We start from the raw sequence: 57671 nt of genomic DNA, 5'->3' as shown, positions 1-57671 counted from the left end.
CGCCGCCAGTTCGCGACAAATGTCACGGAAAGGTCACCCGACTTGCGTACGCTGCGGCCCGCTGCGAGGCGGCGTCAGGAGCCCACCGGGAGGGGGACCGGCGCGCCCGCCCCGCATCGCACCCCCTCCTTCCCTGCTGCGCCGGCCCACCAGGCTGGCCTGGCCCCGTTTTTGCTGCCATTGCCCTCATGAACCCACGCCATCCCTCCAAGCCCGCGGCCGCGGGCCCCCGAACGGCCATTGCGGCCGCGCTGTCGCTGTTGATGATGGGCGCTGCCGCCCCGGTCGGTGCCGCCGTCGTGATCAGCCAGGTCTACGGCGCCGGGGGCAACACCGGCGCGCTGTTGAACGCCGACTTCGTCGAACTGCGCAACACCGGCAATGCCGCCGTCAGCCTCAACGGCCTGTCGCTGCAGTACGCCTCGTCCACGGGCACGACCTGGAACAGCCGCGTCAACCTCAACGGCACGATCCCGGCAGGGGGCTTCTTCCTGGTGCAACTGGCCGGCGGCGCCAACGGCGCGGCGCTGCCCACGGCCGACCAGGTGTCGACCTCGATCAACATGAGCGCCTCGTCCGGCAAGTTGGCCCTCGTGGCCGGCACCACGGCCTTGAGCGGCAGCTGCCCCCTGCCCTCGGCCGAGGTGCTCGACTTCGTCGGCTTCGGCAGCGCCAACTGCAGCGAAGGCAGCCCCACGCCGGCCCTGTCCACCGTGCTGGCCGCCTTCCGGGCCAACGCCGGCTGCACCGACACCCAGGCCAACGCGACCGACTTCAGCACCGGCACGCCCGCGCCTCGCAACAGCAGCACCGTGGTGCCCAGCTGCGACGGCAACGCGCCGCCCCCGCCGCCCCCTCCCCCGCCCCCGCCGCCGCCCGAGGTGCCGACCCTCACGACCATCCCGGCCGTGCAGGGCGATGGCGCCAAGAGCCTGCGCGTGGGTGAGTTGGTCAGCGTCGCTGGCGTGGTGACCCGGGTCAACAACAACGGCTTCTTCTTCCAAGACGCCGTCGGCGACGGCAACCCCGCCACCTCGGACGCCCTGTTCGTCTTCACCGGCACGACGGCCTACCCGGCCGTGGCCGTGGGCAACGTGGTCCGCGTGGTCGGCCGCGTGGCCGAATTCAACGTCGGCAGCGCCGCCAATGCCGAAACCCTGGCACGCACCGTCACCCAGCTCAGCGCCTTGACGAGCGTGACCCAAGAAGGCGTGGGCAGCATCGTGCCCACGCCCGTCACCTTGCCCCTGGCCAGCGGCGACTTGGAGCGCTTTGAGGGCATGCTGGTCAGCATCCCCGGGCCCTTCACCATCAGCCAAAACGCCTTCCAGTCGCGCTTCGGCCAGCTGACCTTGTCGGTGGGCGGTCGCCTGGAGACGCCCACCAACCGCTACCGCCCCAACAGCGCCCAGGCCCTGGCCCTGGCGGCCGACAACGCCCGCCGACGCTTGATCCTGGACGACGGCAGCAGCGCCTCCAACCCCAGCGTCACGCCCTACCTCAACGCCGACGCCTTGCCCCGCACGGGCGACGTCGTCATGGGCAGCCTGACCGGGGTCATCGACTACGGCCTGGCCACCGACAGCAGCGCTGGCGCGGGCGGCTACAAGCTGCATCCGACCCTGCCGCCGCAGTTCGGCGTCAGCAACCCGCGCACCGCCACCCCCAGCGACGTGGGCGGCAACGTGAAGGTGGCCAGCTTCAACGTGCTGAACTACTTCACCGACTTCACCAACGGACAGGACGCCAACGGCGCCGCCTCGCCCGGTTGCCGTGAAGGCAGCAGCGTGCGGCCGGCGAACTGCCGCGGCGCCGACAACCTGGCCGAGTTCCAACGCCAGCGCGCCAAGATCGTCGAAGCGCTGGCCGCCATCAACGCCGATGCCGTCGGTCTGATGGAGATCCAGAACAACGGCAACGGGGCCGCCGACAACCTCGTGGCCGCGCTCAACGCCCGCGTGGGGGCTGGCACCTACGCCGTGGCGCCCCTTCCGGCGCAGGGCACGGGCAGCGACGCGATCCGCACCGCCGTCATCTACAAGCCATCGCGCATGGTGGCCGACGCGTCGATCAGCGACCCCAACGCCATCAACGACCGCCCCACCCTGGCGCAGCCCTTCACCCTGCCCAACGGCGAGCGCTTCGTGCTGGTGGTCAACCACCTCAAGAGCAAAGGCGGCTGCCCGGGGGCGGCCAGCGTGGGCAACACCGACAGCGGCGACGGCCAGGGCTGCTGGAATGCCAAGCGCGTGCAGCAGGCGGAGCGCCTGCGTGCCTTCTTGGCCGAAGTGCAGACCGCCACCGGCGTGGCCGACGCGCTGCTGGTGGGCGACTTCAACGCCTACGCCAAAGAAGACCCGATCGACCTGCTCACCCGCAATGGCTTGGTGGATGAGGTCGAGCGCGTGCACCCCGGCGGCTACTCCTACGTGTTCGACGGCGCCTCGGGCCGTTTGGACCACCTGCTCAGCACCGCGAGCCTGTCGCCCAAAGTGGCGGGGAGCACGCACTGGCACATCAATGCCGACGAGATCCCCACCGCCGACTACAACCTGGAAAGCAAGGCGCCCCTGCTGTGCAGCGGCAACCCCTGCCCGGCCGACCCCTACCGGATCTCGCCCTACCGCTCCTCGGACCACGACCCTGTCATCGCTGGCCTGAACGTCTACAAGACCTTGGTGGCCAGCAGCGCCAGCACCAGCTTGGTGGGCACGCCGGGCGACGACATCTTGATCAGCGGCGCAGGCCGCCGCACGCTCACGGGCGGTGCGGGCAAGGACCAGTTCGTGTTCACCGCCAGCTTCACCGGCGGCGCCACGATCGCCGACTTCCAGCCCGGCGCCGACCTGATCTCGCTGCGCGCCGTGCTGCAAGCCCTGGGCGTGACCAGCAGCAACCCCATCGGCCAGGGTTACCTGAGCTGCAAGGCCTCGGGCACCGACGCCCTCATCAGCGTCGACCCCGACGCGGCGGGCGCTGCCCTGCCACGCGCGCTGCTGCTCATCAAGAACCAGCCCTGCGCCGTGCTGCACCCCAGCAACTTCGTGCTGTGAACCGACTCCCTTTTGAAAGCAAGACCATGTCCCGGATCAAAACCCTCCTCGCCGCCCTGACCTTGGCCGGCGCCAGCCTGTCGGCCCACGCCGACGCCGTCTTCCGCTTCACCGGCAACGTCGACTCCGGCTCGCGGGCCGGCGAGGCCCTCGCGGGCGAGTTCGCCCTGGCCGACGTGGCCGCCGACTTCGACGGCGCGCGGGAACTGCTCAGCTTCCGCTTGGACGCCTTCGGCCAGACCTACACCTTGGCCGACGCCGACGCGCCCGCCCTGGCTTGGTTTGCGGCCGGCCAGTTGCTGGGCATCGACTTCCAGGACCTCGACGGCGCGGACGCCACCCTGCGGCCCTTCGTCGCGCTGATGGCGGGCTTCTTCGACGCCAGCGAGGCCCTGTTCGCCTACGACAGCACGGGCGGCGGCACCGAAGGCTTCGCCGGCTTGGCCTTCGAGCCGGTGCAAGCCGTGCCGGAACCCGGCAGCGCCGCCCTGCTGCTGGCCGGCCTGCTGGCCACCGGCGCCCTGCGCCGCCGTCGCTGAAGCGGCCCCGGGGCAGGATGCATAATCCGCCCCCGCTGCGGGTGTAGTTCAATGGTAGAACGGCAGCTTCCCAAGCTTCATACGAGGGTTCGATTCCCTTCACCCGCTCCACATCTCCGTAAGTGCGCTAGCCGTAACGGCTTTTTCTGCACTTAGACCCTCTGCTACAGCGCCCTCATACAAAGGGTTAGCAGATGGATGGACTTCAGCGTCGCCCCAGTGGTATCTACGTCGCCAGGTTGGCGGTGCCGGAACATTTGCGAAAGCAAGTAGGGCAGCGTGAGCTGATCCGAAGCACCGGCACGAAGGAACTAGCGCTCGCCAAAATTGTCGCCGGCCAGTTGCTCTCCAGCTGGCGGCAGCAGCTTTTTGATCTGGAGCGAATGGCTTCCTCCCCTGAGTTTGATATCGACCGAGCCCTAGTAGGCTCGCCCCTGCTTAGCGCTAAGGGCCACCTCGATCTTGAGACCGCGGCCAGAGTGTCTGGGCTTGGGGTTCAAGCGCTGCTACTTGCCGCAGCCGAGGGTCGGCTACAGCTGTTCGTCAGGGCCGTCGGGCTTTCGGGGTACGTGCTCAAAAGGTCGAATCTCGACCGAGACGTGATTGACGACCGAGGTGCCTACAGCCTGATTGTTCCCCCACCACACAAGATGCCGAGCGAAGCAGCGTTCGTTCGCATGAGCGCAGTTTTGTCTGTGCCGGATGGCGCAGAGCTAGCCTCAGCATTGCTGGCAGGGCGACCAGCTTGCATCGTTCTGCTCGACGACGCAGACGACCCGTCGAACGTGTTTGCACCAGACCAGCCCATTGATGTCGGCCCGCGAGATCTTTGGGCGGCGGCAACTGACGTCGATCATGAGCGAGGTCGCATCGCAACGCGGATCACGCCGGCGCAGCGTGAGCACACCCGAAGGGTTTCAGAGTCGGCTCAGACTCCTGAGTTGTTCAAGCGCCCTCTGAAGACGAGCATCCCTCTCTTCCTGTCTGACCACGCCCGGCCCAGAGCCGATGACCAAAGTCGGCGTGTTGAAGCCGCCTGCATCCTCTTTCTCGAACTAGTTGGATCAGATCTGTGCGGTCGCGACCTAACTCGCGACATGGTCAGGCGATATCGCGACGAATTGCTGCCCCAGGTGCCAGCAAATGAGAACAAGATCCGCTTGCGCATGGGAACCCACTCGGTCACTGAATCGATCGCTGCCGTGCAGGGCACGAACTGGCCCAGGCTCTCAGCTGCTGAGCAAGCAAAGCGTATGAAATGGCTTGGTGGCTGGCTGAGCTGGTTAGCACGCGAGGATTGGACGTCGTCCGATCACGCTCATGGCCTCGTCGGCGGTGGCGCGGCTGGACGAGCCGCAACCGCAAGCAGAAAGGCTGCGAAGAACGAGGACAAGCGCAGCCCCTTTGATGATGAAGACCTCACCAAGATCTTCTCGGCGGATTGGTTCCTTGCCGGCAAGGGGCAACTGACGGCCAAAGGCACTTACAGAGAGTGGATGCCTTACTACACATGGCTTCCACTTCTCGGGCTGTTCACCGGCGCTCGAATCAATGAGCTTGCACAGCTGAGCCTCAAGGACATCAAGCAGATGCCTGGGGGCACTTGGGTCATCGACATTACGGAAGCTGATGACCCTGAAGATGGCGTCGCTGACCAAAAGGAGCCAAGTGGTGATGGCGAGCTTACGGGCCCTGGCATCAGCGCTCGGGAAGATGCAGCGCTGAAGCGCATCAAGAACTCCCAGTCACGGCGCAAGATCCCAGTCCACAGCCAGTTGGTCCGGCTCGGCCTCCTTGAGTGGCGAGCATCCCTGCTGCAAGCTGGCCACGACCGCTTGTTTCCAGAGCTGCGCTGGGACCCAGTGAAGGGCTACGGCAAGGACGCTACGAAGTGGTTCACGCGGTTCTTGAAGTCAAAAGGCCTTGCCCGAAACGGCAGGAAGGTCTTCCACAGCTTTAGGCACACAGTGAGCAACCGTTTGGTTTGGAGCTTGGGGGAGACTCGCGCCGTGAACCAAATCATGGGGCACTCTCGCGGCAAGACGATGTCCTCGAAGCAATACACCGCTGACGAAGCTCGATTTGAACCCGGAAGCCCAATCGTTGAAGCCATTGAGACCTTGCAGTTCAGTCCAATCTCGCGAGTCGCAGTGTTCGATTGCGATGCCGGTCTGAATGCCGTCAAGGACGCATTGCGGCGTAAACATCGACGCGACTGAGTGGGTCAACCCGGGGCAGGTTGCGCCGGGTTAAGCCGGGTTATGCCGGAGCAGGCTATGCCGTGCTATGCCGTGCTATGCCGTGCTATGCCGTGCTATGCCGTGCTATGCCGTGCTATGCCGTGCTATGCCGTGCTACGGCGTGCTACGACGGGCTACGACGGGCGCCCTGATTTCGATGTTTGTGTGATTTGGGCATCACACCCTTGATGCCTACTCCGCTACGTGCCAAAGTTCAGTGGCGCTCAGCTGGGAAGCTGAGACCGCCGTCGGTTTCGCCGCGGCACAGTCGATGAGCTTCGCTCCGACGCCCGATGTCTAGCGTTAAGCAGCGCGGGGATCTCCGTCAAAGGATTTCCTCATGCCAAATCGCACTCAAAAGCATCGTCAAGCCGCCTTTCACCGTCAGCACTACCGCTGCTGCTATTGCCTACTCCCCATGTGGGAAAAGTCGCCTCTAGAACTTGGCAGTCTTGAACTGCCTCAGGCCGTTGTCAGGCAACTGCAATGCACAGCGGAGCACCTCGTAGCTCGGAAGGATGGGGGCAAGGACATCCGAGCCAACATCGCCGCGGCATGCCTTCGATGCAACTCAGGCCGTCACAAGCGAACACGTCAGCTAAGCCCGGAGCAGTTCAAAAAACACGTGCAGCGCCGCATCAACCAAGGCAGGTGGCACAACTTTGACGCGACCAAGCTCGCTGGCATAACCAGTGAAGCCCACTAAGTGGAGTCAGCTGCGAAAGCCCGCTTCCGTGCGCTCAAGTAGACCTTTGAGGCAACGAACGGCGGCGTCTACTCCCTCCACCATCTCATCCATGAGTACGAGGACTCGGCCTCGCCCCTCGGAATTAGCGGCCGCTGGGAAAGCTTTGGCAACAAGTGCGCAGATCTCAGCTTTTCTGATGTCGGGAACCCGGCTTGGATGCCACTCGTATCGAACACGGAACTTGGCGCCAACTGTTGCGTCAACATTGAGGTGTCGTACCCGCACGAAGAGAGGCCAGAAGTCGTCGGCCAGCGGAATGTCGAACTCAAGCGGCAAGCAATAGGCCGACTTGACACGGCCCAGCTCGTACTCACCTTTCCTCTCAAGGGCGGGAAACTGCTCGGCCAGCTTGGCATGCAGCAAGTGCAAGGGCGGCAGCTCGATGAGTCGGTTCAAAGCCTCCTCATGCTGCAGATAGAGGCGAAGCAGCTGTCCATCTGTGTTCTCTGGCGAGAGCAAGCCGGGCGTCCAGACCTCAGGCCGATTCAACTCACGAGCGACGCGCTTAATCTCGTTCACGACCCCTGGGTAGCGAACCGCCAGGTCTTGTGCCTTGCGCGAAATCTGACTCTCTTCTTCCGACTCAAATCCCGTTTGAGCCCGGCAATACGAGAGCAGCAAAGCTGCAGCCTGGTTCCCCCTCCTGACAGCGACCTCAGCACGCTGAGCGCCAGCCCTCAGCCAGCTGTAATCCAGCTTCGCCCAGCGACCGTCTAGGTCGTCGCCATTGCTATCGCCTTCATCCTCCTCAGATGTGTCCCAGTTGCGATCCATGGCCACGAATGCAACGTGGAAGTCTTTAAATGCAGCTCGGCTTAAAAGACTCTTCTGCACAGCCTCCAAATAGCCCTCTAGCTGCCCGGGCCGAAACCTCGCACCGGCCTTGTTCTCGATAACAACGAGTATGCGGTTGTCGGGGTCGACGACCAAAAGATCCAGGCGACCGCCAACGCCATCGCCTGACTTAGGCAGGCTGTATTCGCGAAGACAAATGGCTCCAGCAAAGCTGCTGGTGACGATCCGCGCCGGCTTCCATGCACGCACAAAGTCACGGGTCAGACCTCGACCGTAGAGCTTGTCACCAGGCTCAACTTGAGTTGACTGCTTGAAGACCGCGAGCAAGAAGTCCTTCAGTAGTCCGTCTCCTTGACCGTGTCCTTCTCGGGCGTTCAGGCACCACGCCAACAGGTCCGAATGCTGGTTCTCGCGCGGCGTCAGGAGGGTGAGGATGTCATTGCTGCTCTTTACTTGCTCCAGCAGGTCCACCAGGGTCGGGTCTGAGAAGAAGTCGAGAAGCTGTTTGTCCATAGGTGGCCTCATGCGAAACGGCGCAACTTATGCCGCATGGATAGATCCTGGAATGTTCAAAATTGGCAAGCCCAGCACGACGAAGTACTCAAGGCGCCAGGCGCGGGGGGGAGCCTGGGACTCGAACCGCCACTCAACCAAGCACTCCTGCTTCCAGCCAACTGTGGCGGCAAAGATGGCGGAGATAGGAGCATCGGCTTAGCCGCTCATCGGAAGACCAGCATGCATAGATGCAGGAATCCAAATCTGTTTAAGAGGCATGCAAAACAGTGCTTCTGAGTACGGGCCCTGAAGGCAGTCGCTCTGGAGCAGCCAAAGGAGGGATGGCTGTCATGAGCCGTACTGCTGAAGCGAATCACATGAGTTCGGCGAAGTCACCAACCCTCAAGTCGCTGCAGCCGTTGAGCATGTCCGCCGCAAGGGCGCGCTTTCGGCCAAGCAGTTCATCAAGTGTTTGATCAAAGCTCTTGATGCCATCGGCGACGACTCCTGGGTAGTAAACCGACACCGTTCTAGTCTGTCCAATTCGGTACGCCCGAGCGGTCGCTTGATCCTCTTTCGCCGGGTTCCACGTTCGAGTGAAGTGAACGACATGGTTTGCGGCTTGGATATTGACGCCGAATCCAACAGCAAGAGGGGACAGGATGATGACGTTGAAGCCCTGCTTCCGCTGAAACTGATCTATCAGCTGCTGACGCCCTTCGGACGCCCTGGGATCAGCAGTCGTGTCACCGTTAACGATGCTCGGTGCGAATCCAAAGAACGCCGCGATGACCCTCTGAAGCACGAGTTGCAACTCGCGGAATTCGCAAAAGACTATGACCTTGTGGTCATCAGCTGGCCGGGCAGCCAGCCCCTTCAGCAGGTCGACCAACCAGCCCAACTTGGGTGACTCATTCACCAGGCGTTGTACGGAAATCGCTCGAACGTCGCTCTCGGCATGTCCGTGCGGGTCAGAGCAGATCTTGCGGATTGCCATAAGTGCCTGAAGCTGCGCCGTGGGATTGGTGGCTCGTTGCTCTTGAAGCACGCGCATGGCCCCGTCATACAAACGCCGCTGGTAGACCGACATTGGCAAAGCTTTGCAGGCAGCCTCCTCAACGGGAGTTGGTAGGTCCTTCGCAACGTCAATCTTTTTTCGATGCTTGATCTGCGGCTCTATCAAGGCGCGCAGCTCTGCCACCTTCGCCCGCTGTTCAGGCGTCTTCGCTTCGATTGGTTGGCGGTAAGTGCGCGAAAAGTGATTCAGCGCTCCCAGCATCCCGGCCTGGATGAAGTCGAACAAGCACCAGAGATCCGCCAGGGTGTTCTCGACCGGTGTGCCTGTACAAGCAATGCGGAATCGGACCTGCTGCTTCTTGGCCGAACGCGTAACCATCGCGCCTGGTGTCTTGATCTTCTGGGCCTCGTCGCAAACCATCACTGACCAAGGCTGAGCTGCCAATGCGAACTCCAGGTCGCGCATCGTTTCGTAGGTGGTCAGAACCAGCTTTGCATCACCCACCCAGTTCTTTTTCAACAAGCGGGTCACGCCTTGGTGTCGTAGCTCCGCATCCACATCATGCTTGCCAGCTCTAAGTGCTTTGAGCGAGTCGCCGTACAGCATCAGCAGGGGCAAGGTGCCGGGCAAAAAGAATCGCTCAAGCTCCTGCCTCCAGTTCTCTAGCAGAGCTACCGGCGCCACTACAAGGGCAGGCGCAAGCGTCGGATTCTTCTCAAAGCACGCAGCTATGAAAGTCAAGAGCTGCAAGGTCTTGCCCAAGCCCATGTCGTCGGCCAACAGCGCTCCACGGCAACGGTCTGGCGATGCCTCCCACAAGTGCTGCAGCCACGCCACGCCCTCCAGTTGGTGCGGTTTGAGCTGGATCTCCGGTCGAAGGGTGCTTGGCAACCACGGCTCTTGCTCGGACAGACAACGCAAAGAGTCGGCGCGTTCCTCGTTGTAATCAACTTCGTCGAGGTTGCGCTTGACCACCAGTCGCTTCTTCGGACGACTGACACCTCCCGCCTCGGTCGGCTCGAACTCTTGCTTTCGAACTTCAATGACCGCCTTCGCCAAGGCGGCTACAGCACGCTTTGCGTCCTGTAAGGGCACGGGCCTTTGCAGCCCGGGTAGGCGCACGGTGTCTTGGCCCTGACGTTCAGCCTGACCCACTGCCTCTTCCAGAGACGGAACCTCGTCAAAGCGATAGGGCACCAATGCAGGCTCGTCACCGCCCGCAGGCTTTAGCTTGAGTCCTACAGTGACGTTGCCCTCGAACCAGTTGTTTCCCGAGTCTGTTCGAGCAATGACCGGTGTGACGTAGGGCGTCTCTTCGCCAAATCCCTCGATGCGTTCGGCGTAGCGGGAGATGTCAAGCACCTCATCGGCCGTCCACAAAGTTGGCTGTAGCCACTCTCGCAGCCATGCGCTCATCAGACCCAAATGCTCGATGGACTCGCCCACTACCTCCAACTCATGTTGCTTCCAGCGGAAGCACTGCGCGCCATAGGTCAAGGCCTCGTCTAGCTTTGAGACAAAGGTATCGAGATGCCTCGGCTCTTCTAGCCACACGGGTTCAGACTGAACACCCAACGGTGCCAAGGTCTCGACGATCAAGGCCACTCGCACAACCTCACCCTGTGCGCCACGCTCAACGCGCGGCGTGAATCGGGTGAAGTGAATGCCGGCGTTTTCTAGCGCCTCCTCGAACTGCTCGGCATCGATCACACTCTTGGCCGCATCACCAAGCACCGCAAAGGGATTTCGAACGAATGCCTGTGCTCGGTGGCCCGCCACTCGCCGCCCCGGCATCGCCTTAACCTCAGCCAGGACCGACTTAACCTCTGGCGTGAGCACCACACGAACTAGCGACGCGCCATCAGGTACGTCGTAGCTGTCTTGAAGTGGCATGCGATCAAACACCGACAGCCATTCAGTAGGCGCATCCTCAAAACCCGGGGTGACCTCCACCAATTTGCCGTCAGCATCGCCGCGCCCATCTAAGCTCAGCTGCAACTTCTCGGGCGTCAGCACGACGGTGCGTTCGACATAGTCGGAGACAGGACAGCCCGTCGCCTTTGCCAATCGACGCAAGCGACCAAAGACCTGCTCCTTGAACGCCAAACTTCTCGCTGCGGGCGGGCAGGCGTGGAACGAAGCAATCTCGCTCAGCAATTCGTCAACTTCAGCGGGTACCAAGCTTCGCTCGTTGCCTACGGTCAGCACGCGACCGAGCAAGCGAGGCGCAGGTTGAAGAGGACGTCCTTGGTCGTCGACCCAGCTATCGAGTAGCACTGAGAAGTCCGAATCCATCAACGCGCCGCGGCTCAAAAGCCGTGGACGAGCTGTTGTCTGCGGCGGTATCGAAAGGGCCTCTTGATAACTGGCAAGTTCGGGGTGGGCCAACAGTTGGTACACGTCCCCCCAGCCAAGCAGAAAGTCTCCTTGGCGCCGAGTGCCAAACCCTTCGACGAAGACCTGTCCGAGCCGCGCGCCCAAATCGGCCGCGTGTTCGAACTGGAAAGGACTGCTCAGCCACGCAGCTGCGTCGCCGTTGGGGGCGGGATAAACGAGCCCCTCTTCCGTCACTACGGGTGACGCGCTGCGTGCATGCGTTGTGGCGGAACTGCCTCGACCAAAAAGTCTGTCAAACATGTTTAGTTCTTGTCCTTGAACCAGAATCCTTTGCCCTCGGCAAACACGAATCCATGTACCTCCAAGGCTCGAACAAATGTTCTGTGCAGGTCGCGGTTTGTGATGTACACCCAAAACGATCCACCGGAGCGATCGCGCTTGTCCTCGAACCTGATCCCTAGAGGCACACAGTAGGACTTGATCTGGAACACGATGTTTGGCGCCAAGGCGGAAGATCGGTTCATCCCAACAGGTGGCTGGGTCACTTGCGGCCTAACAACCATCGGTTCTCGAAGGCCACTCGTCGCGCGGTATGGCGCCACCTCCGGAGCGCGTGCCTTGTACAAGTCCCCTTTCGTCGGTGGGGTTCGCTGTAGCAGCCGAGCAAGATCGAAATCGAACTTCGATTCCCAACTTCCTTGGTGACTTAAACGGCTTGCGTTGATTTTTTGCTTTAGCGGGTTCCTGCCATTGAGCGTGAAGACTTCAGCCTCCAGATCGGTGTTGAAGTCACTGGCCGCAAATACGTAGCAAGCGTTTCCAGTTTGACCGAACTCGATCACTACCAAGGGACCAATGCGCATCACAAATGCGTTGTTGGTCCCATCGGGCTCGTCAAGAACCCTCCGCCGCCCCTCCATGCGCTCTCTCAATGCTTTGAACGGCGCGGTCGGATTGCGGCGTGCGTCTGCTCCGAGCACAAACCACATGTCTGTGATCTTCGGCTCCCACTTGAGCCAGTAGTTCAAGCGCCGAACATCGGCACCACCATCCTGAGCAAGTAGCTCAAAGAAGTCCTTGATCAATCTCCGCTTTAGCCATCCCTCCACCATCTGGCGGGCTGGCTCATTGCCAACGTGGGCGTCCCATGCAGCGCGAGCCAGCCAGGGGCTACCAACGCGCTGTACAGCGGTATCCCTGAGCTCAATGTGCTCGGGCCTATCGGCGCACCGCGAATAGCGCACCGTTGTCATGGCGGTCGCTTGGCGCGCAATGGTCTCAGGCATCCGCAGTTGCGTCCGTCCGTTTACCAAGCTCAATGCTCCGTCAAGACCGTCCCGGAACGCTCGGTCGCTGCTGTCGCATAGAAGCGCGATGTAGGCCAACAATGCTTCGTTCCAGACCCAAGAGCTGTCGGGGATGCCTAAACCTTCGCACACCGAACGCAGCGGCCCTTGATCACCCGCCATAAGTGAACGCGCATAGGGCTTGCACGGATCAGCGCCCAGCAGATTGCGGTTCTTGAATAGCAGTTCCAGCCAATTGGGCGGCTCCCCACGCGTGCGGCTAGCCTTTCGGATGTCTAGCAAGCGTTCGTCAAGAAAGCTCCCCAGCTTGGACCAATTGCTTGACGATTGAGGTACAGACGGAGCCAGCTTGTCAAAGCACAAGTAGGCATTCAAAAGACCCTGGTAGCAGCGCCGATACTGCTTAGCCTGGGACTGCCGAGCGTCTACCAGATTCAATACCCGCTGAAAGAGGGGCGGGCTGTCGATCAGCCTCCACCCTGCATCAGCAATTGGCACCGAAACCCCGTAGCAGACGTACTTCAACTCATTGAAATTGGCAACGGTCTGAGTCTGGGCAAAGCCCTTCAGTGCGCGCTGCAGCACGTCATAGTTTGGCCTAACGGTGTCCTCCGACCCAAAGGCCTTGCGTACCTCCTTCAAAGCCAAGCTCATTGCTTTGGGGTCGCCCCACACTGGCGCATGGAACACGCGTTGCGGTTCCATGGCGGCGGCCAATAGTCGGCTCAGCGACCCAATCGATTCTGGACCAGGCATGGCTCGTTGACGTCCAGGGCTCGGACCAAGGTGGCCTCGTCCACATTGACCGTTGGGTTGGCGGCCTCAAGCTCGCGTTCCTGGCGCGACTTGAACTCCAGTTTGAACTCAATACGACGGCTGCTGTCGTCAGCACGCAGCGAGTTAAACGAAGCGCCTCCAACGAAGAACTTGGTCGCGATCAACTTGCGATCCTCGAGCGACAGGGTCTCAGTCGGGTTAGGGGCAGCTCGCAACAACTCGCACAGCACACGACCGCTGCGCTCCAACGTCAGGTTCAGGTTGAACAGGTACGAGCCTGTTTGGCTGGCATAGCCTTCCACCACTGCACGCTTGAACCACCGTTTCCCGGCTTCGCTCTGGCGAAGCTTGTCCAGCAGCACGGGAGTGAACGCTCTCAGAACCTGCTGCTGAGGAACTGACAACACGTTTTGGCCTTCTCTCTCGAAGTTGCCCTTGGGGCCGAAGTCAATGGTGTTGCCGATCACCCTGATGCCTTCGAACTCCTTGGCGGTGACGACCTTCTCTATCTCGCCCATCAGGTCTTGAATGGCCTCGGTTCGCTCACGCTCTTCCCGTTCAGCGTCAGAGACCTTTTTCGTGACGGCCAGCAGGGCCACCGTCATCGCGACCAAGAACAGGACCATCAATGCCGACATCAAGTCGGAAAACGAGATCCAAAACGGCTTCTCCCCTTCCTCCCGCGCTCGCTTAGGTGGCCGGGCTTGCGAAGTGAACATCGCTCAGCACTCCCTTGGATCAACTGCCTTGGGGCAATGTGTCCAGCACGTCACCCAGGTCTTGAATGGCGCCTTTCAGCAGCCCAGTGGCCTGCGCAAGTTCTTGGTGGAAAGTCTTGTTGCCTTCGCGCAGCGTCGCTTCCATGTGCTTCGCGAACTCCCCATGCGCCTCGGCCAGCACACCAGAAACTGACTTCAAGTAGCTCTCAGATTCTTGAGTGCCGCGCTGCAGCTGATCAGCAGCTAGTCGCAACTGACTGACCAGCTGGCTCGTCATCGCGCCCTCGCGCTTGGCCGCCTCCACGGTTTCGCGCAGGTCGCGAACCATGGTGACCAATGCATCACGCACGGCGCGATGGTCGCCTAACGCCAGCTGCGTGGCCGACAGTGCCTGATTCAGGCTCGTCGTTGCGCTGTTCAAGCTGGACATCGAGTCCGCTACTTCAGCCGAAGCCGAGCGCATGTCGACCAGTCGAGCGCCCAATGTGTCGCTGGCCTGGAACAGCCGCTCTGCTCCCATGCCCATGCGCTCGATGTTGTCGTGCGTGCCGCGCTTGAGCGACTCAATCGCATTACGCATCGCCGCAGCCGCTGCTTCCGTCGCGGCGGCGAGTTGTGCAATGCTTTCGTCGGTGCTGCGCTTCATGGCATCTACCGAGTTCCGCATGGTCGCGGCGGCCGTTTCCGACGCCCCCATCATTCTGTCCATGGCCTTGGCTTGTCCGCTGAGCAGCTCACTCGCCTGCTGAGCCATTGCGGCCTGGCGCTGCTGCTGCGCATCTCCCTGGGCTTGGGCTTGCTCTTGCAGACCCTTGATTAGTGCAGCCGTGCTTTCGCTGAGCTCGCGCATCATGCCCATGGTTAGGTCGGCGGACTCGGCCTGGCTCTGCTGAGAACTAGCCTTAATTTGCTCAATGAAAGCACGCATCTGCTCGTTGGCTTCAGCCTGCCGCGCCTGCATCTGAAGTAGGCTTTCGTCCAGACGCTTGGCCATGCCTTCAACGGCGCCAGTGCCGGCCTGTTGAATTTGACCGGCCAGCGCTTCAAACCGCTGTGACGCCTGTGAAATGGTCGCTGCCGTCTGCACCAGCATCTCGTTCACGCCACGCATCTGTTGGCCAAACATGCTTTCCATTTGAGCGGTAAAGCCGGCAAGCACGTCGGTCAGTAGCTTGTTCACAGCTTCTTGCTGGTTGCCACTAACGCCCTGCACAGCTTCTGAGATGCGCGCGAGTGGCTCCTTTAGTCCCTCACTCAGGCTTGCCGTGATCGACGTGCCCAGCTGATTGCTGGTCGTGTTCATCGTGGCAATCTGTTGCTGGGTCAGCTCGGTCAGCACCTGCTTCAGATCGGTGACCAGCGACTCCTTCATCTGCAGGGCCTGCGTTGCCGAGGTCTCGCTGGCCTCCACCAAGCGCTGCAGGTACTCCTCGCCGGCCCCCGCGTCGAACAGGCTGTCGATCACGCCGCACAGCCGTTCTACTTGGGTGTAGCGGCCGTTGATCATGGCCTTCTCTATCATGGTGATCACCATGGCCAAGGCAATCGCTGAACCAGAAACTAAGAATGCACTGCCAACGCTGGTCAGCAGGTCTTGCAGGCTCTTGCGAACTACGGTCGCATCGTCGGAAACCTGGAAGCCGATCAAGCCCAAGATCAGTCCGCCGAAGGTGCCAATGATGCCGACACCGGTCAGGATGCCGGGCAGGTGCTTGTAGAACTCCGTGCGCAGCGGCGAGTCCACCAGGGCCTGCTCGGTGAAGAAGCTGCTGGCCATGGCCGTTTGCCTCCAGCGCGCGACCTCTAGCATGCCCAATGCATTGGCCGTTTTCTGCGGGTGCAGTGTGTCGCGGAACTCGCTCCAGCAATGGCGCAGCTCTTCACTAACCATTACCTCTCGCTCGACCTGGTCCAGGTCCAGTACGGGGCCGGATTTCTTGAGCGTTTCCAGTCTGGTAATCGCCAGCGCCAACTCGCGGCGCGCTCGCCAAGCAGGCAACAAGAACTGCCACAAGAAGAACACCGCTGCCAGAGTCAGCATCCCTCCCACACCCCAATGCACGACAGTGCTCAGGACTTCCTTGTTTTCAAGCATGGTTTCGGCGGTCTGTGGATAACGGAATGACTGTCCGGCTCATGCCGGCTCGGCTCATGGGCAACCGCGGCCCTATGTCGGCAAGGTCGACTTCTTGGCGGCAAGGTAGAGGAACAACCCGCTGGCCGGGTCGTCTTTGAGAACCTGGGACACCAGTTCGCCTAAGAGGGGCCCTTGGCCAGCACGCTGGCCGCAGACTTCAAATGAATGAAGTTGCCAATGGTCAAGGTCCCTCTCCTGTGTACGTTCTCGTCAAGTGGCTACGTTGGCCAGCGTGGAAATGTAAGGCAGCGTTTCAAGGAAGATCGGCGGTGTTTGAACCCATCATGGGCACCAGGCACAGACCGACCTTACGGGGCAAAAGAGCCGTGGGCTGTGACCACTCGACTTCCTTACTGGGCCTACGGAATTGCGGGCCAAGGAAGGCACAGAGCCCTAGGGGATCCAGCTTTGCAGATAAGGGGTGTAGGGTCTCGGCTTTCTTGCGGATCCGGTAGGGTTGTAGTCAAGATCGACCGGAAATCCGCCCGATTAAGTTTTGTGTTTTTCTTGACTACGGGCCCACTGAAAGCGGGCAGTTCAGCCTGTTTTGCTACTGACCATCGCGCCCGACGCATGCAGGGCAAGTTGCTCGCGAAAGGTTGGGGCACTCAGAAGGTCAGGGTCAGCGCCACCAGCGTGCGTGCGTACAAATTCAATGAGCGCTCGCTCTCGGGCTGACAGCAGGGCGTCAGCACCGACCACCACCTCAATCACCTGCCAAAGCGCGGGCGTGTACTCGTCGAGAGTGACCCGAAGCAACCACACCGGGTCGACCTCCAGGACTCGAGCCAACGCGGGCAGCCGGGTCAGAGGGAGCTTCATGCGTCCCCTCAAGATCATGGCCACCACGTTGGGCCTGGGCAACCCCAGTGCGCGGGCAATCTCCGCGTTGGTCAGCCCGGGCAGGTCGAGCATGCGGCGGCGCAAAAGTTCGTTTAGGCGGAGCTTGGGGCTGCTGGCAGTTTTGGTCATCGTGGTCCTCCTCGGTGTCGACGCGACACGGTTGATGAAGAACCAATTTAGGGAGCAGGTCAGTGCTGACGGGGTGGAACTTGGATGGCAGTTTTGAACGGGTGACAGCAGTTCAGCGAGAGGCGCCGTTCATCACTGCCAGCTCATTAGACTGATGCGGCTCATGAGCGGTCATCGGGATCTATGGAGCCCCAAGAGCCCGCAAAGGTTTACAGGCTAGTCCAGTGCGGGGCGTGAGATGACTTCCCAAGTCGAAAACCTTGTCGCGCCTTAGCTGCGCGTTACCGCAGCTTCCTAGTGCATGCCTCGCATGAACCTGCAAGAAGATGCCAATGTCACAGAGCAAAATGAATATGCTCCCCGGAACAACACAAGGTGAGCCGGCAGGAGTTCTCTGCGTCGCGCTCGCCAAAGGAGGAGAGCATGTCGCTTAGAAGAACCAAGGAACGGTTGGTCCGCTTGCTTGAGCAGCCCGACAACGGGGTCATCGCGCTGTCGGGCAAGTGGGGCACCGGCAAGACGCACCTCTGGAACGAGGTGAAGGATGCTTCGGGCGATGAGAAGGTCAAGAAGGCCCTTTACGTTTCGCTGTTCGGCCTCTCGAGTGTCGACCAAGTCAAACGCAAGCTGATTGAATCTGCCATTCCTGGTGTCGAATCGCATGGCGGCGTGTTCGATGGCATCAAGGGCCTTTTTAACGCTGGCGTGACTGCCGCCTCGCAGCACTACAAAGCGATGGCAGCCCTCAAAGACCTCAACGTGTTGTTGATGGCGCCGGTGGTGCTTCGGAACAAGCTGGTGGTCATTGACGACATCGAGCGCAAGCACGTGAAGCTTGGCATCGACGAGGTCCTGGGCTTCATCGACGACTATTCCAAGCAGTTCTGCGTGAGGTTTGTCTTGGTGCTGAATGACGACCAACTGTCTACTGACGGCGATCAGGCGAAGCTGTGGGCGACCTTCCGCGAAAAGGTCATTGACGAGGAAGTCAGGCTATCGACCTCCCCGGAGGAGGCGTTCTCGATCGCCATCAAGCTGACGCCGTCGAAGTATGAGCAGACGCTGGCGCGAGCGATTGCCGTCTGCGGACTAACCAACATCCGCATCGTGGGCAAGGTGTTGAAGACCGCTAACCAGATCTTGGCCGGCCGAGACTTGGACCAAGCGATCCAGGCGCGTGTATTGCCGGCGATCGTCCTGTTCTCCGCGATTCACTATCGCGGCATTTCAGACGGGCCCGACTTCCAATTCGCACTGAATGTGGGAAACCCAGACTGGATGCACTTCGGTCGGGACAAGAACTCAGAGCAGACCGAGCAGGAAAAGCGCGAGGATCGCTGGCGTCTGCTTATCCAAGAACTCGGTATCCATGGCTGCGATGAGTTCGAAAAGGTACTTGTCGAATTCTTGGAGTCTGGGCTGTTCGATGCAAACCGAATTCAGGCCATCATCGACAGATACGTCGCTGAGACTCTGGCTCTGCAAGTCAGGCAGGCGGCGCGCGACTTTTTGAACAGAGCCTTCTGGGACCATCGGGTAAGCGACGCCGAGCTGCTGGCTGAGGCCAGCCAGTTCCCTTCCAATGCCGACTTGCTAAGTCCCTACGTCGCGACCCAGCTTTTCGATACTCTTTCCGAGATCACCGATGGGCAAAATCTTGGCCAAGCAATCGTCGACGCGTGGATAGCGGCCTTTGAGGCCGGGGATCACCATGATTTCGATGACGACAACCCGTTCAATAGCCCGATCCATCCAGACATCAAGGTGGCGTTCGATGCCGCCAAGGCGCGCGTACAAGCTAGCGCGTCGGTGGTCGACGCCTGCATAAGCATCATCGATAACAGCGGGTGGGGTACTCTGCAAGAGATGGCAATGAGACGGGCTTCGGCTGAGGATTTCGATGCCGCTATACGGGGCATGGACATAGACACTCTGCGTCGATTCATGCGCAGGATGATCGAAATGCGCCTTCAGCGGGAGACTTTCGACGCCCACTTCGGCACGGCGACCCAGCACTTCATCGATGCCTGCCGAGCGATTGCGAACGACTCGAACTCACCTCGGCTCTCAGCGTTGGTTAAGAAGCTCTTCGCCAGGACCGCTTTGGCGGTTGAGCTCACCCAGCCACCAGAGGCGCAAGCTGATCCGTCGTGAGGGCCACCTAGCCAAAAACTCATCCCGGCGACTTGCCCTACTTGGCCCTGTCGAGCTTGTCCAGCTTGTGGCCCCCGACCAAGCCGACCACCTCAATGTCGGCCCTCTCCAGAACATGCACCTCGACCGTGTTGGACAACCTCTTCCCTAGAGGCAGTCCGACTCCGGCACGTCGGCTCAGGGGCGGGAGAGGCCCTTGGCGTGATCTGTAGCGACCGACCGCTGCCAGCCTAGAGCCGTGATTTCGAAAGTAGCGTCAGTGCATGCTCATCGAGCCTGGCAGGGGCCTCGGCATCAGCCGCCTGTCACCGCCCGCCGCTAGCCAAGCTTCGAAGGGGCACTCGGCCACCTCGAGCCCGGCAAGGCGGGGGGGCGTCAATCCTTGGAGGGCGCTGCTGATCCGACGCTCGCGGAGTACCTCCAAGGCCCAGGCGGGAGCGGGAACGACGGTGCGGTGATTGGTGTTCATAGCCAGCATCGGGTTGGTGTTCATGGCCTGCATCGTCACAATTTCGCCCGATACGCTCCATCCCCCTTTGGTGGGAACCCGTCGGGGGGACGGCGTCCGTTGGGGGGGCCCTTTCGGGGGGCTGGGTTCAGCGGTGGCTGCTGCACAAAGTGGAGCCCATGAACTCCACCAAATCCCTCCGCCCTCTCTCCAGCCTGCCTGTCCATGCTGGCTCGCAGCGAGTCCCGAGCATCGGTACGCAGGTGTGCCCACCACTCACCGGTCTCGAAGTGCGCGACAGCTCGTTCGGCGAGTGGTTGGCCGCCGGTGGCGAGCGACGCTCGCGTCCGAGATCTCAGACCACCGAGGCCGACCTCGCCAAACGCGGCCAGGGCGCAAGCCCCGAGTCGGCGCTGGACCGGCTGCAGCCTGCCCTGGTGCGACGCTGACGCTCAGGCGTCTGCGCCGGGTGGGAGGTATGACCACCAGTCGTGGTTGTGCGAGATCGGCTTGCCTAGCTTCAGGGCCTTCTCCATCTGCACGGTCACGGCTTCGAAGCTGACCATCGCAGGCTGAGGAACGTGATGTCCGAAGCGCGCCATGTAGGCCTCGCCCACCGCGACGTAGTGCGCGAAGGCCGCTTGCTCGTCAGGAGGGATGCCGCTGAACTCGGCACCGTCCTTCGGCGATGTGGCGTCAGGCATTGACGACCGCCCGAGCAACGAAAGTCCGGGGAACGGGTGCAAGCGCCATATCGAGAGTCGAGCGCCAGTAGCTGCGGGTCATTGGCGTGATGCCACAGCCCACCTCGTCTCGGCACATCTTCAGCAAGGCGGCCACCAGCACCTCGGCTTGCTCCTCACGGCCGATGCCCGTAAGGAACTTCAGGGTGCGCGTCAGGCGCATGCCGTTGTGGGTGTCTCGGCTGAACCAGCGCTTCTTGGCTGTTGGCCAACTCTCAAGGAGGACGTAACCCTCGTCGGTCAATTCGAAGCCCAGGAACTGCGTGAAGCGCAGCAATGCCCGGTCCACGTTGGCCTGAATCTCAGCGTCCCTTTGAACGACTTCGATCACGGCATCGCTCAACAAAGGCGCTCGTGGGTTCGCTCGGCTGGGAAGGGGGTTGGGGAACAGCCACTGCACAAAGTCGTGCTTGGCCTCCCACCAGTCGTCGTCTCTGCCGAGGACCTCGTTCAAGGTCCTGCCGGCCCCGTCGGGGCCTTCACCGCGCAAGAAGCTCAAGAGGGCTTGGCTCATGGATCGTCGTGAGTGGCGTTGGTGCCAGTCTGCGCTGCTTTGCGGGTCGAGAGATCCCAAGAATTCGGGATACAGCCAAAGTTCGCAGGGCATCGTGAGATTTCCAACAAAGGTGGGTCCAAAACTGGCGCCAGCCCCAAGCGATCCAAGGGCTTCCCTTGATCCGTCGACCCTTGGATGCTGGGCTGGCGAGGTCAGACTAGGACCCTGCTGGCTCACCAGATGAGCCATGCCCTTTTGATGGCTTGTTCCCTGCTGCATTTGGCAGCGGCACGGCGTGATCTGACAGTCCTCGGGCTCAAGCCCTGGCGATGGGCATTTCGTCCCACGATGTCGTGTACCGCTGGGTGCGCCGGTCTTGGCGCATCGTCCAGCTCTTGGCGACGGCCTCTGTGCCGGCACTGGCGACCGTCAGCGAGCCGCGCCCGTAGCGCTGGTTGACCCGGTCGATCGCGGACATCAGTCGGCTTCGGTCCCGCCCTTCGTCGTGGCTGGTGCCGTCGGGGCCTGAGCCCCCTACCAAGTCCAGCTCGCCTTGCGCCAGATCCTTCGGCTGCAGGTCGAGCAGCATGACGCCCGCCTTGGCGTACCGGTACCCGTCGCGGTAGATGGCCTCGAGCCCTCTGACCGCCGAAGACACGATGGCATGCGTGTCGCCTGTTGGGCGGCGCAAAGGGACGGTGACGCTCTGGCTGTACTGCCGGTCTTGCTTGCGGAACGGGCTGGTGCGGATGAACACCGAGACCGCCCCCGTGGCACTCCCCTGCCCTCGCAGCTTCTCAGCCGCGCGGCTGGCAAAGACCGTCACGGCCTCCACGAGCTCGTCGAGCTGCAGCACCGGCGTCCCAAAACTCCGCGAGCACATGATCTGCTGTTTGGCCGCGGGCTCGTCGTCGAAAGCGATGCACCGCGTGCCGCGCAGCTCCATGACCGTCCGCTCTAGGACCACGCTGAAGCGCTTGCGGATCGTGGCGAGATCGAGCTTGATCAGGTCGGCCACGGTCGCCACGCCAGCCGCATTGAGTTGGGCTGAGATGCGTGGGCCCACGCCCCAGACCTCGCCCACCTCGGTCGCCCGGAACAGCTGACCGAGGCGTGCCGTCCCCTGCTTGCCCTCAGCCCCCAGGTTGCACACCTGGGCCAGGTCGGCGGGGTACAGGCCTGGCTTGCGCTCCGCGGTCTTGCCAATGTGGTTCGCGAGCTTGGCCAGGGTCTTGGTGGGACCAAAACCGACGCAGGTCGGGATGCCGGTGGCGGCGAGCACCTCGGCGCGCAGGCGCTTACCCAGGGTCACGAGGTCGTCTCGGATGCCCTCGAAGTCCAGGAACGACTCGTCGATCGAGTAGATCTCCTGGACCGGCGCAAAGCGCCCCACCACTTGCATCATCCGGTCGCTCATGTCGCCGTAGAGCTCGAAGTTGGCGGACAAGGCGACAAGGTTGGCATCGGCCTCCAGGTGCTTGATTTGGAACCAGGGCGCGCCCATCTTGATGCCCAAGGCCTTGGCCTCGTTGCTGCGTGCGATCGCGCAGCCGTCGTTGTTGGACAGGACGATGACGGGCCTTCCGACGAGTGCCGGGCGAAACACGCGCTCGCACGACACGTAGAAGTTGTTGCCGTCGACCAGGGCGAACTGGGCGAGTGATGGGGACGACATGGGGACCGCGAAGGAGGTTTCGCTCAGACCCGCATCTGCTTGATGGCGCAGGTGACCACGCCCCACACCTCGACGGTCTGTCCCTCGCGAGGAACGATGTCGGGGAATGTGGGGTTCGCAGCCTGGAGCTTGAGGTTGCTGCCGCGCTTCCACAGGCGCTTGACGGTGAACTCGTTGTCAACGACCGCCACGACCACGTGGCCGTGGGCTGGCTTGATGGCCTTGTCGACCAAGACCACGTCGCCGTCATCGATGCCGGCTTCGCGCATCGACGGGCCGCGCACGCGCATCAGGTAGGTCGACAGCGGGTGCTTGATCAAGACCTCGTTGAGGTCCAGGCGCTTGACGGCATGATCCTCGGCCGGCGACGGAAAGCCAGCTTGCAGGGTGCAGCCCAGCACATGGACGAGCGCCGGAGACACAGCGAGCCGAATGGGCTCCCTGGCGTCCGCTGCGGCCTCGTCGGTACTGTGCATGCATACAGTGTATCGAGCTTGCCTTTGGCGAGCTTGTTGATCGGATATGGATGATGAAGAGAAGCAGGACTTTTTACGGCGCGGTGGCGTCGGTGGCGATGTCGCTGCTAGGAGCGCATAGCTCCAGCCATGCCTGGGGTGCGATCGGGCACGAGCTCATTGCCGAGGTAGCCGAGGAGCAACTGAGCCCCGCCACGAAGGCCAAGGTCGATGCGATCCTGGCAGCCGAACCAGGCGCCACGATGGTGACGATTGCAACTTGGGCCGACCGGGTTAGGAGTCCCTCGACCGCCGCCTGGCACTACGTGAACTTCACGCGCGAGGCGGGTTGCGACTACGACCGAAGCCGCGACTGCCCGGATGGGAAGTGCGTGGTCGAGGCGATCAAGCGGCAGGTGGAGGTGCTGCGGACCAGCACCGATCCCGAAGAGCGACTCAAGGCACTGAAGTGGGTGGTCCACCTGGTGGGTGACGTACATCAGCCGCTGCATGCAGCGTTTGGGGATGACAAGGGCGGGAACTTGTTTCAGATCCAGGCCTTTGGCAAAGGCGGGAACTTGCACTCGCTGTGGGATAGCGGTTTATTCCACAACTGGCCTGGCGGCTGGGGGGCGATTCGCGCCGAAGTTGGTCGAGCTGGCAAGTTGGTTGCTGAAGCCGCACCGGAGCGGTGGGCGGGAGAGTCCTGCAGGATCGTGAGCACAGTGGGGTTTTATCCCGATGGGCGCTTCATCGACGACAGCTACCTGAGTCGATGGCAGCCGGTGATCACTGAGCGACTGCGGCTCTCCGCGTCGAGGCTGGCGTCAACGTTGGAGGACGCGCTCAGGTGAGTTTTCTACTGTGTCGGCTCTGCAGCGAGTGCAGTCAGTCGCTTCGTCAAACACTTCGCCGGAAGGCTGCCGTTGGTCTCGAGGGAACGGCGCCTGCAACCTCCTCGACCGAACCGAGCAGCCCACCTGGCCGTCAGCTAGTAGAGACCCATTCAGAACTCGTGGAGCGGTGCCAATAGTGGCGGTCCCACCAAACCCACGTATGGGTGCCTCACCAGCCTAGAGTTCCGCCATGTCTTCCCATGCGATATCCCTCTACGCCGCGACGGTCGGTCTATCAAAGAGGCAAATCCAGCAAGCTGGCCAAAGGTACACCCCTGGGATCGAGCCTGGTGCGCCCAATCTCAGGATCGAGGCACTGTCAATCGCCCTCGATAACGTAGCTTGCGGGGCCGCGGCGCAGGCCCGATTCGACAGGGTCTTGGAGCACTTTTCCGAAGAGTGGAAGCGCGCAAAGAGTTCCAGTCTGCGAGCAGCTGATATCGATCCGCTGATGGCCGCCGCTACTGCGTTCGTCCCCGCAATGATGACCAGGATGCTCTTGCGGGACGCTACCGCGGGCGATGAATGGTCGGCGCATCTCTCCGGGATCAAGGCGCTGTTGCTAGAAGACAGCGCGTACTGGCGGACAGAGGAAGAGAAGCTGGGTGCTGATGATGGGAGCTACTCCTCATCGCGCATCGCCATCCGCAGTCACATTCAATCGATCAGCGCATGCTTGAGCGTGGTGCGCGATGAGATTGATTACGCCGCCAGTTCCTCTTTCAAGCTTCTCTTTGCGCCGAACCTTCTGATTGGTGGCGAATGGGGCACCGGCAAGACACACTTGCTGTGCGATGTTACGACCGAGCGTCTGGGCCGGTCGGCGCCTACGGTCTTGGTGCTCGCCAAGAACTTCCAGGGCGACGTGATGGCAGACATCGGAGACCAACTGGCAGCAGGAATCTCGATCGAAGATCAGTTCGCATGGCTGAACGAGGCGGGCGCCACTGCGGCAGAACGCGCGTTGGTTCTCGTTGACGGGGTTAACGAGGGACGCCGGCGCGAATGGCGCCAAGCAATTACCGCCCTGCTATCGCTGACGGACAAGAACCCAAACGTTGGGCTCGTGGTGTCATGTCGCACGCCGTTTGAGGCGATTGCGATCCACAAGACCGACCTGCCCAGGTTCCTTCGACTCCAGCATTACGGATTCGACGATCAGGAGTTCGACGCTCAGACGGCGTTTTTCCAGCACTACAGGCTCCCGCTTCCTGAGGTGCCCCTCCTCGACCGAGAATTTTCGCGCCCGCTCACGTTGAAGCTCATCTGTCAGTCCCTGCAGAAGCTGACAGATTCGAAGGTCTCGAAAGGATTTGCTGGCATCGCCTCAGGGCAACGGGGGATGACGTTTGTCCTCGAGTCCTTCGTCAATCGCATCGGTGCGACCGTTGAGATGGAGTTTGGTCTAAAGAGCAAGGGATGTTGGTTCTTGCTGAAGGGTGAAGACCACCTCGTCGATCAAAGAATCGCCGGCTTTGCACCATGCATGGCCACGAGTCTGCGTGGGTATGTACTTCCGACCGAGGCGGACAACATTGTGGCCGCTAGCTACCCAACAATGCCGCCTGCTAGGCGTCGGAAGCTTCTTGAGGCTCTGCGCACAAATGGCCTGATTGAGGAAGACGCCGTCTGGTACTCCACAAACTCCGGGGCGTACAAGTCTCGGATCGTCTATAGGCTCCCTTACCAACGGTTCAGCGACCACCTGATCGCGAGGCATCTGCTGAAGGCCTACCTCGACTCGACATCCGCCGACACGATCAAGAGGAGCTTTGCCGGCAACTCGCCGCTGGGGCGAGTGTTCCGCCTCTCTCGGACTCACCATCGCCAATACGAAGAGCCCGGGTGGGCGCAAGCCCTCATCACCGAGTTCGCGGAGCGGGCCGGGAACCTGCCTCCGAAGGAGCGGGAGTTGTTCTTCGCGTTACCCAATTCAGCGCAGGACTGGGAAGCTTACTTTGAACCATTCATTGAGGGGCTGTTCTGGCGCAATCCGAAGGCGTTCACCGCAGGCACGCTTGTCGTGCTGAACAAGTACCTGGGGTCTAACGGCGGAACTTGGGAGCGGGTCGTGGATGCATTGGCTGCAATATCGACGAAGCCCAGTCATCCTTTCCATGCCAGCCGCCTCTACAAGTACTTGGCTCAGTACTCGATGGCTGATAGAGATCTTCGGTGGTCCGAGTACCTCCGCAGGAAGTACACGTCGCCAACCATTCATCGGCTGCTTACCTGGGCTGAGAAGCTCGAAGTGGCGAGCATGAGCCGCGCGTCGGCGGTCGAGCTGGTTGCTCTCTTCTCTTTGGTCCTGACGACGGTCGTGCGCAGGGACCGCGACTTGGCCACCAAAGCGCTCGTGATGATCGGCGAGCGTTTCCCGGACGTACTGTTCGCGCATGTCCTGGTGACCTTGGACTTCAACGATCCGTACGTCCCCGAACGAATGCTGGCAGCGGCATATGGAGCTACCTTGTCGCTAGTTGACTCGGAGAGGGTGCCAGGGTTCAAGACTCACCTAGGCGCGCTAGCGTTAGAGCTATATCGTCGGATGTTCGCGCCCCGTGCCAATCGCGCGACGCACCACACGCTCATGCGTGACTACGCGCTGGGCATCATCGAGGTCGCTCAGCACACCGCCTGCGCAAAGCTTCCGAGGACTTCAGCACGCCATCTCAGCCGCCCCTTTGCGAGAACTCCATCGCCCTTTACGAGCACCGGCAAGCCGGACGCATTGGTGACAGAGGCGATCGGTCATGCCATTCAGATGGACTTTGGCAACTACACCATCGGCAGACTGATACCTGACCGAGCCAACTACAACCACGAGCACCCCGAGTACGTCAGCGTGCGCGCAAAGATCGAGCGACGCATGTTCGACCTTGGCTACCGAGCCGAGTTGTTCAAGCACGTCGAGCATGACCTCGGCAGGAACTCTTGGAACTCGCGTAATGAACACAAGGTAGACCGGTACGGGAAGAAGTACTCCTGGATCGCTTACTTCGAGATGTGGGGAGAGCGGGACGCCCAACGGAAGTTGCCCGACTGGCGGCAGGGTGAAAGGACACCAGATTGCGGCGTCGACCCGACGTTTCCCCGGCGACCGCCCGTCTGGAGTGCTCCCATCCCTGACCTCTTTGGTGAACCAACCACCTCGACCGAGGAGTGGGTGGCCGGTGGCTACACGCCAAATTGGAAAGGATTGCTTGTTGTTCCAGAGATCAATGGGATAACAGGAGACTGGGTGCTAGTCGAGGGCTACGTCAGGGGTGCCGACGAACTACAGGATCGGGAGCTTTTCGCATTCCTACGTGGCCTGTTCGTTAGCCGCAATGACGTTGATGCTCTGCGGGACAAGTTCCACACGACACACCACTCGGGCAGCGACCGGATCCCGGAGCCGGCATCAGAACACTACGTTTTCGGCGGTGAGCCCGGTCATCGCAGCAACTATGCACGCCACCTGCGCCTTCCAAGCGGCAGGTACAAGCGACAAACGCAGCGAGCGTTCGACGAGTATGTCGAAGACCCGGGGCCACCGAGGAGGCGTTCGCTCACCTTAAAGTTCGCATCGATGCTCATGAGGGAGGTGCCCCCTGAAAAGGACGTCCTGTACGAGCTTGAGACTCCAGTTCGACGGCTGGTGCCAGGCATACGAGTTGAACTGCCTTCCATCAGGTTTGCATGGGAGTCACACCACTCTCCGCACAACGCCTTCTCCGGCTTCAGCCTTCCTGCGCCAAGCCTCATTCAGCGCCTCGACCTTCGTTGCCGCGACCGAGAGATCGACTTCTTCGATGCCAACACAGAGCCTGCGACGCTCTACCGCGAGGCGGGCGACGGCTGGAAGGGCAACCGGTACGAATTGCTTTACGTTCGAGCTGACTTGCTACGGCGATACCTCTCCGAGACACGCCAGGTTCTCGTTTGGTGCAACTGGGGGGAGCGAGACTGGCGAGACAAGATTGATGGATTCAGCGTCCGAGCTAATCCAGCCAGAGAACGTGTCTACCAGGATCGCTCTCATGTCCACAGATCGTTTGCGCAATGGTCCCCCAACGACTCAACCATCGTGTAGGCCGAGGCGTCTTCATTCCCCCATTTGCAGCTCAGCAGAACGCGCCAGAAAGTTGGCTGACCACTTACGGGTTGCGAAGAACTTCATTGGCGCACATAGCGGGCTATAGCCAACTTCCGCTTCCAGCCTGAAGCCGACGTAGCCTTGACAGAGGCAGCAGCCAGTCATGCTTTCGTTGCCAAGGTCGCCGTTCGACCATTTGGCAACGCACTCCGAACTAGACCTGTCGCTCTGAAGTGCTCGGTCGCACCTTGATCCAATTCCGGAAACGCAGCTTTGCAGCCGAACAAGGTCGCGAACGTCGCGATAAACCATTGAGGCAACTCGCCGGGCATTGGGCTTCTAGAGCCATTCCCTAAAGGTACTTCGAATGCAGGCCATCAGCCTGGATTCGGTCAGCACACCAATGCTTCAAGGATCGAGTCACAGGCAAGTCGTAGCGATCGCACCCTTACGATTTGTCAGTGTGATAGCAGGGACGAGTCATGCGCGACGAAGTAGGTGATTACGACCAAAACCTCGTGGATCGTTGGTTCGAGCGAGGGGTGGAGCGCTCCTCATTTTCGGGGCGTCTGGTTTGCGCCGAGTTGGCGGACATAGCGCCTAAGTGCCCGGAGTTCTGGGCCAGCCTTGCGTTCATGTTTCAGAGAAAGCACCTGCATGGCGATGCGGTGGACGCGTGGGTAATCGCCGCCGATAGATGCAGTGAGGAGGGTAAGCGGTGCGCCATCCTCTTCGCCGCAGCACACTCTTGGTGGGACGTTCACTTGGAGAACGGCCGACATGGCGCAAAGACAGAAGCCTGGGAACACGCTCTGGCCTCTATCGAAAAAGCGGCGTTGCTCGGGGTACGGTCTGCCCAAGTGCATCAATGGTTTGCTGTGCTGTACCAAGATGTGATGGAAACAGACCTGCAGCTTGAACACATTGCGTCAGCCTTGCGCGAGAACGATGGGCATGAACTTGAATGGGAGGATTTTTGGTTCGCAGATGAAGCGATTGCCGAAATCCGTTCCTACGGCGATGTGTTGCGGACATTGGTGAATCGACAGCAATTTGAGCGAGCGGGCGAAGTCCTGCAGGCGGCGTTCAGCGCTGGACTTTCAATCAAGTGAGGGCCTTGCCCCGGAGTAGAAGCAAGTCCCGCGCCAGTCCTTTTGGGGGTCGCCAGAGCGCACCCATTGCGCTCGCCTAAAGCTGCAACTAACGGCGGTACGCTGCTTGTCGAAAGCGGTCCGTAGTTGGACCTAATGCGAACTGCAGCTCTGCGCCTCAAACGGCTGACCAGCGGATGAAAGAGTCTCCAAGACCCGTAAATCTGACCGGCAGCTGAACATGGTCAGCCCGGCAAAATGCCCCAAAAGGGATCATGTCGGCATGAATAAAAAATCGCTGTCCGAGCGCGACATTTGCACCAAATTCATCGCGCCCGCCTTTGTCGCGGCAGGGTGGGACATCCAGCGACAGGTGCGCGAAGAAGTCAGCTTCACCAAGGGCCGCGTCATCGTGCGAGGCAAGCTGCACAGCCGCGGCAAATCGCGCCGCGCCGACTTCATCCTGTACCACCAGCCCAACCTGCCCCTGGCCGTGATCGAGGCCAAGGACAACACTCACGCCGTGGGCGACGGCATGCAACAGGCGCTGGACTATGCAGAGGCGCTGGACGTGCCGTTCGTGTTCTCCAGCAACGGCGATGGCTTCCTGTTCCACGACCGTACTGGCCAGGCAGCCCTGACTGAAACCGAACTGACGCTAGAGCAGTTCCCCAGCCCGGCCGAACTGTGGCAGCGCTACTGCGCCTGGAAGGGCTTCGACGCCGAGGACAGCCAAAGGGTCGAAGCCCCCTACTTCGACGACGGCACCGGCCGCATGCCGCGCTACTACCAAATGAACGCCATCAACCGCACGGTGGAGGCGGTTGCGCGCGGCCAGAACCGCGTGCTGCTGGTGATGGCTACGGGCACGGGCAAGACCTACACCGCGTTCCAGATCATTTGGCGCCTGTGGAAGAGCCGCCAGAAGAAGCGCATCCTGTTCCTGGCCGACCGCAACATCCTGGTCGACCAAACCAAGAACAACGACTTCAAGCCCTTCGGCGCGGCGATGACCAAGATCGCCAAGCGGCAGATCGACACGTCCTACGAAATCTACCTGTCCCTCTACCAGGCGGTGTCGGGCGCCGAGGAAGAGAAGAACATCTACAAGCAGTTCTCGCCCGACTTCTTCGACTTGGTCGTCATCGACGAATGCCACCGAGGTAGCGCCGCCGAAGATTCGGCCTGGCGCGAGATCCTGGCCTACTTTTCCAGCGCCACCCACATCGGCTTGACCGCCACGCCCAAGGAAACCAAGGCCGTTTCCAGCATCCACTATTTCGGCGAACCGGTTTACAGCTACAGCCTCAAACAGGGCATCGCCGACGGCTTCCTGGCGCCGTACAAGGTCGTTCGCATCGACTTCGACAAAGACCTGCAAGGCTGGCGCCCGCCGGCCGGCATGCTTGATAAGAACGGCCAGCCCATCGAAGACCGAATCTACAACTTGAAGGACATGGATCGGAACCTGGTGCTGGAAGCCCGCACCCAACTGGTGGCCGAGAAGATCACTGCCTTCATGAAGGCCACCGACCCCTTCCAGAAGACCATCGTCTTCTGCGACGACATTGACCACGCCGAGCGCATGCGCCAAGCCCTGGTGAACCAGAACCCTCAGCGGGTGAAAGAGAACCGCAAATACGTCATGCGCATCACCGGGGACGAGCAGGAGGGCAAGGCCGAGCTCGACAACTTCATCAACCCCGAAGAGCGCTACCCCGTCATCGCCACCACCAGCAAGCTGATGACCACGGGCGTGGACGCTCAGACCTGCAAGCTCGTCGTGCTGGACCAGCACATCAAGTCCATGACCGAGTTCAAGCAGATCATCGGCCGCGGCACCCGCATCAACGAGGACTACGGCAAGTTCTGGTTCACCATCATGGACTTCAAGAAGGCCACTGAGCTGTTTGCGGACCCGGCCTTTGATGGCGAACCGGTGCAGGTCTACGAACCCAAGGGCGAAGAACCGCCAGAACCGCCTGACGATGTGCCAGAGCAACCCGAAGGCGGTGGCCCCGTTGATGGCGATGACACCACTCCGCCAAGCGACGTCTTGGAAGACCCGCCCGGTAATGGTGGTGGTCGAATCAAGTACGTGGTCGGCAACGTGCCGGTGTTCGTTATGGCCGAACGGGTTCAGTACTACGGCCCCAACGGCAAGCTGATCACCGAGTCGTTGCGTGACTACACCCGCAGCTGCGTCTCCAAGCAATTTGGCTCACTTGACGCCTTCCTGCGCCGCTGGTCCAGCGCCGAGCAGAAGAAGGTGATCATCGAAGAACTGGCCAGCCAAGGCGTGCTCTGGGAAGCCCTGGCCGAAGAAGTGGAAGCCAAGCAAGGTAAGCCGCTAGACGCGTTCGATCTCATCTGCCACGTCGCCTTCGACCAGCCGCCGCTGTCACGCAAAGAGCGCGCCGACCAAGTCAAGAAGCGCAACTACTTTGCCAAGTACCAGGGCGCCGCACGGCAGGTGCTGGAAGCCTTGCTGGAGAAGTACGCCGACACCGGCCTGGAGCCAATCGAAGACATCAAGATCCTTCAGCTCGACCCCTTCAGCCGCATTGGTGCGCCAATGGAGCTGGTCCAAGCCTTCGGCGGCAAAGCCGCTTATGCCAAGGCCGTCGCCGAGCTCGAAACGCAGCTCTACGCCTAGCACTGAGATTCAGCGCTCAACCCGAGCGCTCTGACACCTTCTGGCCGCCCGCTAGGGCAGCCGTTCACGACGCATTCCGCCCACCCCATGTCCATCAGCAGCACCATTAAATCCATCCAAGACATCATGCGCAAGGATGTCGGTGTCGACGGTGACGCCCAGCGCATCGGCCAGCTCGTCTGGCTTCTGTTCCTAAAAATCTTTGACGACCGCGAGCAGGAATGGGAGCTGCTGGACGACGCCTACCGTTCACCGCTGCCCGAGCAGTACCGCTGGCGCAACTGGGCGGCCGACCCCGAAGGCATCACCGGCGACGAGCTGAAGAGCTTCATCGACAACGAGCTCTTCCCCGCGCTGCAGAAGCTGGAGACCTACAGCACGACGCCAGCCGCCTTCGTAGTGCGCGGCGTGTTCGAAGACGCCTACAACTACATGAAGTCCGGCCAGCTCATCCGGCAGGTCATCAACAAGATTCAGGAAGGCGTCGACTTCAACAAGGCGCAAGAACGCCACGCCTTTGGCGACATGTACGAACAGCTGCTGCGCGACCTGCAAAGCGCAGGCAATGCCGGCGAGTTCTACACGCCACGCCCGGTCACCGAGTTCATGGTGCGCATGGTCGACCCCAAGCTCGAAGAGAAGGTCATGGACCCCGCCTGCGGCACCGGCGGATTCTTGACCTGCACCATCGAGCACAAGCGCCGCCACTATGTGAAGACGCCCGAGGACGAGCGCGTGCTGCAAGCCAGCATCCACGGCGTGGAGAAAAAGCCGCTGCCCCACCTGCTGGCCACTACCAACATGATCCTGCACGGCATCGAAGTGCCGAACCAGATCCGACACGACAACACGCTGGCCAAGCCCTTGATCGGCTGGGGACCGAAGGACCGCGTGGACTGCATCGTGGCCAACCCGCCCTTTGGCGGCATGGAAGAAGACGGCATCGAGACCAACTTCCCCGCCGCCTTCCGCACCCGCGAAACGGCAGACCTGTTCCTCGTGCTCATCATGCAATTGCTGCGCGACGGTGGCCGGGCCGCTGTGGTGCTTCCTGATGGCTTCTTATTCGGCGAGGGCATCAAGAGCCGCATCAAGGAAAAGCTGCTCGCCGACTGCAATCTGCACACCATCGTTCGTCTGCCCAACGGTGTGTTCAACCCCTACACCGGCATCAGGACCAATCTGCTGTTCTTCACCAAGGGCAGACCGACCAAGGACATCTGGTTCTACGAGCATCAATACCCGGCCGGAGTGAAGAGCTATTCAAAGACGCGGCCGATGCGCATCGAGGAGTTCGCGGCCGAGCAGGCCTGGTGGGGCAGCGAAGCAGACGGTTTTGCGGCCCGCATCGAAGGTGGGTTCGCCTGGAAAGTCAGCCTCGAGGACATCAAGGCGCGCAACTACAACCTTGACTGCAAGAACCCGCATGTGGGCGAGCAGGTCATCCATGACCCCGCGCAACTGCTGGTCGAGTATGCGCGGATGCAGGAGGGCATTCATGGCCTCAGAGAGCAGTTGAAGACGGCGCTAGCTGAGGCGCTGGAGCGGGGCAAATGACTGCCTCGCTGTTGAATGTACTCACGGCTCAGCCTAGCTACGGTCCAGCGCTGCGGCAGCTAATTTGTGAGCTGGCCGTCACCGGCCGGCTGCTGCCACAGACCAGTACATGGACTGAGTTCCGACTTGAAGAGATCGTATCGGTGCGTGGCGGCAGCACACCTTCCATGGCACGGCCAGAGTATTGGGGTGGCGACGTGCCGTGGGTTTCCCCCAAGGACATGCACGCCGGAGACATCGTCACCAGCGAAATGTTCATAACACAGGAGGCGCTGGCAAAGACCAATCTCGATCTGATCCCCTTAGGCTCCGTACTCATTGTGGGACGGAGCGGGATCCTCAAACGCAAGCTGCCGGCCCAGGTCACACGTGTGGCCTGCACCATTAACCAAGACATCAAAGCGCTCACTCCCAAAAGTGCGATTGAGTCAGCGTATCTACGCCTCTGGTTGTTGGGGTCAGAGCGTGCAATCCTCGCTGAGGACGTCAAGACTGGCACGACTGTTCAGAGTCTGGTTTTTGCCAAGCTCTTCGCGCGTCGTGTGCGACTGCCGTCAACGGCTGAGCAACACCGGATCGTGGCCAAGGTCAATGAACTGATGGCGCTGTGCGACCAACTGGAGGCTGAGCAGGCCGACGTCCAGGCCGCCCACACCAGGCTGGTGGAGGCCCTGCTCGCCAGCCTCACCCAAGCCCGCGACGCCGCCGACTTCCGCGCCAGTTGGAAACAATTGGCCGAGCATTTTCATACGCTGTTCACCACCGAGGCCAGCGTTGATGCGCTGAAGCAAACAGTCTTGCAACTTGGAATTGCAGGACGGCTTGTTCCGCAAGACGAAGCAGAAGAGCCAGCCGAGGCGCTACTCACGCGCATCGCTACGCACAAAGCAGACAAAGCGGCGCAGAGGCGCGCGCGAAAAAGTGTGGCCGTCTCGGGGCAAGCGGGAGCTTCCACGAGTATTGAGCCGCCTACCGGGTGGCGCTGGACGACCTTTGGCGACGCGACCATTTGCCGCGATGGCGAACGAGTGCCTGTCTCCCAAGTGGAGCGCGAAAGCCGCGCAAAGGTCTACGACTACTACGGCGCGTCGGGCGTTATTGACAAGATCGATAGGTACTTGTTCAACAAGCCATTGCTCCTAATCGGCGAAGACGGGGCAAATTTGATCAATCGGAGCACACCCATTGCATTCATCGCAAGGGGCAAGTATTGGGTGAACAACCACGCGCATGTGATCGACGGAGTGTCGGAGGATCTGCTCAAGTACTTGGAGATTTACGTCAACGCAATCGACTTGAAGCCCTACGTTACTGGTACGGCACAGCCAAAGATGAACCAAGCCAAGTTGAACTCCATTCGGCTGGCGTTGCCCCCAGAGGCCGAACAGCGCCGCATCGTTGCAAAGGTTGATGAGTTGGTAGGCCTCTGCGACCGGCTCAAACTTAGTATTTCCGAGGCCCGTCAGCACCATGAGCTTCTAGCCTCTGTGCTAGTCGAAGACGCCGTCGCCTGAGAACCCGAGCCCAATAAGCAGCAAGCCCACCCCTCTCGCCTCAACATGCCCATCCACCACGCCATCTGGCAAGTCGGCCAGCCCGCCTCGCAGTTGAAGCCCAGCAAGCTCAGCAGCGAAGCCTTGCTGGAAAACATGATCGTGCAGGACCCTCGCATCTTGTCGCCGGCCTGGATGCTGATAGGCCAGCAGGAAATCACCGCGCATGGTGGGCGCATCGACCTGCTGGCCATCGCACCCGATGGCTCGCTGGTGCTGGTTGAACTGAAGCGCGACCGCACGCCACGCGAGATCGTGGCGCAGGCGCTGGACTACGCCTCCTGGGTTACCGAGCTGGGGGCCGACCGCATCACGCAGATCTATGCCCGCTTCAAGCCGGGCCAAAGCTTGGAGCAGGACTTCCAGCAGCGCTTTGGCACGGCGCTGGACGAAGACAGCCTGAACCAAGCTCATCAAATCGTCATCGTGGCGGCCGAGCTGGACCCGTCCACCGAGCGCATCGTGAAGTACCTGAACGACCGTGGCATCGGCATCAACGTGCTGTTCTTCCAGGTCTTCGAGCATGGCGGCCAGCAGCTGCTGAGCCGGGCGTGGTTGATCGATCCCAGCGAGGCACAGGCCAACGTGGCCGTGACCACGGCCAACCCCAAGGGCGCCAAAGAACCTTGGAACGGCGAGTTCTACGTGTCCTTCGGCGACGAGAGCAGCCGCAGCTGGGACGACGCCCGTCGCTATGGCTTCATCAGTGGTGGAGGTGGCTCTTGGTATAGCAAGACGCTCAAGCAGCTCAACCCAGGCGACCGGGTGTGGGTCAACACCCCGAAGCGCGGCTACGTGGGTGTGGGTCTCGTGACAGAGGCAGTACAACCGGCCAGCGAGTTCACGGTGGAAACTGATGCCGGTGAACGCTTGGCCATGGACGTGCTGAAGCACGGCGAGCAGTACAAGGCAACCGCTGACGACCCGGAACTGAGCGAGTACTTCGTGCGGGTGAAGTGGCTGCACACCGTGCCGACGGCCCAGGCCTTCAACGAACTCGGCTTGTTCGGCAACCAGAACACGGTTTGCCAACCAACCTCGCCGAAGTGGCGGCACACGGTGGATCGCTTGAAGTCGGCGTTCGGTGTGGGCGAGGCTTGAGCCGGTTGCCAGTCGGCATACTCAAAGTGGTCGGGAGGTGTCGTTCATTGCAAGCGCCTGGGCAACCCGGGAGCACCAACCGCGCCCCACCCCTTCGGCGACCCTAAATAAACGATTGGCGGTCCTTCTAAGGGCTGTCGCACCCCTCCCCGCTCAGAAGCATGGGAGACAAGGGCGAGAACCGATCGATGCCTGGAAGCAGCGCGTACCTAGGTGGGTGGCAAGCCATCAACCGTCGTTCACGCTCTCGAAACAGGGAAGCTGCCGAACGCTGGCCACCGGCCTCCAGGTTGTAGCCTGTGCTCTCTTCCAAGACCTGCAGTTCGTGTGCCCACCAGCCCTCCCGGTCTTGGAGGTGCATCCGGGCATTGGCAGGTCGGTGCTCGCTGAGCAGTTCCAGCACTAGGAAGCGGAAGCTGGATAAACCCAGCTTTCTGGCTTCAATCACCATCGGACTCATTTGCGAGTCAGGGTCTCTCAAAGTGCGAACGTGCTGGAGGACGCGTCTCCGAATGCTCCGAGTCGCCAGGCCGACGCCTCGCCGATTGCTGACTGTGTTGTAGACACAGTAGATGCCGGGTGTGTCTGGCAACACTCCGACGTCAAGTGGCTCCACAGCAGAAAGCAGCCGCACTTCAAGTTGTTGCGGGATGGAAGTCAACGAGCCTTTTCCTGCGCCCCTTGTCTCGTTCAACATGAAGTGGCTGACTTCTCGGAATGGATGCAATGTATGTATTGAATGTATTTAGATGGGCCGCCCAGCTGGACCTAGCTCTCAATGGAGAACAAGGCTAAGTTGTTGTCCTTTTCGCCAAATTCCCGACTCAATACAGGAGCGGAGCCGGGGCAGTTCAGGCGTCGCAATGCGGACCTGACAGCGATAGCCCACCGACCATCAACCCTCGTTCCCCGCCGGGATAGTCGCTTCTTCGCTCGTCGTGCTCGCTCGTCGTCCACCTTGCCCGCAGAGAGGTACGCATTGCGCGGGTTTTCGAACTCGAACTGGCGCATGCCGAACTGGGTGGCAAGGGCCCTGAAATCAAAGAGGCGCCAATCATCCAGCGTTCGGATGGCGCAATCGTCACCTGTCCAGGTCCGCTCGAAGCGCACGCATTGCTCGCTCATGGGGAGCTCCACCAGCCCATCTCCGCCAACAGGCGTGTCTTTGGTCTTGATGTAGACCCTCGATGTCGTTGAGGCACCCAAGTTGCCGCACTGCAGCGAAAAGCCCTGCTTCAATGCATCTGCGCACTCACGGTCCAAAGTGACTGCTTGGTAGCGGCGGACCACTGCGCCCGAAGGCATGGTCTCCCGCCAAGTGGCGATTCGTCGATCACTGGGGGGCTTGCTTTGCCCCTTCCAAACGAGTGTGCCGATCTCTGGGTATGACGCTCGCCCGTCTGGCGAGACAGCCCGGAGATCAACGGCAACTTCCAGACCCGAAATCCTCACTGGTTCAGCCAGCGGTCGCCAAGCATCCAAGAAGGCGATCAGCGCTTGAACCTCTTGCGGAGAGCCGGGATCGTTCAACCACAGCCTGAACTCGGTGCATCGGAGAGGGTCAAATCCCTCTGGGACCGTGGCAGCCGAGATCACCCACTTGCTTCGCAGGGTTCGGTAGACGGCAACGCCTTGGGTGGGCTGAGCGAATTTCAGGTCCAGCTTCACGCGATCGATGCAGGCAGTGACGCGCAGGTCTTGGAGCGGTATCTGGTTCATCCGGCTTGTTCGTGGTGTCCTTCAGGAATCCTAGGCACAAAGTCCGGAAATCGAACTAACGTCCGTTTCTGCGTGCCCAGTTGCAATCTGGATGAAAGTCTGGCAGCAGCAGACTCCGGTGCCGTGGAGAAGTTGATCGACGATGAAGTCACCTGATCCTCAGCGAATTCGTGTCGAACTGGCTCAGAACAAATTGTTGGCGCAGGCGAACACCCAAACAGCAAGCGCTTACTGATAGATTTCTTTCGAGCAGTTCCGAGTTCCGTCAACTGCAGCAAAGCATGAGCAGTCAGATGCTGACGTCTATCTCTTGATCCGGCGAGAGAATGATTGTGTCGAGCGCATTTCGAACAGTAGATTTCAGCTTATGCAAGCGCATGTCTTCGAACAAAGGCTCCACAACGTCAAGCCGCCGTGGTTACCATAGATCATTGTTAATGCTCCTTGAGCGAACGGGCGGGTGACCTCGCTCGTCAACTTCGCAGAATCGGCGCTACTTCGAGATCCCCTAGCCTAAACTGGAGCGGGTACTGATCTATCTGTCCTGTCCATCGACCACAAGCGGTTTTACTGAGCGCCGAACCGAACATCCGCCACGGCTGACGGTGCCCAAAGTGCATCGACTAGTTGGCTGTCGGAGCCGCCTTCCAGAGTAAGACGCTAGCCTACTGCTCTCAGAGATGTCGGCTGGCGCTCCCAGCCTTGGTCTACTATCTTTGCTACCAGGCACAGGCCTGAGGACCTAGCGGCGTTGTACGTTCAGATATAGAAACCAGTGGTAGATTGCCATCCCTCTCTATTCAATGGAGAACTTATGTTTGCAAAGGTTTATCGGCTAATTTTTGGCTATGCGGGAGCACTAACTTCAGTACTGCTTCTGCAAATACCTATTTATTCGGCGAATGCACAAACCAAAGGTGCAGCTTGGCCCAACGGACTGTTCGAGTATGAAGTAAATGATTCCGGCAAGCCGAGCGGAAACTACAATGAATGGGACCGAAACGGCCGATTCAAAATAAGTGCAACATTTAAAGACGGAACCCTAAATGGGCCGCTGAAGGTTATCAACCTCGAAAACTCTTTTGTAACCTTGGAAGGAGAGCTTTCGGCTGGCAAAAAAGTCGGGCGGTGGATTCATCGAGATCTCCCAGCAATGGGGGGACGAGTCATTATTCAGGAATTCACAGATGACGGCAGACCGACCGGGGAATGGCAACTTCAAAACAAAAGCGGAGGAGTTTCTACGCAAAAGCTCACTGATGGCACAGGCTCGATCGAAATGTGGGACAAGGGACGACTCCTTGCTCGATACGAGTTCAAGGATGGGTTGCTTGACGGTGAGCAGTTGCAGTTAATAGACAGACCACAAAACTTAGCCGTAGCATCGAACTATAAGAAGGGGAAGCTGAACGGCGCGCGGGAATATTTTGTTATAAAATCCGCCGCAGGCGGCGTATTCACACTTCATTTGTTTGACGCTGCTCAGCGAACACAACCAATCGTTCGCGAGCAGTGGTTGGACGGACGTCGACACGGTACATGGGAGGTTTGGATTCCTGGAGCAGGAAGCCGCAATCGCCCGGCGCAGTCAGCAATCTATGAAAATAATAAGCTGGTTTCTGTATCGGCGCCAACTGGCTATGCTAGTGAATCTACTGAGCGGCCAATGGCCTATCCTTCGACACGGATCCCTTTTGAAACGTTTGTGCCCAGCGACGACGCCGAAGGTTATTCAGTCGCATTAATATGGTTTCATCGATACGAAATCGCCACTCCGGGCGGCGAGTATAGAAGGATTGCCATACCAGATCATTCACTTTACCCAGATTTCCTAGATCTAAAAGAGTCGCTGGTCAAACCATTTCGTCAGGCTGCTCCCAACTTAACAACGCGCTCTGTTGACTTCGGTGCGTATGCAAAAAGCTCGCTAATTGACATCGATAAGTTTCATCCATTAAATCCGGTAAGTCGTGAACTGGTGCCGAGTTATGGGAGCGCGTGGTGGATCGAACGGGCCACGATTTCAAACGGACAAAGGACAGGCATCTCAGTATCGGAAACGTTGCTTTCAGGGAGAGATGAACCAAAGGCCGCCGTTCAATTCACAGTGAACTACAAGAGTGGGTTGATGGACGGGCCGCTGAGCTTCATCGATACTCGGGAGGGGGAAGAGGGTTATGGCAATGCGAAGAATGGCGTCCTCCATGGCCCATTCACTGTTCGAAGCATAGATTTATCCCAGTCGGGACCCAAAACCTCTGCAACGCGAGCAACCATTCGGTACCACAACGGCGAATTACATGGGACATCTCACAAGATGAGGACATCATGGGATTCAAGAGACTCGAGAACAAGTGTCGACACGACGGAAATTGCGTTTAACAAAGGGGAACTTGTTCGATACGAAGTCGCACGGAGTGAAAAAATTAATGGCAAAGAGGGTCAACCGCGAATCCGGGAAAGCCAGCATTTTCAAGCATTAGATCTTTATTCTTCCCCGCAACATTTTTACGTCTACAGCTACGATCTAAACAGGGCCGAAAATAGACTTACTCACAACGAGTACGTCGAAACACTTTCGTTCGAGAAGATCTTGAAAAGAGATCATCTGAAGCAGTACGATGGTCCAATACTAGGCGCAGCGGCGTCATCAACAGCTCCCCCTGTATTGCCAGGCAGTCCGAGCTTCGATGCTCCTGCCGCATATACTGGTGTAAAGCGAACAACCGTGGCCAGCGGTTCTGAGCGTGATATTCTTTATATCACGAGCCTCTCGAACAAGCGAATGATGGCTGTCATTCGGTACCGTGGGGCACCAGAGCATCCATGGCAAACAATTAAGGTCGCGGTCGAGGCATTTCAAACGAAGACTTTCTACGAACATGCCACTACTTTGAAGCAGCCAGAGATAAAAGTGGATAACCTAGTCTTTAATTAAAGAGATGGTGCAATTCTTGCCGGCCGGGCTTGAATTCTTGTTAGCGACTAGCAATTAGAAGTACTGCCTCCATATCGCAGTGCAGAGCTAGCCGAAACGAGTCAGTCTGGTAACCGGCTTCAGGGCAGCTTGATCGGAGAAGCGCATTTCCGCTATCGGCCAATTGCGCCCAGCCAAATCTGACTGCTTAGACGCTAAGTGGCTAGTTGCGTCGCTGCGCACGGTGTCGGTTCAGCTGTCAGGTATGTCCGGTGCAGTTGTTCGTCGCGGAGTGAGCTCGCTGTGTAGGTCTGGTGGAAGCACGCAGAAGCCCATGACATCACCCCTGGCCGCACGGCAACGCGCCTATCCGGTGGTACAAGGACCTGATACAAAGCAGGTTGATTCAATGGCGCTCCCAGGGGGCCGAGATGTGGAGCGGGTTCCCTTCACCCGCTCCAAAACACAACGGCCCCTCGAGGGCCGTTTTGTTTTGGCGTGAGGACTGGGGATGAGAACCCTCCCGGTTCGCTCAAGGGCGGTCCGGCCGACCGCCCTTGGACAGCGCGCAGCGCTGGGCCGAGCGCAGCGAGCGCCGAGGCATCGGCCCGAGCCGAGGCCGAGCATTCCCTTCACCCGCTCCAAAACACAACGGCCCCTTGAGGGCCGTTTTGTTTTGGCGTGGGGACCGGGGATGAGAACCCTCCCGGTTCGCTCAAAGGCGGTCCGGCGGACCGCCTTTGGATAGCGCGCAGCGATGGGCCGAGCGCAGCAAGCGTGCATGGCCTTCTGGCCTTGGCCGTTTCCGCCCTGGCCGCAGAATCCGCGCACCCGGCCGCGATGCGCCGCTCTGAATTGGGAGTCCTCCATGCCCCTGTGGGCCACCGCCCTGCCCCTGCTCGGCGCCGGTACGCTGCTGGTCGCCTTGCTGGCGCCATCGAGCACCGTCCTGGCCCTGGCGTGCGCCGGCGCCCTCATCGCCTCCGTCGTGGCGGCGGTGCACCACGCCGAGGTGGTCGCCCACCGCGTGGGCGAGCCTTTCGGCACCCTGGTGCTGGCGGTGGCCATCACGGTGATCGAGGTGGCCCTCATCGTGTCGATGATGCTGGCGGGCGGGCCCGACAAGGCCACGCTCCCGCGCGACACGATCTACTCCGCCGTGATGATCATCGCCACCGGGGTGGTCGGCGTTTGCGTGCTGGCCGGAGGTCTGAGCCACCACGAGCAATCGTTCCGTTTGGAAGGCACGAGTTCTGCGCTGTCGGCGCTGGTCGCCCTGGCCGGCTTGTCGCTCGTCATGCCGACCTTCACCACCAGCTCCGCCGTGGGCACCTACACGGTGTCGCAGTTGGTGTTCGTGGGCTTGTCGTCCCTGGCCTTGTGGGCGGTGTTCGTCTTCGTGCAGACCGTGCGCCACCGCGATTACTTCCTGCCGCCACAGCACGCCAACGACGAAGGCGTGCACGCCAAGCCGCCCAGCGCTGGCGCCGCCTGGACCAGCTTCGCGCTCTTGCTCGTGGCCCTCGTCGTGGTGGTGGGCTTGGCCAAGCAGCTGTCCCCAGTCATCGAGGCCGCCGTCACCGCAGCAGGCGCACCGAAAACCGTGATCGGCATCGCCATCGCCCTGCTGGTGCTGCTGCCCGAAACCTGGGCCGCCGTGCGCGCCGCTCGGGCCAACCGGCTGCAAACCAGCATGAACCTGGCCCTGGGCTCGGCATTGGCCAGCATCGGGCTCACCATCCCGGCCGTGGTCGTCACGGCCACGCTGCTGGACCTGCCCCTGGTGCTGGGCCTGCCGCCCAAAGAGCTGGTGCTGCTGGCGCTGACCTTCTTGGTCAGCGCCATCACCCTGGGCACGGGGCGCACCAACGTCATGCAAGGCGCGGTGCACTTGGTGCTGTTTGGCGCCTTCCTGTTCTTGTCGCTGGTGCCCTGAGCGGCCGGGCTGGGCCGGAAGCCGGATCGCGGGCACTTTCAGTTGGCACGCAGCACACCCGGGTCAACTTCGACCAAAGCTGAACAATTCGACAAATACTTCGAAAAAATCTGATGAGCACTCAGCCGTCGCCCCCCTTGTTCTGGGGCACGTTGAGTCGCATGCTCGTCGCCCTGCTTGGCTTCTCGCGGTCGAAAGACCCTTTCCCATGAAACGCATCGCGCTGTTCTTGCTCACCAACCTGGGCGTCATGCTGGTGCTTGGCATCGCCGTGAACGTGTTGGGGCTCAATCGATTCCTGACCGCCAACGGTCTGGACTTGACCAGCTTGCTGGGCTTCGCGGCGGTGATGGGCTTTGGCGGCGCCTTCATCTCGCTGCTGATCAGCAAGCCCATGGCGAAGTGGACGACCAAGCTGCAGATCATCAACGGCTCGCCGCAGCCCACGCACGCGTGGATCGTGAGCACGGTCGAACGCTTCTCCCAGCAGGCGGGCATCCGCACGCCGGAAGTGGGCATTTACGAGGGCGCGCCCAACGCCTTTGCCACGGGCGCGTTCAAGAACTCGGCGCTGGTGGCTGTGTCCACCGGCCTGCTGGAAATCATGGCCCGCGAAGAAGTCGAGGCGGTGATCGGCCACGAGGTAGCGCACATCGCCAACGGCGACATGGTGACGCTGACGCTTATTCAGGGCGTGATGAACACCTTCGTGGTCTTCCTAAGCCGCGTCATCGGCACCTTCGTCGACAAGGTGGTGCTGCGCAACACCAACGATGGGCCCGGCATCGGCTACTACGTCACCACGGTGGTGATGGACTTGGTGCTGGGTGTGGTGGCAGCGATGATCGTGGCTTGGTTCTCGCGCCAACGCGAGTTCCGTGCCGATGCAGGTGCCGCGCAGTACATGGGCCGCAAGCAGCCCATGGTCAACGCCCTGGCCCGCCTGGGCGGATTGGACCCGGGTGAGATGCCCAAGAGCTTGGCGGCCATGGGCATCAGCAGTCGCCCCTCGGGCTTGCTGGCCCTGTTCAGCAGCCACCCGCCCATCGAACAACGCATCGCCCGCCTGAAGGAAAGCGCCTGATGGACCTCTCGAAATTGCTCAACGGCCTGCTCGACTCGGCCGGCCAGGCCACGAAGCAACACGACATCCGCTGGGGCCAGTTCGGCGCCGGCGCGGCCGCCGGCGGGGCCCTGGGCCTGCTGCTGGGCGGCCGCAAGAACAAGGGCTTCGGCCACAAGGCCTTGAAGTACGGCAGCGTGGCGGCCCTGGGTTACGCGGCCTACAAGATCTACGAGCAGTACCAAGCCAAGCAGGCCCAGCCGGTGCCCAGCCCAGCGCCCTCTCAAGCCGTCGCCTGGCCGGCGCCCGGGCAGCCCGCCCTGCCCGCGCCGCAGCAGGCGTGGCACAGCCAGGTGATGCTGCAGGCCATGATCGCCGCGGCGAAAGCCGATGGGCACGTGGACGAGCGCGAGCGCGGACTCATCGAGGCCGAGTTGCAACGTCAAGAGGCCGACGACGCGCAACGCCGCTGGCTGGAGGCCGAATTGCGCAAGCCACTCGACCCCGCCGAGGTCGCCAAGGCGGCCCTGGGCCAGCCGCCGGCCGTGGCGGCCGAGGTCTACCTGGCCAGCCTGCTGGTGGCCGACGAGACCAGCTTCATGGAGCGGGCCTACCTGGACGAGTTGGCCCGGCAGTTGCAACTGCCGGCCGCGCTGAAGCAGGACCTGGAAGCGCAGGCGCGCAGCGCCTGATTGCGCGAGACCACCCCAGAAAAGAAAGGGCGCCCTCGGGCGCCCTTTGCCTTTCCGGTCGAGACCAAGCTCAGGCCGTGGCCGCGATCGGGTTCGGCATGCGCATCAGCGCGTCGAACGCCCCCAGCGCGGCCTTGGCCCCATCGCCGGTGGCGATGATGATTTGCTTGAAGGGCACCGTCGTGCAGTCGCCCGCGGCGAACACGCCGGGCAGCGAGGTTGCGCCCTTGGCGTCGACCACGATCTCCCCATAGCGGCTCAACTCCAGCGTGCCCTTGAGCCACTCGGTGTTGGGCACCAGGCCGATCTGCACAAAGATGCCTTCCAGCGCCAAGGTGACCGACTCGCCCGTTTCGCGGTGCAGGTAACGCAGGCCGCTGACCTTGCCGTTCTGCCCCACCACCTCCTGCGTTTGCACGTGGGTCAGGATGGTGACGTTGGGCAGGCTTTGCAGCTTCTTGACCAGCACGTCGTCGGCCTTGAGGTTGGGGGCAAACTCGAGCAGCGTCACTTCCTTGACGATGCCCGCCAGGTCGATGGCGGCCTCGACGCCGGAGTTGCCACCGCCCACCACGGCCACGCGCTGGCCTTTGAACAGCGGGCCATCGCAGTGCGGGCAGTAGGCCACGCCCTTGTTGCGGTACTCGGCCTCGCCGGGCACGCCCAACTCGCGCCAGCGCGCGCCGGTGGCCAGCACCAGGCTGCGGGCCTTGAGCTGGCCGCCGTTGTCCAGGGTCACGGTGGCCAGGGCCCCGGGCTCACCTGCACCGTCCAGCTGGGCGGCGCGCAAGCCGGCCATCACGTCCACGGGGTACTCGCGCACGTGGTTCTCCAGCGCGCGGGCGAACTGCGGGCCCTCGGTGTGGTTGACCGAGATGAAGTTCTCGATGCCCAGGGTGTCCAGGGTTTGGCCGCCAAAGCGGTCGGCCACCAGACCCACGCGCAGGCCCTTGCGGGCGGCGTACACGGCGGCGGCGGCGCCGGCCGGGCCAGCACCGACGATCAGCATGTCGTAGGGCGCCTTGGCGCTCAGCTCGGCGGCCTGCGCGGCAGCGCGTTCGGCGGCGCCGGCGGTGTCGAACTGCGCTTCGATCTTGGCCAACAACTCGTCCAGGTCCATCCGCCCACTCGCGAACGACTGGCCGTTCACGTAAACGGCCGGCACGGCCATGATCTCGAGCGCCTTGACCTCGTCTTGGAACAGCGCCCCGTCGATGGCGGTGGAGGTGACGGCCGGGTTCAGCAGGCTCATCACGTTGAGCGCTTGCACCACGTCCGGGCAGTTGTGGCAACTCAGGCCGATGTAGGTATCAAAGGCGAGCGGACCCTTCAGGGCGCGGATGCGCGCGGCCTGCTCGTCGGTGATCTTGGGCGCCACGCCGCCGACTTGCAGCAGGCTCAGCACCAGGGTGGTGAACTCGTGGCCCAGGGGCAGGCCGGCGAAGCGCTGGCGGGCAGGCTGGCCCGCATGCCCGATGGTGAACGAGGGGCTGCGCTCGGCGTCATCGACCACCCGCAGGGTGACGCGACCGTCGCCGGCCTCGACCACCTCGTCGAGCAGGGCGCGCAGGTCCTGCGAGGCTTGCGAAGCGTCCAGCGTGGCCACGAGTTCCACGGGGTGGGTGACGCGTTGCAGGTAGGTCGCGAGTTGGGTCTTGAGGGCGGCTTCGAGCATGGCGGGCTTTCGGGCGGCAGCAGCCGGCCGACGCCCCAGGCTCGGGGCGCGGCTAGCAGGGAGAGACAGGGAGCGCAGGGCCCGGGCGGGCGCCTGCGCGGAGGCCATTCAAGGCTCAGATCTTGCCGACGAGGTCGAGCGACGGGGCGATGGTGGCCGCGCCTTCCTTCCACTTGGCCGGGCAAACCTGGCCCGGGTTCTTGGCGGTGTACTGGGCGGCCTTGAGCTTGCGCAGGGTTTCCGACACGTCGCGGGCGATTTCGTTCGAGTGCACTTCGGCCGTCTTGATCACGCCCTCGGGGTTGATCACGAAGGTGCCGCGCAGGGCCAGGCCTTCTTCGGGGATGTGCACGCCGAAGGCGTTGGTCAGCGTGTGGGTCGGGTCGCCCACCAGCGGGAACTTGGCCTTGCCCACGGCCGGGCTGGTCTCGTGCCACACCTTGTGCGAGAAGTGCGTGTCGGTGGTGACGATGTACACCTCGGCGCCCAACTTCTGGAACTCGGCGTAGTTGTCGGCGGCGTCTTCGACTTCGGTCGGGCAGTTGAAGGTGAAGGCGGCCGGCATGAAGATCAGCACGGACCACTTGCCCTTCAGCGACTCGTCGCTGACGGTGATGAACTTGCCGTTGTGGAAGGCCTCGGTCTTGAACGGGGCGACGGTGGTGTTGATCAGGGACATGGAGCTCTCCATAGAGGGGTGAAACGACAAGTCGAGACTGTATCGACCCAGTGACGGCATTAGTTTTGGTTTATCAAATGGGCGTCTTTGGCAAAGGCTATGGCGCCCCTGCCCGGCCAGGTCGATCAGCCCGCGAAATCGTCGTCCAACGAGAAGTCACCGCGATGAAAGGCGGCCAGCACCTCCCGGGCTTCGCCCAATTGCTCGGCGGGCACCCGCACACAGGCGCCGCCCACCGCGATGGACAGCAGTCCGTGCGCCTGCACGATGCCGACGTCGCCGGCGTCGGCCTGCAAGCCGGCCATGTGCAGGCAGTTGCTCAGCAGTTGGGCGTCGGTGGCCGACAGCCCCCGCGCCAGCAGCACCCAGTCGTCGGCGCTCACGACCCGCGCACCGGGTGCAGGGGCGCGCCCTGGGCGGCAAACGCCGCGGCATTGCCCAAGGTCACGTCGGCGATGGCCGCCAGGGCCTCTTCGGTGAAGAAGGCCTGGTGCGCGGTGATCAGCACGTTGGGGAAGGTCAGCAGCCGGGCGAAGACGTCGTCGGTCAGCACCTCGTCGCTGTGGTCCTCGAAAAAGAGCGCGGCCTCTTCCTCGTACACGTCGATGGCCAAGCCGCCCAGGTGGCCCGACTTCAGCGCGTCGATCACCGCCTTGGTGTCGACCACGGCACCGCGGCTGGTGTTCACGAGCACGCTGCCGCGCGGCATCCGCGCCAGCCGCTCGGCGTTGATCAGGTGGTGCGTGGCGGCATTCAGCGGGCACTGCAGCATCACCACCTTGCTGGCGGCCAGGAGTTCGTCCAGCGGCACGTAACGCGCCGTGACCTCGGGGTGCGGGACGGGGTCGTGCACCAGCACCTCGCAACCCAATCCTTGGAAGATGTTCACCACGCAACGGCCGATGCGCCCGGTGCCGATCACGCCCACGGTTTTGCCGTGCAGGTCGAAGCCCAGCAGGCCGTCGAGCTCGAAATTGCCCTCGCGCACCCGGTTGTGGGCGCGGTGCGTGCGGCGGATGAGCGTCAGCAGCAGGGCCAGGGTGTGCTCGGCCACGGCGTGGGGCGAGTACTCGGGCACGCGGGCCACGGTCAGCCCCAGCGCCTGCGCAGCCTTCAGGTCGACCTGGTTGAAGCCGGCGCAGCGAAGCAGCACCAGGCGCACCCCCTGGGCCTGGAGCTGCGCGAGCACGGGGGCGCCGAGGTCGTCGTTGACGAAAGCGCACACCGCGTCGAAGCCGGCGGCCAGCACGGCGCTGGCGGCGTCCAGCCGGGGCTCCAGGCAGGTGAGGCTGAGACCGGGGTACGCAGGCAGCGCGGCGTCGAAACTGAGGCGATCAAAGCGCTTGGCGCTGAACAGGGCGATCTTCATGGGCCTGAGCCTACCTGCGGCAGCGCCAGTGCGTTTGCGCTGCGTCAGGTCACCCGGTGTAACCGGCCGGGTTCAGGTTTCGAACCAGGGCTCGTCGGGCAGGCCCTCGAAGACCTTGCGCAGGCCCTCGCCCCAGCCCTTGCGCAGCTGCTGGAAGTAGGCCGAGTCGGCGCCCACGCGGTGGGCCTTCATGGGCTCTTCGAATCGGTTGGCGCGCAGCAGCACCATGTCGATGGGCAGGCCCACGCTGAGGTTGCTGCGGATGGTGGAGTCGAAGCTGATGAGCGTGCACTTGGCGGCCTCGGGCAGCTGCGTGGTCTCGTAATGCACCACCCGGTCGATGATGGGCTTGCCGTACTTGCTCTCGCCGATCTGGAAGTAGGGCGTGTCCTCGGTGGCCTCGATGAAGTTTCCCTGCGGGTAGATGTGAAAGAGCCGGGGCCCCTCCCCCTTGATCTGCCCGCCAAGCAAGAAGTTGGCACCGAAGTCCACGCCCTGGCTGGGGCCGTGCTCGGCGTCGGCGTCGCGCGCCACCACCTCTTTCAGCGTCTTGCCCACCAGGACGGCGGCGTCGTAAAGGCTGCCGACGTTGAGCATGTTCGGCCCCTCTTCGGTGAGCCGCTGCTTGAGCAGCGACACCACCGACTGCGTCGTGGCCAGGTTGCCGGCGTTCAGCAGCACGATCTCCCGCTGGTGCGGGATGTGGAACAGGTGCATCTTGCGGAACTGGGCGATGTGGTCCACGCCCGCGTTGGTGCGGGTGTCGGACGCGAACAGCAGCCCCGCGCGCAGGCGCATGGCAACGCAGTAGGTCATGGCGCAATCACTGGTCGGCCTGGGCCGACACGCGAACGAAAGTCGCCAATTGTTCCAGCCCGCCGCCGCTGCGCATGCCGCGCACCGGGCAAGCGTCGGCGTAATCGGCCCCAAAGGCGAGCCGAACGTGACGTCCGTCCGCCCGGCAGCGGTTGGACACGTCGAAGGCCACCCAGCCTTCGGGCAGGCGGACTTCGGCCCAGGCGTGGCTGGCCACGTGCTCGGCATCGGTGGCCAGGTAGCCGCTGACGTAGCGCGCCGGCAAGCCCAGTTCGCGCGCGCAGGCGATGAACACCTGCGCGTGGTCTTGGCACACGCCGTGCCCGGTGGCGAAGGCCTGCGACGCCGAGGTGGCGGCGTCTGTGCCGCCCTGGATGTAGGGCATGTGAACGAGCAGCGCATGAATCAAGCCCATCAGCCCGGTCGCGGGAGAAGCGCTCACGGCGCTGGCGTGCGCCGCGGCGAAAGCCTGGATGGCCGCGTCGGGCGTGGTCAAGGGCGTAGGGCGCAAAAACACCTGCGGGGGCAGCGCGCCATCCGGCTCGGGCACCTGGGGGCCGTCGGGGGTCTCGACCTCACCGTAGGCCCGCAGGTGGATCTCGCGGCGATCGCCTTCCAGGGTGAGCACGTGCAAGGCGTTGCCCCAGGCGTCCAGGGCTTGCACGGCGGCGCCCGGCAGGTCCAACTGCCACCGGCGCACCACCAGGCCCGGCGTGGGTCGCGGGCTCAAGCGCAGGTACTGGGTGCTGAAACGCAGCGGGGCGTCGTAGCGGTAGGTGGTGTCGTGGGCGATGTGCAGGAGCATGGCGCGCGGTCCCGATCAATGGGCTTCAAAGTAAGCGCGGCTGATGGCGCTGGACAGCTCAGCACTCTCCTCCAAGAAGTGCGTGATCCAACCATGCAAGCCCGTCTCGAGGATCGCGTCGATGTCGGCGTGCTGCAGCTTCAGCGCCATCTGCCCGGCCAAGAGCTTGGGCGCCCGGCCGGCGTCCAGGCTGCCGGCCTGGCACTGGATCTCGGGCAGCACGGCCGCCACCTGCGCGGCGCAGCTGCGCAAGCTGCGTGGCACGTCGTCGCGCAGGATCAGCAGCTCGGCCACCCGGCGGGCGTCCAGGCTGTCGCGGTACACCGCGTGGTAGGCCTCGAAGGCCGAGAGCGAACGCAGCAGCGCGCTCCAGGCGTAGAACTCAGCGCTGCTGTCCTGGCGCGCGGCCACGGGCTGCAGGCTGTCCTCGGCCGGCTCAATGAGCTGGCTCTTCACGTCCAGCAGGCGCGCGGTGTTGTCGGCCCGCTCGATGAAGGTGCCCAGGCGGATGAAGCAGTAGGCGTCGTTGCGCTGCAGCGTGCCCACCGTGGCGCCGCGCATCAGGTGGCTGCGCTCCTTCACCCAATCGAAGAAGGCGGAGGGGCTGCCGCTGAGCTTCTTGGGCAGGCCCTTGGCCTCCAGCCAGGTGGCGTTCACCGCTTCCCACATCTCGGCGGTGATTTGGCCGCGCACGGCGTGGGCGTTTTCGCGGCTGGAACGCAAGCAGGACAGCACCGAGGCGGGGTTGTCGAGGTCCAGCGCCATGAACTCGAACAGGCGTTTGGCGTCGAACTTGGCGTGCTTGGCCTGGTAGGCCTGCAGGGACCCCGTGACGGCCAAGGGCGCGGCCAGCTCGGTGGCAGCGCCGCGGCTTTGCGGCATGAGGCTCAGGGACTGGGTGACGTCGAGCATGCGCACGAGGTTCTCGGCGCGCTCCATGTAGCGGCTCATCCAGTAGAGCTGGGAGGCGGTGCGGGACAGCATCAGTTCGCCTCCTTGGCCACGGGCGTTTCCAGGATCCAGGTGTCCTTGGTCCCCCCGCCCTGGCTGCTGTTCACCACCAAGCTGCCGGCCTTCAGCGCCACGCGCGTCAGGCCGCCGGCCACCATGTTGACCTCGCGCCCCGTGAGCACGAAGGGCCGCAGGTCGATGTGCCGAGGCGCGATGCCGCTTTCCACGAAGGTGGGGCAGCTGCTCAGGGCCAGCGTGGGCTGGGCGATGTAGTTGCTCGGGTCGGCCTTGACGCGCTCGGCGAAGTCGGCGATCTCTTGCTGCGTGGCCGCGGGGCCCACCAACATGCCGTAGCCGCCGGCGCCGTGCACCTCTTTCACCACCAAGTCCTTCAGGTTCGCGAGCACGTGGGCGCAGTCGTCGGCCTTGCGGCACTGCCAGGTGGGCACGTTGCGCAGGATGGGCTCCTCGCCCAGGTAGAAGCGCACCATGTCGGGCACGTAGGGGTAGATGGACTTGTCGTCGGCCACGCCGGTGCCGATGGCGTTGGCCAGCACCACGTGCCCGAGCTTGTAGACGCTGAGCAGACCGGGCACGCCCAGCATCGAATCGGCGCGGAAGGCCAGCGGGTCGAGGAAGGCGTCGTCGATGCGGCGGTAGATGACGTCCACGCGCTTGGGGCCGACCGTGGTGCGCATGTAGAGAAAGCCGCCCTTCACGAAGAGGTCTTGCCCTTCCACCAATTCCACGCCCATCTGCTGGGCCAGGAAGGCATGCTCGAAGTAGGCGCTGTTGGCCGGGCCCGGGGTGAGCACCACCACGGTGGGATCGTCGGCGGTGGCCGACTGGCGCAGCGCGTTCAGCAGCAGCGTGGGGTAATGCGCCACGGGCGCCACGGCGTACTTGTCGAACAGCTCGGGGAAGAGCCGCATCATCATCTTGCGGTTCTCGAGCATGTAGCTCACGCCGCTGGGCACGCGCAGGTTGTCTTCCAGCACGTAGTAGTGGCCGTCGGCGTGACGGATCAGGTCCACCCCGGTGATGTGCGCGTAGACCTGGTGCGGCAGGTCCAGGCCCTGCATGGCGGGCTGGTACTGCGCGTTGGCAAACACCTGCTCGGCCGGGATCAAGCCGGCCTTGACGATGGCGTGCTCGTGGTAGATGTCGTGCAAGAAGCGGTTGAGCGCGTTCACCCGCTGGCGCAGGCCCTGCTGCAGCGTGGCCCATTCGTCGGCCGGCACGATGCGCGGCACAGTGTCAAAGGGGATCAGGCGTTCGGCGCCGGCCTCGTCGCCATAGACGGCAAAGGTGATGCCCACCTTGTGGAACAGCAGGTCGGCCTCGGCCCGCTTGGCGGCCAGGGCCTGGGGCGTTTGCGCTTGCAGCCAGTCGGCAAAGCCTTGGTACTGCGGCCGGATGGCGCCGCTGGCCAGCAGCATTTCGTCGAAGTGGTGCGGCGGCGGAAGTTGAAGGGCGTGCATACGTCTCCTGGTGGCGCACAGGCTTGGTGCAAGCCTTGTGCCTGCCCGAATCCGGCCCAAGCGTGCCCGAGCCGCGCCAGCTTGGGGCTAGGGATCGGCCCCTGCCCCAGGGCGGTGCGAACTCTGCACCAATTCGGCGCGAATAAGTTCTTTCCTCAATGGCCGTTCTCGCACCGGCCAAGGCAAGATCGGGCCATGCCCACCCACGCCCCCTCCCCCGCCGTCGCCAGGACGCGCAGGGCCTTCTGGGGGCTGGCGTGCGCAGGCTGGCTGTGGGCCGGCAGCGCGGGCGTCGGCGCGCCGCTCGCGGCCTCGGCGCCGGCGCCCTGCGTCAAAACCCTGGCTTGGAGCGACGACCCGCCGAACACCATGCGCTTGTCGAGCAACGCCGTGGGCGGCGTCGAGATCGACCTGCACCGCGAGCTGTTCAAGATGATGGGCTGCGAGTTGCGCCTGGTGGAGATCCCCTTCGCCCGCGCCCTGGGCGAGTTGGAAGCGGGGCACATCGACATGATCCCGGCCACCTTGGCCCGGCCTGAGCGCCAGGCCTACGCCTTGTTCTCGAAGCCCCTGCTTTTCTTGCACAACGTCCTGTACGTGCGCGCTGCGGACCTGCCGCAAACCCAAGGCCGGCGCTTGGCCGAGCTCGTGGACCTCGGCTGGCGCCTGGGTGGGCAAGTCGGTGTGGTGTATGGTAGCGAGTACGCCGCCCTGCTGAACGACCCGCGGCGGGCCGCACGGCTCGAGCGCGTGCCCTACCGGCCCAGCCTGTGGAAGATGCTCGACAACCGGCGCGTGGACGGGGTGCTGGCCAACCAACTGACCGCGCAGCAGGAACTGCGGCAAATGGGCTTGGACCAACGCTTGGTGCCCTCGCGCATCGCCTTGCCGGTGGAGAGCGGCGGCACCGCCTGGAGCCGGCGCACCACGGACGAGGCCTTCGTCGAGCGCTTCAACGAGGCGCTGGCCGCACTGCGTCGCAGCAAGCGCTACGCCGAGCTGCTCGCGCCCTACGGCCTGTCGCCCTCAGGGCAGATGATCGAACGCCCGCGCTAGCGCGGCGTCCAGCGCCGGCAGCTGGGCCTGCAGGGCCGCCAGGCGTGCGGGCTCGCGCTCGCGCACGGCGGGGGCCCAGATCGGGGCGGGAAACTGGGCGTCGTCCGCAAAGCGGGCGATGACGTGCCAATGCAGGTGAGGCACCACGTTGCCCAAGCTGGCCAGGTTCACCTTGGTCGGGGACAGCTCGCGAAGCAGGGCCTGCTCGACGAGCACCACGGCCTCCATCACCGCGACGCGCTCGGCCGCCGACAAGGCGCTGAACTCGGCCACGTGGGCGTTGACGATCACCCGGTAGAAGGCCGGGTGAGCCAGCGTGTCGGTGACCCGCACCACGCGGTACAGGGGCCGCCGGTGCACGAGCAGGCCGGCGTCGTCGTGGCACAGGGGACAAGGGGCGGTGGACATGGGCGCTGAAAAGGGGGCGGGGCCGCGATCCTGCCATGGGCACTCGTGCCCATGGCCCTTGGCCCCAGCGCGAGCCCTCGGCTACCCTGCGCGCCATGCCCGTGCCGTCCCTTGTCTTGCGTCGCTTGTTGCTCGGCCTTGCGTTGTTGGCCCTGGGCGCCGCCGCGGCCCAAGCCTGCACCAAGCGCCTGCGCTGGAACGACGACCCGCCCTACAGCATGCGCCTGCCCGATGGCCGCATCGGTGGATGGAGCGTGGAGCTGGCGCAGGCCGTGCTGCAGCGCATGGGTTGCCAAGTGGTGCTGGAGGAAATGCCCTTCGCGCGCGCGCTGGCAGAGCTGCGATCCGGGCATTTGGACATGCTGGACGGCGCCTTCCCCTTGCCCGAGCGGCAGGCCTACGCCCACTTTTCCGCGCCCGTGCTGCGCTCGCGCAACCTGGTCTTCATCCGGCGCAGCGACCTGCCGCGCTTCCACGCGCAATCGCTGGCCGAGTTGTTCGAATCGGGTTGGCAGTTCGGCGCCCAGGTGGGGGTGGTCTACGGGCCGGCCTACGCCGCCTTGCAGCAGGACGCGCGCTTTCGCGCCAAGCTGCAATCGGTGCCCCGCCGCAGCAGCCTGTGGCAGATGCTGGCCCTGGGACGGGTCGATGTCGTCATGGCCGATGAACTCAGCGCGGTGCACGAACTCGCGGCCGCTCGTTTGAGCGCCGACATCGTGCCCACGGCGCTCGTGGTGTCGGACGAGCCGGCCACGATGGCCTTCAGCAGGGCCACGACGGACGCCAGCTTCGTGCAACGCTACGACGCCGTGCTGCGAGAGATGCAGGCCGATGGCAGCTACGAGCGCTTGCGCCAGCGCCACGGGCTGGGGGCCACGGCTCAGCCGCCGTCCAGGCCCTGAGGTGGTGGCACCGGGTCGCGCCGCACCCAACCGATCGACAGCACGTAGCGGCTCCCGCCTTCGACCCGCGTGACGCTGTGCTCGCAGGCGTCGGGCCGAAAGAGCTTGATGCGGGCGGTCTCGAAGATCGGCGTCGCGCACACGAACTCGCCGCCGCGCGGCGAGGCCTTGAGCACCAGGTTCAGTCGGTAGTGCCGTCCGGCCTGCACCGGGTCGGTGTGGGGCGGGATGGCGCTGCCTGCGGGGTAGCGAATCAGGTAGCTGTCAAAGGGCAAGGGCCACCGACCCGTGAGCAGCAGCATCTTGTCGTAGCCCGTGCCTTGGCGGCCGCGCTGCCAGCGCCAGGCCGTCGCGAGGAAGGTCCGCCAGCTCATGCCGCGTGCCGCTCGGCCCCGTCCAGCCCATGCTGGCGGCGGGCGCGAAGGCACTGATCGTCGCCGGGCTGCAAGGCCTTGCACGTGCTGGATCGCTGCGCGTAGATGCCGCAGCCCACGGCCTGACCAATCTCGCCCTGCAGCGCCACGCAGCGCACCGGCAAGGCCTCGGTGCCTTGCATGCAGCGGGTGTGCGGGGTCAGCGGCCGCGTGAGCGCCACCGGCACCGTGCCACCGGGCGCGTCGTCGGCCTCGGCCCAGTAGAACGAGACCCGGTAGCTGGCGCAGCAGGCGCCGCAGCGTTGGCAGTCGAAGTCGGCTGCGTGGGCCATGGCGCCTGCGTCAGACCAGCACCCGCTCGATGCCCCCGGCGTTGGCCTGGGCCACGTACTCGGGCATCCAGTTGTCGCCCAGGATCTTGCGGGCCATTTCCACGACGATGTAGTCGGCCTCCAGCAGCCCGTTTTGCAGGTCGTTGCCGTAGCGGCTCAGGCCTTGCAAGCAGCTGGGGCAGCTGGTCAGGATCTTCACGTCCTGGCCCGCGGCCGGCGCCAATTGTTTGAGCGCGTCGGCGTTCTTCTGCAGTTCCTCTTCCTTGCGGAAGCGGATTTGCGTGCTGATGTCGGGCCGGGTCACGCCCAGGGTGCCGCTCTCGCCGCAGCAGCGCTCGCTCTTGAGCACCTGATCGCCCACCAAGGCCTTCACGGTCTTCATGGGGTCTTGCTGCTTCATGGGGCTGTGGCAGGGGTCGTGGTACAGGTAGGCCCCGCCCTCGCCCAGGGTGATGCCCTTTTCGAGCAGGTACTCGTGGATGTCGACGATGCGGCAGCCGGGGAAGATGTCTTCGAAGCGGTAGCCCTGCAGTTGGTCGAAGCAGGTGCCGCAGCTGACCACCACCGTTTTGATGTCCAGGTAGTTCAGCGTGTTGGCCACGCGGTGGAAGAGCACCCGGTTGTCGGTGATCATCTGCTCGGCCTTGTCGAACTGGCCGCTGCCGCGCTGCGGGTAACCGCAGCACAGGTAGCCCGGGGGCAGCACGGTTTGCACGCCGGCGTGCCAGAGCATGGCCTGCGTGGCCAGGCCCACCTGGCTGAAAAGTCGCTCCGAGCCGCAGCCCGGGAAGTAGAAGACGGCCTCGGTGTCGGCCGTCGTCTTGGCCGGGTTGCGGATGATCGGGACGTAGTCCTTGTCCTCGATGTCCAAAAGCGCGCGCGCCGTCTTCTTGGGCAGGCCGCCGGGCAGCTTCTTGTTGATGAAGTGAATCACCTGCTCGCGCACCGGCGCCGGGCCCACGCTGGCCGGCGGCTTGGCGGTTTGCTTCTTCGCGAACTTGCCCAACACCTCGTGCGCCAGGCGCTGTGCCTTGAAGCCCACGCCCACCATGGCGGTGCGCGCCAGCTTGATGGTCTCGGGGTTGGTGGCGTTGAGCATCAGCATGGCCGCGGCATTGCCGGGGCGGAAGCTCTTCTGACCCATCTTGCGCAGCAGGTTGCGCATGTTCATCGACACGTCGCCGAAGTCGATCTTCACCGGGCAAGGCGAGGCGCACTTGTGGCAGACCGTGCAGTGGTCGGCCACGTCCTCGAACTCTTCCCAGTGCTGCACGCTGATGCCGCGCCGGGTCTGCTCTTCGTACAGGAAGGCCTCGATCAAGAGCGAGGTGGCCAGGATCTTGTTGCGCGGGCTGTAGAGCAGGTTGGCACGCGGCACGTGGGTGGCGCACACCGGCTTGCACTTGCCGCAGCGCAGGCAGTCTTTGATGCTGTCGCTGATCGCGCCGATGTCCGAGCGCTGCATGATCAGCGACTCGTGGCCCATCAGGCCGAAGGACGGCGTGTAGGCGTTGGTCAGGTCGGCGAAGGGGCTCTCGGGTTCGGAGCCTGCGCGAAGCAGCTTGCCCTTGTTGAAGCGGCCCGTGGGGTCGATGCGCTTCTTGTAGTCGGCAAAGGCGGCCAGCTCCTCGTCGCTGAGGAACTCGAGCTTGGTGATGCCGATGCCGTGCTCGCCGCTGATCACGCCGCCGAGCGAGCGGGCCAGCACCATGATGCGGGCCACCGCCTCGTGGGCGGCTTGCAGCATGGCGTAGTTGTCGCTGTTGACGGGGATGTTGGTGTGCACGTTGCCGTCGCCGGCGTGCATGTGCAGGGCGACCCACACGCGGCCGCGCAGCACCTCGCCGTGGATGCGCTTGATCTCGGCCAGCACGGGCTCGAAGGCCGCGCCGCTGAAAATCGACTGCAGCGGCTTTTGGATCTGCCGCTTCCAGCTGGCGCGCAGCTCTTGCGTTTGCAGCTTCTCGAAGTGCGCGTCGATCCCATCCAGCCAGCCTTGCCACTGGGCGCGCACCTCGGCCAGCAGGGTCTGGGCCTGGGCCACGCGGTCTTCCAACAGCTCGCTGTTGGCGATGTCGCTCGCGTCGTCGGTCTTGCCCAGGGGCAGGCGGCCGGCGAAGAAGGCCTGCAGCGCGCCCACGAGCTCGAGCTTGTTGCGCAGGCTCAGCTCGATGTTGATGCGCTCGATGCCCAGCGTGTACTCGCCCATGCGCTCGAGCGGGATCACCACATCCTCGTTGATCTTGAAGGCGTTGGTGTGCTTGGCGATGGCCGCCGTGCGCTTGCGGTCGAGCCAGAACTTCTTGCGCGCCTCGGCGCTCACGGCCACGAAGCCCTCGCCGCTGCGCGCGTTGGCGATGCGGACGACCTCGCTGGTGGCGCGGGCCACCGCGTCGTCGTCGTCGCCCACGATGTCGCCCACCAGCACCATCTTCGGGAAGCCGCCGCGCTTGCTC

Annotated in this window: 42 protein-coding genes and 1 tRNA gene (1 of these 43 cut by a window edge); 20 read left to right on the top strand and 23 right to left on the bottom strand. The window is 62.6% G+C overall.

The window, feature by feature from the left end:
- Window positions 1-188: 188 nt before the first annotated feature.
- The 5 genes from EOD73_RS17180 to EOD73_RS18020 all read left to right on the top strand — a co-directional run bounded on the left by EOD73_RS17180 (window position 189) and on the right by EOD73_RS18020 (window position 6538).
- Window positions 189-3053: an ExeM/NucH family extracellular endonuclease gene (locus EOD73_RS17180; protein WP_127684275.1), complete on the top strand. Its 2865-nt coding sequence runs from the start codon at window positions 189-191 to the stop codon at window positions 3051-3053.
- Between the two features lie 26 nt (window positions 3054-3079).
- On the top strand, window positions 3080-3592 hold the full coding sequence (locus EOD73_RS17175; RefSeq protein ID WP_127684274.1) for a PEP-CTERM sorting domain-containing protein: 513 nt from the start codon (window positions 3080-3082) through the stop codon (window positions 3590-3592).
- Window positions 3593-3629: 37 nt separating this feature from the next.
- Window positions 3630-3703: transfer RNA gene (locus EOD73_RS17170), tRNA-Gly, on the top strand.
- 83 nt (window positions 3704-3786) lie between these two features.
- Window positions 3787-5811 carry a site-specific integrase gene (locus tag EOD73_RS17165; RefSeq protein WP_127684273.1) on the top strand — a complete coding sequence of 675 codons (2025 nt, stop codon included), beginning with the start codon at window positions 3787-3789 and terminating at the stop codon, window positions 5809-5811.
- A gap of 361 nt (window positions 5812-6172) precedes the next feature.
- Window positions 6173-6538, top strand: coding sequence for an HNH endonuclease (locus EOD73_RS18020; protein WP_127684272.1), 366 nt, complete (start codon window positions 6173-6175; stop codon window positions 6536-6538).
- Window positions 6539-6544: 6 nt separating this feature from the next.
- Here the strand turns inward: EOD73_RS18020 and EOD73_RS17155 are convergent, their stop codons facing one another.
- The 6 genes from EOD73_RS17155 to EOD73_RS17130 form a co-directional block, all read right to left on the bottom strand.
- A complete protein-coding gene (locus EOD73_RS17155) occupies window positions 6545-7888 on the bottom strand; it encodes a PDDEXK-like family protein (protein ID WP_164846121.1) in 1344 nt (447 codons plus the stop codon).
- Between the two features lie 355 nt (window positions 7889-8243).
- Window positions 8244-11525, bottom strand: coding sequence for a DEAD/DEAH box helicase (locus EOD73_RS17150; protein ID WP_127684270.1), 3282 nt, complete (start codon window positions 11523-11525; stop codon window positions 8244-8246).
- Between the two features lie 2 nt (window positions 11526-11527).
- Window positions 11528-13237, bottom strand: a complete 1710-nt coding sequence (locus EOD73_RS17145; protein ID WP_164846120.1) for an EH signature domain-containing protein — start codon at window positions 13235-13237, stop codon at window positions 11528-11530.
- A 20-nt stretch (window positions 13238-13257) separates the two neighbouring features.
- Window positions 13258-14028 carry a flagellar motor protein MotB gene (locus EOD73_RS17140; protein WP_127684268.1) on the bottom strand — a complete coding sequence of 257 codons (771 nt, stop codon included), beginning with the start codon at window positions 14026-14028 and terminating at the stop codon, window positions 13258-13260.
- Window positions 14029-14047: 19 nt separating this feature from the next.
- Complete coding sequence (zorA, locus tag EOD73_RS17135; RefSeq protein ID WP_127684267.1) at window positions 14048-16123, bottom strand: anti-phage ZorAB system protein ZorA; 2076 nt, start codon at window positions 16121-16123, stop codon at window positions 14048-14050.
- Between the two features lie 579 nt (window positions 16124-16702).
- Complete coding sequence (locus EOD73_RS17130) at window positions 16703-17137, bottom strand: helix-turn-helix domain-containing protein (RefSeq protein WP_127684266.1); 435 nt, start codon at window positions 17135-17137, stop codon at window positions 16703-16705.
- A 423-nt stretch (window positions 17138-17560) separates the two neighbouring features.
- Between EOD73_RS17130 and EOD73_RS17125 the strand changes: the two genes are divergently transcribed.
- Both EOD73_RS17125 and EOD73_RS17605 read left to right on the top strand, forming a co-directional pair.
- Window positions 17561-19291 (top strand): P-loop NTPase fold protein, encoded by a 1731-nt coding sequence (locus EOD73_RS17125; RefSeq protein ID WP_127684265.1) that lies wholly within the window; start codon window positions 17561-17563, stop codon window positions 19289-19291.
- A 738-nt stretch (window positions 19292-20029) separates the two neighbouring features.
- Window positions 20030-20188: a hypothetical protein gene (locus EOD73_RS17605; protein WP_164846119.1), complete on the top strand. Its 159-nt coding sequence runs from the start codon at window positions 20030-20032 to the stop codon at window positions 20186-20188.
- A 3-nt stretch (window positions 20189-20191) separates the two neighbouring features.
- Here the strand turns inward: EOD73_RS17605 and EOD73_RS17120 are convergent, their stop codons facing one another.
- The 4 genes from EOD73_RS17120 to EOD73_RS17105 form a co-directional block, all read right to left on the bottom strand.
- The gene (locus tag EOD73_RS17120) at window positions 20192-20443 is read right to left on the bottom strand and encodes a hypothetical protein (RefSeq protein ID WP_127684264.1); all 252 of its coding nucleotides are present in this window, start codon (window positions 20441-20443) and stop codon (window positions 20192-20194) included.
- Entirely contained in the window at window positions 20436-20996 is a 561-nt protein-coding gene (locus tag EOD73_RS17115; protein ID WP_164846118.1) for an opioid growth factor receptor-related protein, read from the bottom strand. The genes EOD73_RS17120 and EOD73_RS17115 overlap by 8 nt, the downstream gene beginning before the upstream one ends.
- Window positions 20997-21294: 298 nt before the next feature.
- Window positions 21295-22653: a Y-family DNA polymerase gene (locus EOD73_RS17110; protein WP_127684262.1), complete on the bottom strand. Its 1359-nt coding sequence runs from the start codon at window positions 22651-22653 to the stop codon at window positions 21295-21297.
- A gap of 23 nt (window positions 22654-22676) precedes the next feature.
- Window positions 22677-23129 carry a LexA family protein gene (locus EOD73_RS17105; RefSeq protein ID WP_127684261.1) on the bottom strand — a complete coding sequence of 151 codons (453 nt, stop codon included), beginning with the start codon at window positions 23127-23129 and terminating at the stop codon, window positions 22677-22679.
- A 50-nt stretch (window positions 23130-23179) separates the two neighbouring features.
- On the opposite strand from EOD73_RS17105, the gene EOD73_RS17100 reads away from it, so the two are divergent.
- From EOD73_RS17100 to EOD73_RS17070, 7 genes are all read left to right on the top strand, one after another.
- Window positions 23180-23962 (top strand): S1/P1 nuclease, encoded by a 783-nt coding sequence (locus EOD73_RS17100; protein ID WP_127684260.1) that lies wholly within the window; start codon window positions 23180-23182, stop codon window positions 23960-23962.
- 232 nt (window positions 23963-24194) lie between these two features.
- Window positions 24195-28079: an NACHT domain-containing protein gene (locus tag EOD73_RS17095; protein WP_127684259.1), complete on the top strand. Its 3885-nt coding sequence runs from the start codon at window positions 24195-24197 to the stop codon at window positions 28077-28079.
- Between the two features lie 485 nt (window positions 28080-28564).
- Window positions 28565-29194 (top strand): hypothetical protein, encoded by a 630-nt coding sequence (locus EOD73_RS17090; protein WP_127684258.1) that lies wholly within the window; start codon window positions 28565-28567, stop codon window positions 29192-29194.
- Window positions 29195-29456: 262 nt separating this feature from the next.
- Entirely contained in the window at window positions 29457-31829 is a 2373-nt protein-coding gene (gene hsdR / locus EOD73_RS17085; RefSeq protein WP_127684257.1) for an EcoAI/FtnUII family type I restriction enzme subunit R, read from the top strand.
- Between the two features lie 87 nt (window positions 31830-31916).
- Window positions 31917-33386: a type I restriction-modification system subunit M gene (locus EOD73_RS17080; protein ID WP_127684256.1), complete on the top strand. Its 1470-nt coding sequence runs from the start codon at window positions 31917-31919 to the stop codon at window positions 33384-33386.
- Window positions 33383-34900, top strand: coding sequence for a restriction endonuclease subunit S (locus tag EOD73_RS17075; protein ID WP_127684255.1), 1518 nt, complete (start codon window positions 33383-33385; stop codon window positions 34898-34900). Before EOD73_RS17080 ends, EOD73_RS17075 begins: the two co-directional genes overlap by 4 nt.
- Before the next feature lie 45 nt (window positions 34901-34945).
- A complete protein-coding gene (locus EOD73_RS17070) occupies window positions 34946-36040 on the top strand; it encodes a DUF8606 domain-containing protein (protein WP_127684254.1) in 1095 nt (364 codons plus the stop codon).
- A gap of 768 nt (window positions 36041-36808) precedes the next feature.
- Here the strand turns inward: EOD73_RS17070 and EOD73_RS17065 are convergent.
- The gene (locus EOD73_RS17065; RefSeq protein ID WP_127684253.1) at window positions 36809-37759 is read right to left on the bottom strand and encodes a hypothetical protein; all 951 of its coding nucleotides are present in this window, start codon (window positions 37757-37759) and stop codon (window positions 36809-36811) included.
- Window positions 37760-38573: 814 nt separating this feature from the next.
- Here EOD73_RS17065 and EOD73_RS17060 point away from each other — a divergent pair.
- The 4 genes from EOD73_RS17060 (at window position 38574) to EOD73_RS17045 (ending at window position 44367) form a co-directional block, all read left to right on the top strand.
- Window positions 38574-40697 carry a toxin-antitoxin system YwqK family antitoxin gene (locus EOD73_RS17060; RefSeq protein WP_127684252.1) on the top strand — a complete coding sequence of 708 codons (2124 nt, stop codon included), beginning with the start codon at window positions 38574-38576 and terminating at the stop codon, window positions 40695-40697.
- 847 nt (window positions 40698-41544) lie between these two features.
- Window positions 41545-42612, top strand: coding sequence for a calcium:cation antiporter (locus EOD73_RS17055; RefSeq protein WP_127684251.1), 1068 nt, complete (start codon window positions 41545-41547; stop codon window positions 42610-42612).
- 208 nt (window positions 42613-42820) lie between these two features.
- Window positions 42821-43696 (top strand): protease HtpX, encoded by an 876-nt coding sequence (htpX, locus tag EOD73_RS17050; RefSeq protein WP_127684250.1) that lies wholly within the window; start codon window positions 42821-42823, stop codon window positions 43694-43696.
- Entirely contained in the window at window positions 43696-44367 is a 672-nt protein-coding gene (locus tag EOD73_RS17045; RefSeq protein ID WP_127684249.1) for a tellurite resistance TerB family protein, read from the top strand. Before htpX ends, EOD73_RS17045 begins: the two co-directional genes overlap by 1 nt.
- 70 nt (window positions 44368-44437) lie before the next feature.
- On the opposite strand, the gene ahpF is transcribed toward EOD73_RS17045, so the two are convergent.
- The 8 genes from ahpF to EOD73_RS17005 all read right to left on the bottom strand — a co-directional run bounded on the left by ahpF (window position 44438) and on the right by EOD73_RS17005 (window position 52143).
- Window positions 44438-46042, bottom strand: coding sequence for an alkyl hydroperoxide reductase subunit F (gene ahpF, locus EOD73_RS17040; RefSeq protein WP_127684248.1), 1605 nt, complete (start codon window positions 46040-46042; stop codon window positions 44438-44440).
- A 115-nt stretch (window positions 46043-46157) separates the two neighbouring features.
- Window positions 46158-46721 carry an alkyl hydroperoxide reductase subunit C gene (ahpC, locus tag EOD73_RS17035; protein WP_127684247.1) on the bottom strand — a complete coding sequence of 188 codons (564 nt, stop codon included), beginning with the start codon at window positions 46719-46721 and terminating at the stop codon, window positions 46158-46160.
- A 125-nt stretch (window positions 46722-46846) separates the two neighbouring features.
- Entirely contained in the window at window positions 46847-47104 is a 258-nt protein-coding gene (locus tag EOD73_RS17030) for a hypothetical protein (protein WP_127684246.1), read from the bottom strand.
- Window positions 47101-48090, bottom strand: coding sequence for a 2-hydroxyacid dehydrogenase (locus EOD73_RS17025; RefSeq protein WP_127684245.1), 990 nt, complete (start codon window positions 48088-48090; stop codon window positions 47101-47103). The genes EOD73_RS17030 and EOD73_RS17025 overlap by 4 nt, the downstream gene beginning before the upstream one ends.
- Window positions 48091-48162: 72 nt before the next feature.
- Window positions 48163-48906, bottom strand: coding sequence for a proteasome-type protease (locus EOD73_RS17020; RefSeq protein WP_127684244.1), 744 nt, complete (start codon window positions 48904-48906; stop codon window positions 48163-48165).
- Window positions 48907-48913: 7 nt separating this feature from the next.
- The gene (locus EOD73_RS17015; protein ID WP_127684243.1) at window positions 48914-49711 is read right to left on the bottom strand and encodes a transglutaminase family protein; all 798 of its coding nucleotides are present in this window, start codon (window positions 49709-49711) and stop codon (window positions 48914-48916) included.
- 15 nt (window positions 49712-49726) lie between these two features.
- Window positions 49727-50695 carry an alpha-E domain-containing protein gene (locus EOD73_RS17010; protein WP_127684242.1) on the bottom strand — a complete coding sequence of 323 codons (969 nt, stop codon included), beginning with the start codon at window positions 50693-50695 and terminating at the stop codon, window positions 49727-49729.
- On the bottom strand, window positions 50695-52143 hold the full coding sequence (locus EOD73_RS17005) for a circularly permuted type 2 ATP-grasp protein (RefSeq protein WP_127684241.1): 1449 nt from the start codon (window positions 52141-52143) through the stop codon (window positions 50695-50697). The genes EOD73_RS17010 and EOD73_RS17005 overlap by 1 nt, the downstream gene beginning before the upstream one ends.
- Window positions 52144-52338: 195 nt before the next feature.
- On the opposite strand from EOD73_RS17005, the gene EOD73_RS17000 reads away from it, so the two are divergent.
- Window positions 52339-53199: a substrate-binding periplasmic protein gene (locus EOD73_RS17000; RefSeq protein ID WP_127684240.1), complete on the top strand. Its 861-nt coding sequence runs from the start codon at window positions 52339-52341 to the stop codon at window positions 53197-53199.
- Here the strand turns inward: EOD73_RS17000 and EOD73_RS16995 are convergent.
- A complete protein-coding gene (locus EOD73_RS16995) occupies window positions 53170-53607 on the bottom strand; it encodes an HIT family protein (protein WP_127684239.1) in 438 nt (145 codons plus the stop codon). The two genes, EOD73_RS17000 and EOD73_RS16995, sit on opposite strands and share 30 nt — an antisense overlap.
- A 95-nt stretch (window positions 53608-53702) precedes the next feature.
- Between EOD73_RS16995 and EOD73_RS16990 the strand changes: the two genes are divergently transcribed.
- Window positions 53703-54509 (top strand): substrate-binding periplasmic protein, encoded by an 807-nt coding sequence (locus EOD73_RS16990; protein ID WP_164846117.1) that lies wholly within the window; start codon window positions 53703-53705, stop codon window positions 54507-54509.
- On the opposite strand, the gene EOD73_RS16985 is transcribed toward EOD73_RS16990, so the two are convergent.
- The 3 genes in view from EOD73_RS16985 to EOD73_RS16975 are tightly spaced (at most 10 nt apart) and all read right to left on the bottom strand, a layout consistent with a single transcriptional unit that may run on beyond the window.
- The gene (locus tag EOD73_RS16985; protein ID WP_127684237.1) at window positions 54488-54883 is read right to left on the bottom strand and encodes a 2OG-Fe(II) oxygenase family protein; all 396 of its coding nucleotides are present in this window, start codon (window positions 54881-54883) and stop codon (window positions 54488-54490) included. The genes EOD73_RS16990 and EOD73_RS16985 overlap by 22 nt on opposite strands.
- On the bottom strand, window positions 54880-55215 hold the full coding sequence (locus tag EOD73_RS16980) for a YkgJ family cysteine cluster protein (RefSeq protein ID WP_127684236.1): 336 nt from the start codon (window positions 55213-55215) through the stop codon (window positions 54880-54882). Before EOD73_RS16980 ends, EOD73_RS16985 begins: the two co-directional genes overlap by 4 nt.
- 10 nt (window positions 55216-55225) lie before the next feature.
- On the bottom strand, window positions 55226-57671 hold the 3' portion of the coding sequence (locus tag EOD73_RS16975; RefSeq protein WP_127684235.1) for a DUF3683 domain-containing protein. It continues 1430 nt past the right edge of the window; the window shows 2446 of its 3876 coding nt (coding positions 1431-3876); the start codon falls outside the window, past its right edge; it ends in the stop codon at window positions 55226-55228.

It is taken from the genome of Inhella crocodyli (assembly GCF_004004565.1).
GTDB classification, from domain to species: Bacteria; Pseudomonadota; Gammaproteobacteria; order Burkholderiales; family Burkholderiaceae_C; genus Inhella; species Inhella crocodyli.
The sequence above is the reverse complement of the archived record's forward strand: the minus strand, read 5'-3'. Positions and strand labels throughout refer to the sequence as shown.

Excerpts from the sequence above, each read along its gene's own strand:
- EOD73_RS17165 (WP_127684273.1), top strand. The coding sequence starts at position 3,787 with ATGGATGGACTTCAGCGTCGCCCCAGTGGTATCTACGTCGCCAGGTTG.
- EOD73_RS16990 (WP_164846117.1), top strand. The coding sequence starts at position 53,703 with ATGCCCGTGCCGTCCCTTGTCTTGCGTCGCTTGTTGCTCGGCCTTGCG.
- EOD73_RS17020 (WP_127684244.1), bottom strand. The coding sequence starts at position 48,906 with ATGACCTACTGCGTTGCCATGCGCCTGCGCGCGGGGCTGCTGTTCGCG.
- EOD73_RS17105 (WP_127684261.1), bottom strand. The coding sequence starts at position 23,129 with ATGCACAGTACCGACGAGGCCGCAGCGGACGCCAGGGAGCCCATTCGG.
- EOD73_RS17005 (WP_127684241.1), bottom strand. The coding sequence starts at position 52,143 with ATGCACGCCCTTCAACTTCCGCCGCCGCACCACTTCGACGAAATGCTG.
- EOD73_RS17125 (WP_127684265.1), top strand. The coding sequence starts at position 17,561 with ATGTCGCTTAGAAGAACCAAGGAACGGTTGGTCCGCTTGCTTGAGCAG.
- EOD73_RS16980 (WP_127684236.1), bottom strand. The coding sequence starts at position 55,215 with ATGGCCCACGCAGCCGACTTCGACTGCCAACGCTGCGGCGCCTGCTGC.
- EOD73_RS17075 (WP_127684255.1), top strand. The coding sequence starts at position 33,383 with ATGACTGCCTCGCTGTTGAATGTACTCACGGCTCAGCCTAGCTACGGT.
- EOD73_RS17180 (WP_127684275.1), top strand. The coding sequence starts at position 189 with ATGAACCCACGCCATCCCTCCAAGCCCGCGGCCGCGGGCCCCCGAACG.
- EOD73_RS17140 (WP_127684268.1), bottom strand. The coding sequence starts at position 14,028 with ATGTTCACTTCGCAAGCCCGGCCACCTAAGCGAGCGCGGGAGGAAGGG.
- EOD73_RS17120 (WP_127684264.1), bottom strand. The coding sequence starts at position 20,443 with ATGCCTGACGCCACATCGCCGAAGGACGGTGCCGAGTTCAGCGGCATC.
- EOD73_RS17000 (WP_127684240.1), top strand. The coding sequence starts at position 52,339 with ATGCCCACCCACGCCCCCTCCCCCGCCGTCGCCAGGACGCGCAGGGCC.
- zorA (WP_127684267.1), bottom strand. The coding sequence starts at position 16,123 with ATGCTTGAAAACAAGGAAGTCCTGAGCACTGTCGTGCATTGGGGTGTG.
- EOD73_RS17150 (WP_127684270.1), bottom strand. The coding sequence starts at position 11,525 with ATGTTTGACAGACTTTTTGGTCGAGGCAGTTCCGCCACAACGCATGCA.
- EOD73_RS17115 (WP_164846118.1), bottom strand. The coding sequence starts at position 20,996 with ATGAGCCAAGCCCTCTTGAGCTTCTTGCGCGGTGAAGGCCCCGACGGG.
- EOD73_RS17025 (WP_127684245.1), bottom strand. The coding sequence starts at position 48,090 with ATGAAGATCGCCCTGTTCAGCGCCAAGCGCTTTGATCGCCTCAGTTTC.
- EOD73_RS17045 (WP_127684249.1), top strand. The coding sequence starts at position 43,696 with ATGGACCTCTCGAAATTGCTCAACGGCCTGCTCGACTCGGCCGGCCAG.
- EOD73_RS17155 (WP_164846121.1), bottom strand. The coding sequence starts at position 7,888 with ATGGACAAACAGCTTCTCGACTTCTTCTCAGACCCGACCCTGGTGGAC.
- EOD73_RS17110 (WP_127684262.1), bottom strand. The coding sequence starts at position 22,653 with ATGTCGTCCCCATCACTCGCCCAGTTCGCCCTGGTCGACGGCAACAAC.
- EOD73_RS17015 (WP_127684243.1), bottom strand. The coding sequence starts at position 49,711 with ATGCTCCTGCACATCGCCCACGACACCACCTACCGCTACGACGCCCCG.
- EOD73_RS16995 (WP_127684239.1), bottom strand. The coding sequence starts at position 53,607 with ATGTCCACCGCCCCTTGTCCCCTGTGCCACGACGACGCCGGCCTGCTC.
- hsdR (WP_127684257.1), top strand. The coding sequence starts at position 29,457 with ATGAATAAAAAATCGCTGTCCGAGCGCGACATTTGCACCAAATTCATC.
- EOD73_RS17065 (WP_127684253.1), bottom strand. The coding sequence starts at position 37,759 with ATGAACCAGATACCGCTCCAAGACCTGCGCGTCACTGCCTGCATCGAT.
- ahpF (WP_127684248.1), bottom strand. The coding sequence starts at position 46,042 with ATGCTCGAAGCCGCCCTCAAGACCCAACTCGCGACCTACCTGCAACGC.
- EOD73_RS17070 (WP_127684254.1), top strand. The coding sequence starts at position 34,946 with ATGCCCATCCACCACGCCATCTGGCAAGTCGGCCAGCCCGCCTCGCAG.
- EOD73_RS16985 (WP_127684237.1), bottom strand. The coding sequence starts at position 54,883 with ATGAGCTGGCGGACCTTCCTCGCGACGGCCTGGCGCTGGCAGCGCGGC.
- EOD73_RS17100 (WP_127684260.1), top strand. The coding sequence starts at position 23,180 with ATGATGAAGAGAAGCAGGACTTTTTACGGCGCGGTGGCGTCGGTGGCG.
- EOD73_RS17130 (WP_127684266.1), bottom strand. The coding sequence starts at position 17,137 with ATGACCAAAACTGCCAGCAGCCCCAAGCTCCGCCTAAACGAACTTTTG.
- EOD73_RS17090 (WP_127684258.1), top strand. The coding sequence starts at position 28,565 with ATGCGCGACGAAGTAGGTGATTACGACCAAAACCTCGTGGATCGTTGG.
- EOD73_RS17010 (WP_127684242.1), bottom strand. The coding sequence starts at position 50,695 with ATGCTGTCCCGCACCGCCTCCCAGCTCTACTGGATGAGCCGCTACATG.
- EOD73_RS17095 (WP_127684259.1), top strand. The coding sequence starts at position 24,195 with ATGTCTTCCCATGCGATATCCCTCTACGCCGCGACGGTCGGTCTATCA.
- EOD73_RS17145 (WP_164846120.1), bottom strand. The coding sequence starts at position 13,237 with ATGGAACCGCAACGCGTGTTCCATGCGCCAGTGTGGGGCGACCCCAAA.
- EOD73_RS18020 (WP_127684272.1), top strand. The coding sequence starts at position 6,173 with ATGCCAAATCGCACTCAAAAGCATCGTCAAGCCGCCTTTCACCGTCAG.
- htpX (WP_127684250.1), top strand. The coding sequence starts at position 42,821 with ATGAAACGCATCGCGCTGTTCTTGCTCACCAACCTGGGCGTCATGCTG.
- ahpC (WP_127684247.1), bottom strand. The coding sequence starts at position 46,721 with ATGTCCCTGATCAACACCACCGTCGCCCCGTTCAAGACCGAGGCCTTC.
- EOD73_RS17175 (WP_127684274.1), top strand. The coding sequence starts at position 3,080 with ATGTCCCGGATCAAAACCCTCCTCGCCGCCCTGACCTTGGCCGGCGCC.
- EOD73_RS17055 (WP_127684251.1), top strand. The coding sequence starts at position 41,545 with ATGCCCCTGTGGGCCACCGCCCTGCCCCTGCTCGGCGCCGGTACGCTG.
- EOD73_RS17060 (WP_127684252.1), top strand. The coding sequence starts at position 38,574 with ATGTTTGCAAAGGTTTATCGGCTAATTTTTGGCTATGCGGGAGCACTA.
- EOD73_RS17080 (WP_127684256.1), top strand. The coding sequence starts at position 31,917 with ATGTCCATCAGCAGCACCATTAAATCCATCCAAGACATCATGCGCAAG.